Source organism: Streptomyces sp. DSM 106670 (assembly GCF_055792845.1).
The window spans coordinates 4,377,822-4,434,492 of record NZ_CM147704.1; the positions used below are offsets into that span (position 1 = coordinate 4,377,822).

Annotated in this window: 53 protein-coding genes, 1 tRNA gene and 1 pseudogene (2 of these 55 only partly in view); 34 read left to right on the forward strand and 21 right to left on the reverse strand. The window is 71.4% G+C overall.

Translation table 11 applies throughout. The features are described from left to right. The 6 genes and pseudogenes from ACSMXR_RS19415 to ACSMXR_RS19440 form a co-directional block, all read right to left on the reverse strand. Position 1, reverse strand: a 1-nt sliver of a protein-coding gene (locus ACSMXR_RS19415) for a MazG-like family protein (RefSeq protein WP_473169517.1). It extends 329 nt beyond the left edge of the window; a 1-nt sliver of its 330-nt coding sequence is all that appears in the window; its start codon straddles the left edge of the window (only 1 of its three bases is visible, at position 1); its stop codon lies off the left edge, out of view. Positions 2-32: 31 nt separating this feature from the next. Then, on the reverse strand, positions 33-1,355 hold the full coding sequence (locus ACSMXR_RS19420) for a UDP-glucose dehydrogenase family protein (protein ID WP_473169518.1): 1,323 nt from the start codon (positions 1,353-1,355) through the stop codon (positions 33-35). Between the two features lie 107 nt (positions 1,356-1,462). Next, the gene (locus ACSMXR_RS19425) at positions 1,463-2,695 is read right to left on the reverse strand and encodes a hypothetical protein (protein ID WP_473172406.1); all 1,233 of its coding nucleotides are present in this window, start codon (positions 2,693-2,695) and stop codon (positions 1,463-1,465) included. Between the two features lie 97 nt (positions 2,696-2,792). Continuing rightward, entirely contained in the window at positions 2,793-2,918 is a 126-nt protein-coding gene (locus tag ACSMXR_RS19430) for a hypothetical protein (RefSeq protein WP_473169519.1), read from the reverse strand. A gap of 80 nt (positions 2,919-2,998) precedes the next feature. Beyond that, positions 2,999-3,217: a hypothetical protein gene (locus ACSMXR_RS19435; RefSeq protein ID WP_137229824.1), complete on the reverse strand. Its 219-nt coding sequence runs from the start codon at positions 3,215-3,217 to the stop codon at positions 2,999-3,001. A 283-nt stretch (positions 3,218-3,500) separates the two neighbouring features. Further along, positions 3,501-4,729 (reverse strand): annotated as a pseudogene (locus ACSMXR_RS19440) (helix-turn-helix domain-containing protein). A gap of 234 nt (positions 4,730-4,963) precedes the next feature. Between ACSMXR_RS19440 and ACSMXR_RS19445 the strand changes: the two are divergent. Beyond that, entirely contained in the window at positions 4,964-5,842 is an 879-nt protein-coding gene (locus ACSMXR_RS19445; RefSeq protein ID WP_473169520.1) for an NAD(P)-dependent oxidoreductase, read from the forward strand. 15 nt (positions 5,843-5,857) lie between these two features. Here ACSMXR_RS19445 and ACSMXR_RS19450 read toward each other — a convergent pair. After that, positions 5,858-5,931 (reverse strand) — tRNA-Gly (locus ACSMXR_RS19450). 544 nt (positions 5,932-6,475) lie between these two features. Here ACSMXR_RS19450 and dcd point away from each other — a divergent pair. Both dcd and ACSMXR_RS19460 read left to right on the forward strand, forming a co-directional pair. Next, complete coding sequence (gene dcd / locus ACSMXR_RS19455; RefSeq protein ID WP_003967584.1) at positions 6,476-7,051, forward strand: dCTP deaminase; 576 nt, start codon at positions 6,476-6,478, stop codon at positions 7,049-7,051. Positions 7,052-7,057: 6 nt separating this feature from the next. Then, complete coding sequence (locus ACSMXR_RS19460; RefSeq protein ID WP_018514097.1) at positions 7,058-7,558, forward strand: phosphoribosyltransferase; 501 nt, start codon at positions 7,058-7,060, stop codon at positions 7,556-7,558. A 77-nt stretch (positions 7,559-7,635) separates the two neighbouring features. Here ACSMXR_RS19460 and ACSMXR_RS19465 read toward each other — a convergent pair whose 3' ends face one another. The 4 genes from ACSMXR_RS19465 to ACSMXR_RS19480 form a co-directional block, all read right to left on the reverse strand. After that, positions 7,636-8,607: a Yip1 family protein gene (locus ACSMXR_RS19465; protein ID WP_473169521.1), complete on the reverse strand. Its 972-nt coding sequence runs from the start codon at positions 8,605-8,607 to the stop codon at positions 7,636-7,638. 118 nt (positions 8,608-8,725) lie between these two features. Beyond that, positions 8,726-9,883, reverse strand: a complete 1,158-nt coding sequence (locus ACSMXR_RS19470; protein ID WP_473172407.1) for an FG-GAP repeat domain-containing protein — start codon at positions 9,881-9,883, stop codon at positions 8,726-8,728. Positions 9,884-10,199: 316 nt separating this feature from the next. Further along, on the reverse strand, positions 10,200-12,467 hold the full coding sequence (locus ACSMXR_RS19475) for a heterodisulfide reductase-related iron-sulfur binding cluster (RefSeq protein WP_473169522.1): 2,268 nt from the start codon (positions 12,465-12,467) through the stop codon (positions 10,200-10,202). A 96-nt stretch (positions 12,468-12,563) separates the two neighbouring features. Then, positions 12,564-13,217, reverse strand: a complete 654-nt coding sequence (locus ACSMXR_RS19480; protein WP_473172408.1) for a sugar transferase — start codon at positions 13,215-13,217, stop codon at positions 12,564-12,566. A gap of 495 nt (positions 13,218-13,712) precedes the next feature. On the opposite strand from ACSMXR_RS19480, the gene dnaK reads away from it, so the two are divergent. The 4 genes from dnaK to ACSMXR_RS19500 all read left to right on the forward strand — a co-directional run bounded on the left by dnaK (position 13,713) and on the right by ACSMXR_RS19500 (position 17,957). Beyond that, positions 13,713-15,569 carry a molecular chaperone DnaK gene (gene dnaK / locus ACSMXR_RS19485; protein ID WP_137229836.1) on the forward strand — a complete coding sequence of 619 codons (1,857 nt, stop codon included), beginning with the start codon at positions 13,713-13,715 and terminating at the stop codon, positions 15,567-15,569. Beyond that, positions 15,566-16,219 carry a nucleotide exchange factor GrpE gene (gene grpE, locus ACSMXR_RS19490; RefSeq protein WP_137229838.1) on the forward strand — a complete coding sequence of 218 codons (654 nt, stop codon included), beginning with the start codon at positions 15,566-15,568 and terminating at the stop codon, positions 16,217-16,219. The genes dnaK and grpE overlap by 4 nt, the downstream gene beginning before the upstream one ends. 96 nt (positions 16,220-16,315) lie before the next feature. After that, positions 16,316-17,503, forward strand: a complete 1,188-nt coding sequence (gene dnaJ / locus ACSMXR_RS19495) for a molecular chaperone DnaJ (RefSeq protein WP_473169523.1) — start codon at positions 16,316-16,318, stop codon at positions 17,501-17,503. A 1-nt stretch (position 17,504) separates the two neighbouring features. Continuing rightward, positions 17,505-17,957, forward strand: a complete 453-nt coding sequence (locus ACSMXR_RS19500; RefSeq protein ID WP_007452885.1) for a heat shock protein transcriptional repressor HspR — start codon at positions 17,505-17,507, stop codon at positions 17,955-17,957. A gap of 95 nt (positions 17,958-18,052) precedes the next feature. On the opposite strand, the gene ACSMXR_RS19505 is transcribed toward ACSMXR_RS19500, so the two are convergent. Both ACSMXR_RS19505 and ACSMXR_RS19510 read right to left on the reverse strand, forming a co-directional pair. Next, a complete protein-coding gene (locus ACSMXR_RS19505) occupies positions 18,053-18,577 on the reverse strand; it encodes a hypothetical protein (protein ID WP_473169524.1) in 525 nt (174 codons plus the stop codon). A gap of 138 nt (positions 18,578-18,715) precedes the next feature. Further along, positions 18,716-19,720, reverse strand: a complete 1,005-nt coding sequence (locus tag ACSMXR_RS19510; protein ID WP_170994434.1) for a helix-turn-helix transcriptional regulator — start codon at positions 19,718-19,720, stop codon at positions 18,716-18,718. A gap of 109 nt (positions 19,721-19,829) precedes the next feature. On the opposite strand from ACSMXR_RS19510, the gene ACSMXR_RS19515 reads away from it, so the two are divergent. Continuing rightward, entirely contained in the window at positions 19,830-20,078 is a 249-nt protein-coding gene (locus ACSMXR_RS19515) for a hypothetical protein (protein WP_137229844.1), read from the forward strand. Beyond that, positions 20,075-20,395, forward strand: a complete 321-nt coding sequence (locus ACSMXR_RS19520; protein WP_003967571.1) for a Rieske (2Fe-2S) protein — start codon at positions 20,075-20,077, stop codon at positions 20,393-20,395. The genes ACSMXR_RS19515 and ACSMXR_RS19520 overlap by 4 nt, the downstream gene beginning before the upstream one ends. A 140-nt stretch (positions 20,396-20,535) precedes the next feature. On the opposite strand, the gene ACSMXR_RS19525 is transcribed toward ACSMXR_RS19520, so the two are convergent. Continuing rightward, positions 20,536-20,937: a pyridoxamine 5'-phosphate oxidase family protein gene (locus ACSMXR_RS19525; protein WP_473169525.1), complete on the reverse strand. Its 402-nt coding sequence runs from the start codon at positions 20,935-20,937 to the stop codon at positions 20,536-20,538. Positions 20,938-21,082: 145 nt separating this feature from the next. On the opposite strand from ACSMXR_RS19525, the gene clpB reads away from it, so the two are divergent. Further along, positions 21,083-23,668 carry an ATP-dependent chaperone ClpB gene (gene clpB, locus ACSMXR_RS19530; RefSeq protein WP_137229846.1) on the forward strand — a complete coding sequence of 862 codons (2,586 nt, stop codon included), beginning with the start codon at positions 21,083-21,085 and terminating at the stop codon, positions 23,666-23,668. Positions 23,669-23,827: 159 nt separating this feature from the next. Next, positions 23,828-24,373 carry a type III secretion system chaperone family protein gene (locus ACSMXR_RS19535; RefSeq protein WP_137229848.1) on the forward strand — a complete coding sequence of 182 codons (546 nt, stop codon included), beginning with the start codon at positions 23,828-23,830 and terminating at the stop codon, positions 24,371-24,373. 92 nt (positions 24,374-24,465) lie between these two features. Here ACSMXR_RS19535 and ACSMXR_RS19540 read toward each other — a convergent pair whose 3' ends face one another. After that, positions 24,466-25,662 carry a pyridoxal phosphate-dependent aminotransferase gene (locus ACSMXR_RS19540; RefSeq protein WP_473169526.1) on the reverse strand — a complete coding sequence of 399 codons (1,197 nt, stop codon included), beginning with the start codon at positions 25,660-25,662 and terminating at the stop codon, positions 24,466-24,468. A 1,112-nt stretch (positions 25,663-26,774) separates the two neighbouring features. Between ACSMXR_RS19540 and ACSMXR_RS19545 the strand changes: the two genes are divergently transcribed. From ACSMXR_RS19545 to ACSMXR_RS19620, 16 genes are all read left to right on the forward strand, one after another. Then, the gene (locus ACSMXR_RS19545; RefSeq protein WP_030082045.1) at positions 26,775-27,296 is read left to right on the forward strand and encodes a DUF2617 family protein; all 522 of its coding nucleotides are present in this window, start codon (positions 26,775-26,777) and stop codon (positions 27,294-27,296) included. A gap of 67 nt (positions 27,297-27,363) precedes the next feature. Next, positions 27,364-28,965, forward strand: coding sequence for a polyamine aminopropyltransferase (locus ACSMXR_RS19550; RefSeq protein WP_137229856.1), 1,602 nt, complete (start codon positions 27,364-27,366; stop codon positions 28,963-28,965). 87 nt (positions 28,966-29,052) lie between these two features. Beyond that, positions 29,053-30,006, forward strand: a complete 954-nt coding sequence (locus ACSMXR_RS19555; protein ID WP_473169527.1) for an SRPBCC domain-containing protein — start codon at positions 29,053-29,055, stop codon at positions 30,004-30,006. Between the two features lie 52 nt (positions 30,007-30,058). Further along, positions 30,059-30,883 carry an aldose epimerase family protein gene (locus ACSMXR_RS19560; protein WP_473169528.1) on the forward strand — a complete coding sequence of 275 codons (825 nt, stop codon included), beginning with the start codon at positions 30,059-30,061 and terminating at the stop codon, positions 30,881-30,883. A gap of 43 nt (positions 30,884-30,926) precedes the next feature. Further along, positions 30,927-31,466: an orotate phosphoribosyltransferase gene (gene pyrE / locus ACSMXR_RS19565; RefSeq protein WP_030082052.1), complete on the forward strand. Its 540-nt coding sequence runs from the start codon at positions 30,927-30,929 to the stop codon at positions 31,464-31,466. Positions 31,467-31,608: 142 nt separating this feature from the next. Continuing rightward, on the forward strand, positions 31,609-32,640 hold the full coding sequence (gene fbaA / locus ACSMXR_RS19570) for a class II fructose-bisphosphate aldolase (RefSeq protein ID WP_030082054.1): 1,032 nt from the start codon (positions 31,609-31,611) through the stop codon (positions 32,638-32,640). Between the two features lie 99 nt (positions 32,641-32,739). Beyond that, positions 32,740-33,903, forward strand: a complete 1,164-nt coding sequence (locus ACSMXR_RS19575; RefSeq protein WP_364885874.1) for a MalY/PatB family protein — start codon at positions 32,740-32,742, stop codon at positions 33,901-33,903. Between the two features lie 142 nt (positions 33,904-34,045). Beyond that, positions 34,046-35,545, forward strand: coding sequence for a DHA2 family efflux MFS transporter permease subunit (locus tag ACSMXR_RS19580; protein ID WP_364885872.1), 1,500 nt, complete (start codon positions 34,046-34,048; stop codon positions 35,543-35,545). Between the two features lie 118 nt (positions 35,546-35,663). Next, positions 35,664-36,077, forward strand: a complete 414-nt coding sequence (locus ACSMXR_RS19585) for a DUF3151 domain-containing protein (protein ID WP_030082060.1) — start codon at positions 35,664-35,666, stop codon at positions 36,075-36,077. Between the two features lie 139 nt (positions 36,078-36,216). Next, a complete protein-coding gene (locus ACSMXR_RS19590; protein WP_030633565.1) occupies positions 36,217-37,065 on the forward strand; it encodes a tryptophan 2,3-dioxygenase family protein in 849 nt (282 codons plus the stop codon). Continuing rightward, positions 37,058-38,290, forward strand: coding sequence for a kynureninase (gene kynU, locus ACSMXR_RS19595; protein WP_473169529.1), 1,233 nt, complete (start codon positions 37,058-37,060; stop codon positions 38,288-38,290). Before ACSMXR_RS19590 ends, kynU begins: the two co-directional genes overlap by 8 nt. Before the next feature lie 136 nt (positions 38,291-38,426). Continuing rightward, complete coding sequence (locus ACSMXR_RS19600) at positions 38,427-39,350, forward strand: alpha/beta hydrolase (protein ID WP_364885866.1); 924 nt, start codon at positions 38,427-38,429, stop codon at positions 39,348-39,350. Between the two features lie 105 nt (positions 39,351-39,455). Next, on the forward strand, positions 39,456-40,283 hold the full coding sequence (locus ACSMXR_RS19605; protein ID WP_473169530.1) for an NAD(P)H-binding protein: 828 nt from the start codon (positions 39,456-39,458) through the stop codon (positions 40,281-40,283). 130 nt (positions 40,284-40,413) lie between these two features. Next, the gene (locus tag ACSMXR_RS19610) at positions 40,414-41,805 is read left to right on the forward strand and encodes a sensor histidine kinase (protein ID WP_473169531.1); all 1,392 of its coding nucleotides are present in this window, start codon (positions 40,414-40,416) and stop codon (positions 41,803-41,805) included. Continuing rightward, entirely contained in the window at positions 41,802-42,470 is a 669-nt protein-coding gene (locus tag ACSMXR_RS19615) for a response regulator (RefSeq protein WP_473169532.1), read from the forward strand. Before ACSMXR_RS19610 ends, ACSMXR_RS19615 begins: the two co-directional genes overlap by 4 nt. A gap of 103 nt (positions 42,471-42,573) precedes the next feature. Further along, the gene (locus ACSMXR_RS19620) at positions 42,574-43,779 is read left to right on the forward strand and encodes a cytochrome P450 (protein WP_473169533.1); all 1,206 of its coding nucleotides are present in this window, start codon (positions 42,574-42,576) and stop codon (positions 43,777-43,779) included. Between the two features lie 41 nt (positions 43,780-43,820). On the opposite strand, the gene ACSMXR_RS19625 is transcribed toward ACSMXR_RS19620, so the two are convergent. The 3 genes from ACSMXR_RS19625 to ACSMXR_RS19635 form a co-directional block, all read right to left on the reverse strand. Beyond that, a complete protein-coding gene (locus ACSMXR_RS19625) occupies positions 43,821-44,162 on the reverse strand; it encodes a hypothetical protein (protein ID WP_473169534.1) in 342 nt (113 codons plus the stop codon). A 129-nt stretch (positions 44,163-44,291) separates the two neighbouring features. After that, the gene (locus ACSMXR_RS19630; protein WP_473169535.1) at positions 44,292-45,959 is read right to left on the reverse strand and encodes an ABC transporter permease; all 1,668 of its coding nucleotides are present in this window, start codon (positions 45,957-45,959) and stop codon (positions 44,292-44,294) included. Beyond that, on the reverse strand, positions 45,959-46,903 hold the full coding sequence (locus ACSMXR_RS19635; RefSeq protein WP_473169536.1) for an ABC transporter ATP-binding protein: 945 nt from the start codon (positions 46,901-46,903) through the stop codon (positions 45,959-45,961). The genes ACSMXR_RS19630 and ACSMXR_RS19635 overlap by 1 nt, the downstream gene beginning before the upstream one ends. 62 nt (positions 46,904-46,965) lie before the next feature. Here ACSMXR_RS19635 and ACSMXR_RS19640 point away from each other — a divergent pair, with 62 nt between their 5' ends. After that, positions 46,966-47,484 (forward strand): GbsR/MarR family transcriptional regulator, encoded by a 519-nt coding sequence (locus ACSMXR_RS19640; RefSeq protein ID WP_137229885.1) that lies wholly within the window; start codon positions 46,966-46,968, stop codon positions 47,482-47,484. A gap of 64 nt (positions 47,485-47,548) precedes the next feature. On the opposite strand, the gene ACSMXR_RS19645 is transcribed toward ACSMXR_RS19640, so the two are convergent. Together ACSMXR_RS19645 and ACSMXR_RS19650 are read right to left on the reverse strand one after the other, a co-directional pair. Further along, a complete protein-coding gene (locus ACSMXR_RS19645) occupies positions 47,549-47,824 on the reverse strand; it encodes a DUF1876 domain-containing protein (RefSeq protein ID WP_137229887.1) in 276 nt (91 codons plus the stop codon). 32 nt (positions 47,825-47,856) lie between these two features. Beyond that, positions 47,857-48,738, reverse strand: a complete 882-nt coding sequence (locus ACSMXR_RS19650; protein ID WP_473169537.1) for a diacylglycerol kinase family protein — start codon at positions 48,736-48,738, stop codon at positions 47,857-47,859. Between the two features lie 186 nt (positions 48,739-48,924). Here ACSMXR_RS19650 and ACSMXR_RS19655 point away from each other — a divergent pair, with 186 nt between their 5' ends. From ACSMXR_RS19655 to ACSMXR_RS19675, 5 genes are all read left to right on the forward strand, one after another. Then, positions 48,925-50,208 carry an adenylosuccinate synthase gene (locus ACSMXR_RS19655; protein ID WP_473169538.1) on the forward strand — a complete coding sequence of 428 codons (1,284 nt, stop codon included), beginning with the start codon at positions 48,925-48,927 and terminating at the stop codon, positions 50,206-50,208. Positions 50,209-50,425: 217 nt separating this feature from the next. Next, complete coding sequence (locus tag ACSMXR_RS19660) at positions 50,426-51,283, forward strand: glycoside hydrolase family 19 protein (protein ID WP_376187784.1); 858 nt, start codon at positions 50,426-50,428, stop codon at positions 51,281-51,283. Positions 51,284-51,611: 328 nt separating this feature from the next. Continuing rightward, positions 51,612-52,499: a glycoside hydrolase family 19 protein gene (locus ACSMXR_RS19665; protein WP_193464635.1), complete on the forward strand. Its 888-nt coding sequence runs from the start codon at positions 51,612-51,614 to the stop codon at positions 52,497-52,499. Between the two features lie 204 nt (positions 52,500-52,703). Then, a complete protein-coding gene (locus ACSMXR_RS19670; protein ID WP_473169539.1) occupies positions 52,704-53,357 on the forward strand; it encodes an RNA polymerase sigma factor in 654 nt (217 codons plus the stop codon). Further along, a complete protein-coding gene (locus ACSMXR_RS19675; protein WP_473169540.1) occupies positions 53,354-54,385 on the forward strand; it encodes a CU044_5270 family protein in 1,032 nt (343 codons plus the stop codon). The genes ACSMXR_RS19670 and ACSMXR_RS19675 overlap by 4 nt, the downstream gene beginning before the upstream one ends. 28 nt (positions 54,386-54,413) lie before the next feature. Here the strand turns inward: ACSMXR_RS19675 and dnaN are convergent, their stop codons facing one another. Next, positions 54,414-55,529: a DNA polymerase III subunit beta gene (gene dnaN, locus ACSMXR_RS19680; RefSeq protein ID WP_473169541.1), complete on the reverse strand. Its 1,116-nt coding sequence runs from the start codon at positions 55,527-55,529 to the stop codon at positions 54,414-54,416. 398 nt (positions 55,530-55,927) lie between these two features. On the opposite strand from dnaN, the gene ACSMXR_RS19685 reads away from it, so the two are divergent. Next, positions 55,928-56,671, forward strand: partial view of a helix-turn-helix domain-containing protein gene (locus ACSMXR_RS19685; RefSeq protein ID WP_473172409.1) — the 5' portion only. It continues 723 nt past the right edge of the window; only the first 744 of its 1,467 coding nucleotides appear in the window; it begins with the start codon at positions 55,928-55,930; its stop codon lies off the right edge, out of view.

Below are 56,671 nucleotides of genomic sequence, written 5' to 3' on the forward strand. Positions count from 1 at the left end.
CGTCGGACCTCCGATCGATGGGTTCGGTTCGGTTATTCCTGTGCGGGGCGGCCGAGCTGGCGTACGGTCCATCCGGCCATGCGCCAGGCGTCGGCGTCGATGAGGTTGCGGAGGTCTACGAGGACCTGGTCCGCTACCAGTGGGGCGAGTGCCTTGGGGTCGGCCTCGCGGAAGTGAGGCCATTCGGTGGCCAGGACGATCAACTCCGCGTCCGCGAGCGAGCCTTCGAGGTCTTCGCAGTAGTCGAGTTCGGGGTGGCGGCGCAGTGCCGTGGGTACGGCGTGCGGGTCGTGGACGGTGACGGTCGCGCCGCGCTGGTGCATGAGCGCGGCGATCGCCAGGGCCGGGGATTCACGGACGTCGTCGGTGCCGGCCTTGAAGGAAGCGCCCCAGACGGTGATGCGTACGCCGTCGACGGGTCGGCCGAGCGTTTGCTCGATGAGCCTCAGCGCGGCGGTGGGGCGGGATTCGTTGACCTCCTCCGCCGCGCGCAGCATGGTCGCTGCCTCGGAGGCGCCCAGGGTACGGGCGGAAGCGGTGAAGGCGCGGACGTCCTTCGGGAGGCAGCCGCCGCCGTAGCCGGGGCCGGCGTTCAGGCCGCCGCGGCCGATGCGGGGGTCCAGGCCGATGGCCTCGGTGAGCTGCTGGACATCGGCTCCGGCGGCGGTGCACATGTCGGCGACGCCGTTGATGAAGGAGATCTTCATGCCGAGGTAGGCGTTGGCGGCGCCCTTGATGAGTTCGGCTGTGGCGGGGTCGGTCACGAACAGCGGGATGCCGTTCGTGAGGAGGGGTGCGTAGACCTCACGTACCGCGTCCTCGGCGCGGGCCGACGGGACGCCGACGACGATCCGGTCGGGGCGCAGGGTGTCGTCGATGGCGTGGCCCTCGCGCAGGAACTCGGGGTTCCAGACGACCTCCACGTCCTCAGCGGCCGGGGAGAGACGGGCGAGGAGGGCGCCGAGTTCGCGGGAGGTGCCGACGGTGACCGTGGACTTGCCGATGATGACCGTGGGGCGGGTCAGGTGCGGGGCGAGGGCGCGGGCTGCGCCGAAGACCTGTCCGGTGTCGTAGCTTCGTCCGTCTGCATCGATAGGTGTGCCGACCGCGAGGAAGTGGACGTCGGCGAACTCGGCCGCCTCTGCGAGGCTCGTGGTGAACCGGAGGCGTCCAGTGGCGGTGTGGGTGCTGAGGAGTTCGGGCAGGCCGTCCTCGTAGATGGGGCACTCACCGGCGTTGAGGCGGTCGATCTTCGCCTGGTCCAGGTCCACGCCGATGACCTCGTGGCCGATCTCGGCCATGGCAGCGGCGTGGGGGATGCCCAGGTGACCACAGCCGATGACGGATACGCGCATGGGTCGACGCTCCTTTCCTTGCCTCTCGACCGCCCAGGGGAGTCCGGGCCGGCCGGGTGCGTCACGCTAGCGCCAACACCCGGCAGGGCCCTCTTTGTGCAGGTGGATCAACCGGCCTGTTGCTTCAGCAGGTTGACGAGGGCTGGCAGTGCCTCGGCGGCGGTCGCCCGGCACACCAGGTCGCCATCCTGAGGCCCTTCCAGCGGGTACGGCATGAACGGGCCGTCGCGCCAGAAGCCCTCCGGGTCCAGGTAGACGACCTGCATGCCGCGAGCGCGGGCGCGCGCCTGGACCTTGCGGCGGTCGGCATGCAGGCCGACGACGAGCAGGGCCTTGGCGCCATCGACCCACTCGACGTCGGGTACGGCCTGGTCGTACCGGCGCATGAAGCACTCGTCGAGCCCGGCGCGCGCGGCGAGCACGTCGAAGTTGTTGGTGATGACCGGGCCTACGAGGTGCCCGGCGTCCTTGAGTTGTGTCAGCGCCCACATGGCCGGAGTCGGTTCGGCCAGGAAGCAGGCGCGGAACATCTCCACGAATTCCGCCGTCTTCTCCTCCGGCTCCGTCAGCACCTCGTGGAGGAGCGTGTCCGCTGTCGGAGAGAGGGTGAAGCGGTGTTCCCGAGGCTCGTGGCCTTGACGGTCGGTGACCCGGTAGATCTCGTGGAGCCGGTGCAGGGGCGGGATGCCCGCCTCCACCGACGTACCGCATCCGATCTCCACCTGGAACGGCAGCAGGTCCGTGAGGACGGACAGGTCCGGGACGCGGGTCGGCGTACCGGGGCGGTCCTTGCACCTGATCCCGGTGGAGAGGACGTTCCACGGCAACTGCCGGACAGCGGGCGGCGGTTCGTAGGAAACCGAGACGATCTGCACGTCCAGGCTCCGGTAGCCGACGGGGAGGGTACGGCCCGCAGCCGCGTCCTGGGGGTGGACGTCGTGCTCCGTGATCCGGCACTTCAGATCCCGACGTGTCCATAAGAATCCGCCAGGAGCCTCCTTCCAGCCGCCGGTGGCGAGCGAGTCCCACAGGGCGGCGTGGTGCGCGTCGATCTCGTCCGCAGGAGCGGCAGCGGAGTGGTAGAGGTACAGGTCGGTCAGGCCGATGGCCGGCGCGGCGGTGGTGGGGACCAGGCCGTACCGGTAGCGGTAGTGGATGATCCGCCGCCGGGCGTCGTCGGCTGCTGTCCAGCCGCTCTGTTCGGCCGTGGCCTTCTCCTGCGTACGGCGCCAGATCCCTTCCTCGATGTAGCGGGGCCGGTCGGCGTCGCCGAAGTAGTTTTTCCAGACCTGCTGTTGGTCGGGGGTGAGCTGGTCGATGACGATGTACGGGATGTCCACGATCTCTCCCTGGAGAATCACGCCTGGATGTTCCGGATGCATGGCAGGCTCCGTGGGCCGGGAACGTGGGTCGAACCACCTGGCCAGCGGAGCGGATTCAGTGGTCGGCGGGTGGGCTCGCGTCCGGCGCGACGGCGGCGGGCCGGTGACCGAGGCCGTTGAGGAGCGGGGCGGCCTGCTCACGCAGCCCCCAGGCCCCGTCCACCAGGCCGGCGACGGCCACAGTCGTGAGCGCGATGCCTCCGCCTTCGGGGCGTACGGAGCGCGGCGCGGCCTTTCGTGCGTGGCGTCGTCGAGCCCCGGTCACGGGGTACCGCCGAGGGCACGTCCGTGTGCGTCGACGAGGCGGCTGGTCTGCTGGTGCAGCCGCTCCAGCTCGGCAGAGGTGAGGATGAGCGCGCCATCGAGGGTCGAGCCGTCGTCCAAGTGGAACTCGATGGGAACCGATCCTTGCCGGGCACGCGGGTCGTAGACCGCGTCCCGTCCGGCCGAGAGCGTGGCGTGGGTGGCCCTCACCGGCACGGGACTGAGCGTCTTCCCGTCGGCGGGCGCGGACCACGGGGCCCCGCCCCCGGGCGGACGCAGGTGGTACGTCGTAGCAGAACCCTCACCAGGGAGAGCGACCACGACACCCACACGGCCATCGCGAGCGCTGTCTGTGGCGAGGTCGCCGAGCCGTGGAACGAACGGTGCTGCCGTACCTAACTCGGCTCCCTGCGGGGGAAGGTGAGAAGAACGTCGTCGCGTCATGCCCCGAAGTTAGGAACAGGACGGGCCTCGAATATGAGCTGGAGGAATACGACCCCTATCCGTCCAGGTGAAAGCGGTCGGACATGTGCCGCAGCTTCTCCCTCGTGGCTGCTCGTTCCGCGTAGACGATGCTGCGAAGCGTTGAACGGGCGATGGGGTGGTTCCGTACGAGCTGCGGCGCGATCCGCTCAGCCGTCTCCAACTCGGCCAGGGCCTTTGCCCGGTTCCCGTCCCACAGCCAGGCCCGCGCGACGTCCATGTGGTGGTGACCTGACGGGAGTTGGGCAGTGAACCGACCAAGCTTGGGCTGGTACGGCGGTCTATCTCCAGCGCCTTGCCCTGTTCACCCATTTCCAGGGCCACGCTGATCGCGTGGATCTGCACGTTCCCGGCGGAGAACGTCAGCGAATGCCGGTCGTACACCGGTGTCCCGACGTACGCGTCCATGCGTTCCGCCGCGTCCTTCGCGTGCCCGATCCGGTCCTCCGCTTCCGATGGGCGGTTGGCCCGAGCGGCGGAGATGGCCGCCCGAAGCTGAAGCGTGCCCCAAGCCCGCACGGCCAGCGGATCACCGTGCTCGTACGGCTGTTGCACCGAGGCGATCGCCTTGTCCGAGAGCGTCAGAGCGTCGGTCCAGTCAGCCGTCGCCCACATGTCCCAGACGCGCATCCAGTCGGCGACGGCAGGCAGCACCGGATCTCCTGACAACCTGGCTGACCGCGCGGCCCGTTCGCATGCCATGGCCACCAGTTCGGGGTGCCCGAGGGCGTGTGCGGCGGTGTGTGCGAACTTGCAGCACACGGCGTAGACGGCGTACGCCTCCTCCCGCTCGTGCCCGTCCGAGTCCTCTGCCAGAGCGCGCGCTTCCCGGAACAGATCCGGGAGAACTCGGAGAATCGCGACGTTGGAGGCGGTGTCCCGCAGGCGGTGCAGCCGGGTCACGTCACGCCATAGCTGTGATGCCGGTCGCGGAGCCCCGTCGAAGACGGGGACGAGGTCGTAGCGGCGCAGCTCGCGCAGGATCGACGAGGCGGCGATCTGCCACTGGCTGTCGTCGGGGGAGCTGCTGTACGGGCGTCCGATCAGGTCGTTCGGATGGACGTGCAGCTCTGCGGCCACCTGATTGAGCAGCCCGACCCGGTCCAGCTCGATCAGGCCACGCTCCATCTTCGACACCCAGCCCTGCGACTTCCCGAGGGCCGTCGCCAGGTCGGCCTGCGGTATGCCCAGCCGTAGCCTCGCCCTGCGAGCGCGCTTGCCGATCTCCTCGGCTTCCTCCAGCATCAGGACACCTCCCGGCCGCCGGACGATCCGGCGCAACCGCCGGTCTGTCCGTACAGAGTTCGTCTCCTGCACGGTACCCATGACGCGGCTTCAGCGTGAGACGAGCTGTTGGGGCAGGAGTGCCGCAGCCGTGTTCCGCCATCAGGTGCCGAGCCCTTCGCCGTCGCTGCCGGGCGACAGCGGATCATGTGGACGAGGAACACCCGCCACGTCGTATCCCGCCGGAGGTAGCCCATGACCACCGTGACCGTCCTGCACCCCGGGTCCATGGGCGCTGCGGTCGCCGGCGAGCTTGTCGTCGGCGGTCACGAGGTGCTGTGGGTGCCCGAGGACCGAAGCGAGAACACGTGGCGCCGCGCGAGGGTGGCCGGTGCCACGGCGTGCGGCTCGCTCGCGGAAGCGCTGTCCCGAAGCGCGGTCGTTCTCTCGGCCTGCCCACCGCAGGCGGCGGAGGACGTTGCGGCGGCAGTGGCCGCACACGGCTTCGCGGGGGTGTACGCCGATGCCAATGCCATCAGCCCTCAACGCGTACGGCGCATCGCCGAGGAGATCCGCCCCGGCTCCGCAGTCGTCGACGGTGCCGTTTTCGGTCAGCCGCCGGGCGAGGGGCGTTCGACACGGCTCTATCTCGCGGGGGTCGGCTCTGCCGTCGACCTGGTGGCGTCGTTGTTCACGGATTCTGCTCTGCACGTGTGCCGGGTCGGTGACACGCCCGGTTCCGCTTCCGCTCTGAAGATGGCCTTTGCCAGCTACCAGAAGGCCGCTCGTACCCTCGCCGGCGTGGCTCATGCGCTCGCCGACGCCCATGGAGTCGGCGAGCACCTCACGGCCGAAGCCGAGGTCATGATCTCCGCGATCCTCTCCGATCCGGAGTATCTGCCGAGTGTCGCAGCCCGAGCCTGGCGCTGGGCGCCCGAGATGGAAGAGGTCGCCGACACTCTCCGTGCGGCTGATCTGCCCACGGACATGGCTGAGGCCACGGCCCGGGTACTCGCTTACTGGGAAGAGGACAAGGACCAGTACGACGTGCCGCTCACGCGTGCCCTCTCTCGGCTTCGGTCAGGGAGGAGCACCGAGACAGGTCCGGACAATAAACAAGGCCCAAGTCGATGACCTGGGCCTTAGTCGTGGAGCGGGTGACGAGAATCGAACTCGCGCTCTGAGCTTGGGAAGCTCATGTTCTACCATTAAACTACACCCGCGAAGCATGCCGATCACCGGCGCTGCATCGTTCCACACTCTACCCCATGTCAGGCCCCCGGCAGATGCGCCGTGGGGCCTTCGTGTCGTGTGCGTGGTGCTGGGAGGAGTGTGGACGGGGGTGTGATGGGCGGGAGTTGGGGGCGTAGCGTGGGTGGTCGGAGTGCCGCGTGGAGTGGCGTCCTGTTCATCCCCTAATGTGGCGTTCTCGTCCATATGTGGTTGGGGAAGGGACTTGATGGAGTCGATGGAGCGCACCGTCGTCCGCTGTGCCGAAGGGCACGTTTTTGCTACCTCGTCGTTCCCGATGCAGCAGCTCGGGGCCGGCCGGATCGGGCCCGGGCGGTTGATCCGGTGTCCTCGGTGTGCCCGGTTGCGGCAGGCCGTGCCGGTGGCGTTCGAGAAGCGGTAGTCGTGGCAGAACGGTCGCAGGCGGTCGCCGGCGGTGGTGAAGTGGTAGCGAAGCGGTAGTCGCGGAGACGTGGAGCAGGGGCGCGCGGGTGGTCCGGTTGGGGCGGGCTCGCGCGTTCTGCGTATCCTCGGGGCGTGCTTCTCTCAGACAAGGACATCCGGGCCGAGATCGACGCCGGGCGAGTCCGTATCGATCCGTACGACCCTTCGATGGTGCAGCCGTCGAGCATCGACGTGCGGCTGGACCGCTACTTCCGGGTGTTCGAGAACCACCGGTACCCGCACATCGACCCGGCCGTCGAACAGCCCGATCTGACGCGGACCGTCGAGCCCGAGGGGGATGAGGCGTTCATCCTGCACCCGGGCGAGTTCGTGCTGGCGTCCACGTACGAGGTGATCTCGCTCCCCGACGATCTGGCCTCACGGCTGGAGGGCAAGAGCTCGCTCGGGCGGCTCGGTCTGGTGACGCACTCGACGGCCGGGTTCATCGACCCCGGGTTCTCCGGGCACGTGACCCTGGAGCTGTCGAATCTCGCGACCCTGCCCATAAAGCTCTGGCCGGGCATGAAGATCGGGCAGCTCTGCCTGTTCAAGCTGACCTCGTCCGCCGAGTTCCCCTACGGCTCCGAGCGCTACGAGTCGCGGTACCAGGGGCAGCGGGGGCCGACCGCCTCGCGGTCCTTCCAGAACTTCCATCGGACTCAGGTGTGATCAGTCGTGGCCAGTGACGTGCGGGAAAACCTTACCTACGAGGGCTTCGGGCGCGCCGTGCGCGAGCTCGCCCAGGCCGTCGCCGACGACGGGTACGAGCCCGATGTCGTGCTGAGCATCGCGCGGGGCGGGGTCTTCGTCGCGGGCGGGCTCGCTTACGCCCTCGACTGCAAGAACATCCATCTGGTCAATGTGGAGTTCTATACCGGGGTCGGGACCACCCTGGAGATGCCCGTCATGCTGGCGCCCGTCCCCAACGCGATCGACTTCTCCGACAAGAAGGTTCTGATCGCCGACGATGTCGCTGATACGGGCAAGACCCTCAAGCTCGTCCACGACTTCTGCGTCGACCACGTCGCCGAGGTCCGCAGCGCCGTCATCTACGAGAAGTCCCACTCCCTCGTGAAGTGCGAGTACGTGTGGAAGAAGACCGATCAGTGGATCAACTTCCCGTGGAGCGTGGAGAAGCCCGTCGTGCGGCGGGACGGGCAGGTTCTCGACGCGTAGGGCCTGTCGAGGGCAAGACCTGTGCAGAAGGCCCCGGAACGCTTCCGCGTTCCGGGGCCTTCTTGCGCGTCACTCGCTCAGATCGTGCCCAGCTTGATGATCGACAGCAGCGCGATCAGCTGGATCGCCGATGCGCCCAGCGCCTTCGGCCACGGCAGGTCGTGCGACTTGCTGACCATCGACGTGAACAGCGCCCCCGCCGCCAGCCAGGTCAGCCAGCCCATGATCTGGACCAGCGAGTTCTCGCCGCCCAGGAAGAGGGCGAAGAGCAGCCGCGGGGCGTCGGTCATCGACATGATCAGCATCGACAGGCCCACCGTCGGCTGCCACGAGCCCGTGCCGCCGAGCTGGCGGGCCAGGGTGTGGGTCACCGCGCCGAGGACCAGGCCGCCGATGACGAAGCCGATGCCGGTGAACAGGACGTACGGGATGGCCGTCGAGATCGTCGCGTTGATCGCTTCTTCGCGGGCCTGGTCGAAGCCGAACAGCGCGAGCAGACCGTAGACGAAGGTGACGACCAGCGCCGGGCCCCAGACCGGGTAGTCCCGCATCTGCCAGAACGTCGGACCCGGGCGGGTCACGATGCCGGTCAGCAGGTCCTTCCAGCGCAGCCGCGGGCCCGCCGGCTGGGCGGGGGCGGAGCCGGCGCGGTAGGTGTTGCCGTCGCCGTACGGGTCCTCGTCGACGCGGAACGCCTGTGTGTGACCCGGGTTGTTCGCGTACGGGTCGTGGGGCGCGGGGTCGGCGTAGGGGTCGCCGAAGTACTCCGGTTCGCCGTGGCCGCCGTGGCCGTGCTGGCCGCCGTGCCCGCCGTAGCCGCCCTGTCCGCCCTGGCCGTGTCCCGCGTAGCCGCCGTCGTTGTACGAGGGGGCCTGCGGGTTTCCGTACGGCGGTGGCGCGGCGCCGTTGGCCGGGCCTCCTGCCGTCGGCCACGGCTGAGCACCGTACGGCGGCTGTGGTGCCTGCCCTCCGTACGGCTGCTGCCGCTGCTGCTGCGGTTGTTGCGGGGTGCGGTTGTCCCGGCCGCGTCCGATCCTGAATCCAGCCACCCGTCGAACGTACCTGGTCCCCGGGGGTGGGGAGTGGGGGCCGGGGGAACCCGTCCGCCATTGCGGCCGAGCTGTGACATCCCCTAGGGGCCGCACCCCGGGGCCCGGGAGGGGGAGTTCAGGGGAGGAACAGCTTCGTGGAGAAGGTGACGGCGGGCTCGGCCGTGTTACCCGCCGTGTAGAGGGCGATCAGGTCCTGCCGCTCGCCGCGGTACGTCCGCACCACCGTGTCCGGCTTCTTGTCGCCGTCGTAGTCGCCGTGGTCCAGGAGGGCGGTGCGGGTGGCGCCCGTCGTCTTCAGCGGTGCGGTGGGGAGGTCCTCCGCGGCGAACGCGTACGCGCTGCCGGGACCCGCCGGGCCCTTCGCGGAGCCGAGGAGGAGGGTGCCCTTGCCCGCCTGTCCGGGGGCGTGCGGGCGGGCGGCGGCGACGAGGTCGTCGTAACCGTCCTTGTTGGCGTCGGTCCTGGGCTCGGGGGCGTAGAGGTACGGGCCGCCGTCGGGCAGCAGTTCCGCGCCGCGCGGGGCCCCGGTGCGGGTGAAGGGGCCGTGCAGGAAGGTGACCTGGCCGGCGCTGGCGGTGACCGCGAGATCGGCCCTGCCGTCGCCGTCGAAGTCGCCGCACACCGGCTGCTCGGGCCACTCGTTGCCGAACCGGGCCTGCTGCGGGATGCGTACGGTGACCGCCTTGCCCGTCAGGCCCTGCGGCGAGCCGAAGAGGATCTGGAGGGGGACGGGCGGGGCGCCGATGCCGTTGTACGGGGGGTCGGTGGAGACGATCAGATCGGTGAAGCCGTCCCGGTCCAGGTCGCAGGCGGCCTCGGAGTCGAACGCGGCGGGCAGGGTGTCGCCGGACTTCGCCGCGTTCGCCCGGGCGCTCAGGAGTTGCCGGGCGGCCGGGTCCAGGGGGCGGTCGCGGTCGCCGGAGCCGTACACGATGCCGATGCCCGCGTCGTCGCCGTGGCTGTCCTCGGGGGCCTTCACCAGGTCGTCGATGACCAGGTCGCGGTGGCCGTCGCCGTTGAAGTCGTACGGGACACGGCTGCCGGTGCCGCGCGGGACGGGGGTGCTCACCGTCTCCGCCTGGGCCTGGGTACGTGACTGGGACCGGGACTGGGCCGCCGGCGGGGTGTCGCCGTTCTTGCCGTTGGACGCGGAGGACGGGCCCGCGCAGGCCGTGAGCGCCAGCAGCAGGGCCGTACAGCCCGCGGCGAGGGCGGCCGTCACCCTGCTGGTGACCGCTGCCTGCGGGTGCTCGGTGCTGGTGCGTGGGCGCACGGGGGCCTCGTTCGTCGGTCGTCGGTCGTGAACCGGTGTCCCCGCCGCCGGGGAGGTGTTCCAGGAGGTGTTCCGGGAGCTGTGGCGGTAGCCGTCGCAGTTCCAGGAGGTGTTCCGGGAGCTGTGGCGGTAGCCGTCGCGGGTTTCTCCGGGGCACATGATGCTCCAGATACGTCGTCGCGTACATGTCCGAGTTCACAGTTCGCCTGCGGCGGTCGTCACGTCCGGCAGGCGGGGCCCCGGGTCCCGGGCACGGAAAAGCGGCCGGTCCTGCCCCCGAGGCAGGTCTGGCCGCTCATCGCGTCGATGCGCTACATCACTTTGCCGGTTCGGGCTCCGGCGCGTCCACCTGCTCCTGCTCGCCCGCGGGGTCGGCCGGCGTCTTCACGGACTCCAGGAGGAGCTGCGAGACGTCCACGACCTGGATGGACTCCTTGGCCTGGCCGTCGTTCTTCTTGCCGTTGACCGAGTCGGTCAGCATGACGAGGCAGAACGGGCAGGCGGTGGAGACGATGTCCGGGTTGAGGGCGAGGGCTTCGTCGACGCGCTCGTTGTTGACGCGCTTGCCGATCCGCTCCTCCATCCACATCCGGGCACCACCGGCGCCGCAGCAGAAGCCGCGCTCCTTGTGGCGGTGCATCTCCTCGTTCCGCAGACCCGGGACCTTCGCGATGATCTCGCGCGGCGGGGTGTAGATCTTGTTGTGCCGGCCCAGGTAGCAGGGGTCGTGGTACGTGATCAGGCCCTCGACCGGGGTCACCGGGATCAGCTTGCCCTCGTCGATGAGGTGCTGGAGCAGCTGCGTGTGGTGGATGACCTCGTACTCGCCGCCGAGCTGCGGGTACTCGTTCGCGATCGTGTTGAAGCAGTGCGGGCAGGTCGCGACGATCTTCTTCGACGACTTGGGCTTCTTCGTCGTCTCGTCCTCGTCGTCCTCGCCGTACGCCATGTTCAGCATGGCCACGTTCTCCTGGCCGAGCTGCTGGAACAGCGGCTCGTTGCCCAGGCGGCGGGCGGAGTCACCGGTGCACTTCTCGTCGCCGCCCATGATCGCGAACTTGACGCCCGCCATGTGCAGCAGCTCCGCGAAGGCCTTGGTGGTCTTCTTGGCCCGGTCCTCCAGGGCGCCCGCGCAGCCGACCCAGTACAGGTAGTCGACCTCGGTGAGGTCCTCGATGTCCTTGCCGACGATCGGGACCTCGAAGTCGACCTCCTTGGTCCACTCGACGCGCGCCTTCTTGGCCAGCCCCCAGGGGTTGCCCTTCTTCTCCAGGTTCTTGAGCATCGTGCCCGCCTCGGACGGGAACGAGGACTCGATCATCACCTGGTAGCGGCGCATGTCGACGATGTGGTCGATGTGCTCGATGTCCACCGGGCACTGCTCGACGCAGGCGCCGCAGGTGGTGCAGGACCACAGCACGTCCGGGTCGATGACGCCGTTCTCCTCGGCGGTCCCGATCAGCGGGCGCTCGGCCTCGGCGAGGGCGGCCGCGGGAACGTCCTTGAGCTGCTCCTCGGTGGCCTTCTCGTTGCCCTCCATGTCCTTGCCGCCGCCGGCCAGGAGGTAGGGGGCCTTGGCGTGCGCGTGGTCGCGCAGCGACATGATCAGGAGCTTCGGCGAGAGGGGCTTGCCGGTGTTCCAGGCGGGGCACTGCGACTGGCAGCGGCCGCACTCGGTGCAGGTGGAGAAGTCGAGGATGCCCTTCCAGGAGAACTGCTCGACCTGGGAAACGCCGAAGGTGTCGTCCTCGCCCGGGTCCTCGAAGTCGATCTCCTTGCCGCCCGACGTCATCGGCAGCAGCGCGCCCAGGGCGACATCGCCCTTGGCGTTCCGCTTGAACCAGATGTTCGGGAAGCCGAGGAAGCGGTGCCAGGCGACACCCATGTTCGTGTTGAGCGAGACCGTGATCATCCAGATCAGCGAGGTGCCGATCTTGATCATCGCGGTGAAGTAGATGAGCGTCTGGAGCGTGCTGATGCTCAGCCCCTTGAAGGCGAGCACCAGCGGGTACGACACGAAGTACGCGGCGTCGTAGCTCTCGACGTGGTGGATCGCGCCCTCGAGCCCGCGCAGCACCAGGATCGCGAGGCCGATCGTCAGGATGATGTACTCGACGAAGTACGCCTGCCAGGCCTTCGAGCCCGCGAAGCGCGACTTGCGGCCGGCCCGGGAGGGCAGGTTCAGCAGCCGGATCACCATCAGTGCCACGATGCCCACGACCGTCATCAGGCCGATGAACTCGATGTACATCTCGAACGGCAGGAACGTGCCGATGATCGGCAGCACCCAGTCGGCCTGGAAGAGCTGGCCGTACGCCTGGAGCAGCGTGGGCGGCAGCGTCAGGAAGCCGATCGCGACGAACCAGTGGGCGAAGCCGACGATGCCCCAGCGGTTCATCCGGGTGTGGCCCAGGAACTCCTTGACCAGGGTGATCGTCCGCTGCTTGGGGTCGTCGGTGCGGCTGCCTGCTGGTACCGGCTGTCCGAGACGGACGAAGCGGTAGATCTGCGCGACGGCTCGGGTGATGAGCGCAACGCCGACGACCGTCAGCACCAGCGACACGATGATCGCGGCGAGTTGCATTTTGGGGGCTCCTCGGGCCTGCGAGAGCGGGGTCCAGTGGCTACTGCCCGCTACTACTAAGCAGTAACTTAATTAGTCTGTGCTGACACTATCCACTTAGTCCACCCCGCTGCAGCCGGGCGGGCGGTGATCTGTGTCGCTCAGGTGTGCCTTGGTTCGGCGGACCTTCCGGAGCCCCGATCGCAGGGGACCGCGTACGGCTTCGGCGAGGACCGCCAGATCGAGTACGACTCCATGGTGCTCTGCGTAGTGCTGGTCCAGCAGGGCGGGGTCGTCCCACGGCATGCCGGAGCGGGCGCGCACCTGGGCCAGTCCGGTCAGGCCCGGCCGCAATTCCTGCCGCCACCGCCGGGCCCCCGGCCCGGTGACGCGTGGGTCGCCCGGGGCCAGCGGGGCGGGTCCGACCAGGGAGAGTTCGCCGCGCACGACGTGCGGAAGCCGGGAGAACAGGTCCAGCCGGAGCCTGCGGGTGCGCAGGGTGCGCAGTTCGAAGACCCGGCCGCCCAGACCGGCCCGGGGTCTGCGGTCCCAGGCGCCGCCCGGGGCCTTCCGCGCGATCAGGGCGAGGGCCGTCACGGCGACGGCGGGGGCGGTCAGGATCAGCAGGAAGATGCCGAGGATCAGGTCCAGCGCGCGTTCGGCCGTCGTACGTGGCAGGAAGCGGTCAGCCAGCCGCCCGGCCCGGTCGGTGAGGCCGGCCAGGCGGGCGGCGGGGCGCGAGGGGAAGTGGCTCCTGGCCGTTCCGGTCACGGTCGGGCGGGGGTGGGGCTTTCCCTCGTACGGATGGGGGCCGCGCTCGTGCGGATGGGGCTTCTCCTCGTACGGATGGGGGGCGCGCGGCTCCGTGACGTTCGGCGCCGCGCGGGGTCGGGGTGGTCGGCCCTGGTTCCTCCGGCTCTTCCGGTTCTTCTGCCGTACGCGCGGCTTCCTCGCGTTCTGCATCGCGCCCGCCCGGGGTTCGAGGTTCGATGGTGTGACGATCCACGGTGAAACCTGCCGGTCGGTGACGGTTGTGACCGTCTCACGGCAATTTGTGACAGAACGATCCCATGGTGAGACGGTGGGGTGGGTGGTGCGCGAGGGGTGTGGCGTGCGCGGATGGGGTGGTGGGGCGCGCTGTCAGCGCAGATGTGCTCGGGATAAGCACTTAAGTTGAGTGTGGGCGACTCAGGTCTGTTGACTCCTGGGTCGGCGTCATGCATTCTTGAGTCAGATCCACTCAAGTAGTCAGTTGGAGGAATTGAAATGGCACGTGCGGTCGGCATCGACCTGGGCACGACTAACTCCGTCGTCAGCGTTCTCGAAGGCGGCGAGCCCACCGTCATCACCAACGCCGAAGGCGCCAGGACCACGCCGTCCGTCGTCGCCTTCGCCAAGAACGGCGAGGTGCTCGTCGGCGAGGTCGCGAAGCGCCAGGCGGTCACCAACGTCGACAGGACCATCCGCTCCGTCAAGCGCCACATGGGCACTGACTGGAAGATCGACCTGGACGGCAAGAGCTTCAACCCGCAGCAGATGAGCGCCTTCATCCTGCAGAAGCTGAAGCGCGACGCCGAGTCCTACCTGGGCGAGAAGGTGACCGACGCGGTCATCACCGTCCCGGCGTACTTCAACGACTCCGAGCGTCAGGCGACCAAGGAGGCCGGTGAGATCGCGGGCCTGAGCGTCCTGCGCATCGTCAACGAGCCGACCGCCGCCGCCCTGGCGTACGGCCTCGACAAGGACGACCAGACGATCCTCGTCTTCGACCTCGGTGGCGGCACCTTCGACGTGTCCCTCCTGGAGATCGGCGACGGCGTCGTCGAGGTGAAGGCCACCAACGGTGACAACCAGCTCGGTGGTGACGACTGGGACCAGCGCGTCGTCGACTACCTGGTGAAGCAGTTCGCCAACGGGCACGGCGTGGACCTGTCCAAGGACAAGATGGCTCTCCAGCGTCTCCGCGAGGCCGCGGAGAAGGCGAAGATCGAGCTCTCGTCCTCGACCGAGACCACGATCAACCTGCCCTACATCACGGCGTCCGCCGAGGGCCCGCTGCACCTGGACGAGAAGCTCACGCGCTCGCAGTTCCAGCAGCTGACCGCGGACCTCCTGGACCGCTGCAAGACCCCGTTCCACAACGTCATCAAGGACGCGGGCATCCAGCTCTCCGAGATCGACCACGTCGTTCTCGTCGGTGGCTCCACCCGTATGCCCGCCGTCGCCGAGCTCGTCAAGGAGCTGACCGGCGGCCAGGAGGCCAACAAGGGTGTGAACCCGGACGAGGTCGTCGCCATCGGCGCCTCGCTCCAGGCCGGTGTCCTCAAGGGCGAGGTCAAGGACGTCCTGCTCCTCGACGTCACCCCGCTGTCCCTCGGCATCGAGACCAAGGGAGGGATCATGACCAAGCTCATCGAGCGCAACACCACGATCCCGACCAAGCGTTCCGAGATCTTCACGACGGCCGAGGACAACCAGCCGTCCGTGCAGATCCAGGTCTACCAGGGCGAGCGCGAGATCGCGGCGTACAACAAGAAGCTCGGGATGTTCGAGCTGACCGGTCTGCCGCCGGCCCCGCGCGGTGTGCCGCAGATCGAGGTCGCCTTCGACATCGACGCCAACGGCATCATGCACGTCGCCGCCAAGGACCTCGGCACCGGCAAGGAGCAGAAGATGACCGTCACCGGCGGCTCCTCGCTGCCGAAGGACGAGGTCAACCGGATGCGCGAAGAGGCCGAGAAGTACGCGGAGGAGGACCACGCCCGCCGCGAGGCCGCCGAGTCGCGCAACCAGGGCGAGCAGCTCGTCTACCAGACGGAGAAGTTCCTCAAGGACAACGAGGACAAGGTCCCCGCTGACGTCAAGACGGAGGTGGAGACCGCTGTCGGCGAGCTGAAGGAGAAGCTCAAGGGCGAGGACTCCGCCGAGATCCGTACGGCCACCGAGAAGGTCGCGGCCGTCTCCCAGAAGCTGGGCCAGGCGATGTACGCCAACGCCCAGGCCGAGGGTGCGACCCCGGGCGCCGAGGCCCCGGGCGACGGTCAGGCCAAGGCCGCCGACGACGACGTCGTCGACGCCGAGATCGTGGACGACGAGAAGGACACCAAGGGCGGTGCGGCGTGACCGAGGAGACTCCGGGCTTCGAGGAGAAGCCCGACGTCCCCTCCGGCGCCACCCCTGATGACGCCGAGCCGAAGGCTGCCGCACCCTCCGAGGAGGAGGCGGCGGCCCCGGCCGGGGACACCGACCCGAGCGTCGGTCTGACCGCACAGCTGGACCAGGTACGCACCGCGCTCGGCGAGCGCACCGCGGACCTCCAGCGGCTGCAGGCCGAGTACCAGAACTACCGCCGCCGCGTCGAGCGGGACCGGGTGACGGTCAAGGAGATCGCTGTCGCGAACCTCCTGTCCGAGCTCCTGCCCGTGCTCGACGACGTCGGCCGCGCGCGGGAGCACGGCGAGCTGGTCGGCGGCTTCAAGTCGGTCGCCGAATCGCTGGAGACCACCGTCGCGAAGCTGGGCCTCCAGCAGTTCGGCAAGGAGGGCGAGCCCTTCGACCCGACGATCCACGAGGCCCTGATGCACAGCTACGCGCCGGACGTCACCGAGACGACCTGCGTGGCGATCCTGCAGCCGGGGTATCGCATCGGCGAGCGCACCATCCGCCCCGCGCGGGTGGCCGTCGCCGAGCCGCAGCCGGGCGCCACGCCCGCCGCGGCGAAGGAAGAGAAGAAGGCAGATGACGAGGAGAGCGGTGGCACCGAGGAGGTCTGACGGCAACGCGTCTGATCACCACGGTGCACACCGACCGGCCCGGCGGCCGGCCCACGGGCCGGCCGCTCGGCCGATCGTCCGGAAGGAGGGACGTCGATGAGCACGAAGGACTTCGTCGAGAAGGACTACTACAAGGTCCTCGGCGTCCCGAAGGACGCCACCGACGCCGAGGTCAAGAAGGCGTACCGGAAGCTCGCCCGCGAGTTCCACCCGGACGCCAACAAGGGTGACGCCAAGGCGGAGGAGCGCTTCAAGGAGATCTCCGAGGCGAACGACGTCCTCGGTGACCCCAAGAAGCGCAAGGAGTACGACGAGGCGCGCGCACTCTTCGGCAACGGCGGCTTCCGGGCCGGCCCCGGTGGTGCGGGCGGCAACTTCAACTTCGACCTGGGCGACCTCTTCGGCGGAGGCGCCCCGGGCGGCGGACAGGGCGGTGCGGGCGGCGGCTTCGGCGGCGGCGGTCTCGGCGACGTTTTCGGCGGGCTGTTCAACCGCGGCGGCACCGGCACCCGGGTCCAGCCGAAGCGCGGCCAGGACATCGAGTCCGAGGTGACGCTCAGCTTCACCGAGGCGGTCGACGGGGCCACGGTCCCGCTGCGGATGTCCAGCCAGGCGCCCTGCAAGGCGTGTTCCGGCACCGGCGACAAGAACGGCACCCCCAGGGTCTGCCCGACCTGTGTCGGCACCGGCCAGGTCTCGCGCGGCAGCGGCGGCGGCTTCTCGCTCACCGACCCCTGCGTCGACTGCAAGGGCCGGGGCCTCATCGCCCAGGACCCCTGCGACGTCTGCAAGGGCAGCGGCCGGGCGAAGTCGGCGCGCACCATGCAGGTGCGGATTCCGGCGGGCGTCTCCGACGGCCAGCGGATCCGGCTGCGCGGCAAGGGCGGTGCGGGCGAACGCGGCGGTCCGGCCGGCGATCTGTACGTCGTCGTCCACGTCGACGCCCACCCGGTCTTCGGCCGCAAGGGCGACAACCTCACGGTCACCGTGCCCGTCACGTACCCGGAGGCGACGCTCGGCGGCGAGGTCAAGGTCCCCACCCTCGGCGGTCCGCCGGTCACCCTGAAACTTCCCGCCGGCACCCCCAACGGGCGTACGATGCGCGCCCGGGGCAAGGGTGCGGTGCGCAAGGACGGCACCCGCGGCGACCTGCTGGTCACCGTGGAGGTCGCGGTCCCCAGGGACCTGGGCCAGGAGGCCAGGGACGCCCTGGAGGCCTACCGGAAGGCGACCGCGGACGAGGACCCGCGGGCGGAACTGTTCCAGGCTGCGAAGGGAGCTTGAGATGGACGGCCGTCGACGCAATCCGTACCAGCTGACCGATGAGACCCCGGTGTACGTGATCTCGATCGCGGCCCAGCTCTCGGGCCTTCACCCGCAGACGCTGCGCCAGTACGACCGTCTCGGCCTGGTCTCCCCGGACCGTACGGCCGGGCGCGGCCGGCGCTACTCGGCCCGTGACATCGAGTTGCTGCGCACCGTGCAGCAGCTGTCGCAGGACGAGGGCATCAACCTCGCGGGCATCAAGCGGATCATCGAGCTGGAGAACCAGGTGGCCGCGCTCCAGCAGCGCGTCGCCGAGCTCTCGGCGGCGGTGGACGGTGCGGCGGTCGCCATGCAGCAGCGCGAGGCCCAGGTGCACGCCTCGTACCGCCGGGACCTGGTGCCGTACCAGGACGTGCAGCAGACCAGCGCGCTGGTGGTCTGGCGGCCGAAGCCGAAGCGGCCGACGGACTAGCGGGGGACCCTTCAGCGGTCGCCGACGGGGCCGGGAGAGCGTTCAGTCGCTCTCCCGGCCCCGTCCGCGTGTCCGGGGGCGTGGGGCGGCGGGGCCTACGGCAGGAACTCGCTGATCGCTTCGACCGCCATCATCCACATCGGCTGGCCGCCGGTGCCGAACGCGGCGGCCAGGGCGTAACCGATCGCCGCGTCGAGCGGCTCGACGGCGGCCCCGTCGCGCCACTCGGCGATCACCCGCCGGTCGCCGTTCGAGGAGAAGTCCCCGATGTGCTTGCCGTCGCGGGTCAGCCGGCTGCTCGGGATCGAGTCGGGCACGAGGCGGTAGGACGTACCCGCGCAGCGGACGTCGACCCGGTAGGAGCGGCGGCGGAGCTTGCCCTTCCCGGGCTTGATCGTCGCGTCCCGGCCGTCGACGGTGAGGGTGAGCCGGCGCGGGTCGCGGGTGCCGATGACGATGTGGTCGTCGGCCTCGGCGCCGGGGGCGCGGGTGAGGACGACGCGGGGGATTCCCTCGCCGCTCACGATGAGCATCTCGTCCTGCTCGCCGGTGAGTTCGACCAGGATGTCCCCGTGGTGGTCGTCCTCGACGGCGGCGGGCAGGGGGGTGGTGTCGGTCATCCGGTCTTCGTGGTCCTTCGGTCGCGCGGGAGATGTTCGCCAGGTCGGTCAGGACTGGCGTTCGGAATTCTCGCAGGACGCGACGGCGGCGGCCCGGCCCGCCCCGAGCGGGCGTCCGGGAGGATCACGTCCGGGTCGTCAGGAATCCGCTTCCAGGATTCCCGACCGCGCGATCAGATAGCCGAGTTGCGCCCGGCTGTTACTGCCGAGCGCGGCGCTGAGTTTGGCTATGTGGGCGCGGCAGGTGCGGACGTTCATCCCGAGGCGGCGGGCGATGGCCTCGTCGACGTGCCCCTCGACCAGCAGTTTGGCGATGGAGTGCCGTACGCCGGAGATGCCTTCCGGGCCCGGGTCGTAAGGAATCTGATCCTGCAGAGGGACCGCGCGTTGCCAGAACTGTTCGAAGACCCTGACGAGATATTTCACGATGCCGGGATGGCGCAGTTCGAGGGCCACGCTCCGGTCGTCCGTGGCCGGGATGAACGCGACGGTGTGGTCGAAGATCATGAGGCGTTCTATGAGTTCTTCGAGAGTCCGGATCTCCATCTTGCTCTCCGCCATGCGGGCGACGTAGTTGAGAGTCCCCTGACTGTGGCGGACGGTGTGCTGATAGAGGGTGCGCATGGAGACGCCGCGCTCGATGAGCGTGTTTCCGCGCTCCATGGCGATGTTCAGCGCGTCTTCGCTCCGCCCGCCTCCGGGCTGGATGGTGAGCACCTCCGACTGGCACTCCGAGAGGGCGAGCGCTATGGAGGCGTTGATGCGGTTGACGCCTTCGAGGACCGTGATCGCGTGAGTGATCGGTGGAGCCTGGGTGCTGACGGCCATGAAGGGCTCGAACGCCTCGGTGAGTTCCACCGAGAGTCGTCTTCGCTCCTGGATCTCCCGCTCGATGGGGTGAAGTCGTTGCGTGAGAGCCGCATACGCCGGTACCGGACGCAACCATGTGGGATCGTCGGGGTCGGGATGCAGTAGGGCGAGCTCCAGCAGGCACGGCGCTGCTTCCGCTTCGGCGCGGGCTATCTTTCCCACGCTCAGCGCGCTCGTGTAGAGCCGCGCCCCCTCGTCGCACAAAGTGGTGACAGAGTGGGGATGTGTCGCTTTTGTTCTATTCGTGGTCAATTCTCCACCCCCCAGGAACATGCATCAGCAGGAACATGATGCATCGATTCTGTGGTTTGACGTGCCTTGATGAGCCATCGTCTTGTCATGCGGGGGAGAGGAAACCTTGGAAGTGAGGACGAAGCCCACTATGAGTAAGAAAATGCTTCGCTCGGTGCTTGCCGTGGCCTTCTCCGCCGGGCTGGTCTCCGTGGCTCTCGGGGCCCTGAGCCTGGAAGGAGATGGCGACCGTGCGATCGGAGTCTCGTCGCATGCCGCACCGCCGCCTGACCTGGCCTGGGATACGGCGCCTGCGAAGCAGGCGGGAGCCGCTGAAGGCATCGGCGTGCCGCCCGACATGGGCTGGGACTTTGCCCCGGTCGAAACGGACCGCGCATGAGCACCCCGCCGGACGACCGCACCTTCCGGCGTGAGATGGCTACGGCCTATCGCTCAGGGTGGCATTTCATCGATCTGCTCACGGCCCTCCCCCGCCGTGGCGACTCGTTGATGGTCACCCTGTTCGGAGAGCCGATCGTCGTGGTGATGGAAGAGGACGAGGACGTCCGCGCCTATCGCTGTCTCCGTCGGCCCCGTGGGGCGCCGCAGCCGGTCCGCTGCGCCGTCAGGTACGGCATGATCTTCGTCAATCTCGATCAGCGGGACCACGAGCTGTTCGACGCAGAACCCCTTTCCGCCACCCCCCGCAGTGCCTGAGCGATTCCCCCGTCGTCACCTGTCGCTCCAGGCGCTTCCCCCACACAGCGGCGCCACCGTGACCTGAACACGGTGGCGCCGTTGTGCTGTTCCGGGCCGGAACCGGAAGCGGGAACCCGGCCGTTCGCGGCCGGACGGTCTCAGGCCTTGCCGAGCGCCCGGTCGAGGGTGATCTCGATGACGACCCGGGTCGGGTTGATCCGCGGCGGACGGCCGTAGCGCTCCTCGTGGCGGGCCTCCGCGTCCCTGACGGTCTCCGGCTCGGTGCGGACGACCGCGCGGCCCTCCAGGGTCGCCCAGCGGGCCCGGTCGATCTGGCAGACCGCCACGCGTGCCCCGTCGGGGCCGGCCGCGCGGATGTGGGCGACCTTGCGGCTGCCGCCGTCGGTGATCACGCGCGCCACCCCGGCCTCCGGGTCGTACGTCACGCACACCGGGACCACGTGCGGCGTGCCGTCCGGGCGGGGGGTCGTCAGCGTGGACAGGTGGCTCTCGCGCCAGAACGCGACGTATTCGGGGGAGGGGTTGCGTACGTCTGCCATGGGGGCAGCGTACGAGGCCGGGTCTCGGGTGCCCGCGGCGCGTGCGATCAGTGCCTTGAGTGGAATAGACTCAACTTTGTGCACGTTGATTAAGTCAATGCACGACGTATGTCTGACCCCCAGCTGCGAGGAGGAGTAACCACACGTGGACGCCGAGCTGACCAACAAGAGCCGGGACGCCATCAACGCGGCCACCAACCGGGCCGTGAAGGACGGGCACCCCGATCTCACCCCCGGACACCTGCTGCTCGCGCTGCTGGAGGGGCAGGACAACGAGAACGTCACCGACCTCCTCGCCGCCGTCGAGGCCGACCAGGCGCTCGTGCGCGGCGAGACCGAGCGGCTGCTCGGCGGGCTGCCCAGCGTCACCGGGTCCACCGTGGCCCCGCCGCAGCCCAACCGCGAGCTGCTCGCCGTCATCCAGGACGCCGCCCAGCGGGCGAAGGAGCTGGGCGACGACTACATCTCCACCGAGCACCTGCTCATCGGGATCGCCGCGAAGGGCGGCCGTGCCGGTGAGATCCTCGAAGGGCAGGGGGCCGGCGCCAAGAAGCTGCTGGCCGCATTCGAGACGAGCAGGGGAGGGCGCCGGGTGACCACACCCGACCCGGAGGGCCAGTACAAGGCCCTGGAGAAGTTCGGCACCGACTTCACGGCCGCCGCGCGCGAGGGCAAGCTGGACCCGGTCATCGGCCGTGACCAGGAGATCCGCCGCGTCGTGCAGGTGCTGTCGCGCCGGACGAAGAACAACCCCGTGCTCATCGGTGAACCCGGCGTCGGGAAGACCGCCGTCGTCGAGGGGCTCGCCCAGCGCATCGTCAAGGGCGATGTGCCGGAGAGCCTGAAGAACAAGCGGCTCGTCTCGCTCGACCTCGGCGCGATGGTCGCCGGAGCCAAGTACCGCGGCGAGTTCGAGGAGCGGCTGAAGACCGTCCTCTCCGAGATCAAGGAGAGCGACGGCCGGATCATCACCTTCATCGACGAGCTGCACACCGTCGTCGGCGCGGGCGCGGGCGGCGACTCCGCCATGGACGCGGGCAACATGCTCAAGCCGATGCTGGCCCGCGGCGAGCTGCGGATGGTCGGCGCGACGACGCTCGACGAGTACCGCGAGCGCATCGAGAAGGACCCCGCCCTGGAGCGCCGCTTCCAGCAGGTGCTGGTCGCCGAGCCCTCCGTCGAGGACACCATCGCGATCCTGCGCGGGCTCAAGGGCCGTTACGAGGCCCACCACAAGGTGCAGATCGCGGACTCGGCGCTGGTGGCCGCCGCCACCCTCTCCGACCGTTACATCACCTCCCGCTTCCTCCCCGACAAGGCCATCGACCTCGTCGACGAGGCCGCCTCCCGGCTCCGTATGGAGATCGACTCCTCGCCGCTGGAGATCGACGAACTCCAGCGCTCCGTCGACCGGTTGCGCATGGAGGAGCTGGCGCTCAAGAACGAGTCCGACGCCGCCTCCAAGCAGCGTCTGGAGAAGCTGCGCCGCGACCTCGCCGACAAGGAGGAGGAGCTGCGCGGCCTCAACGCCCGCTGGGAGAAGGAGAAGCAGGGCCTCAACCGGGTCGGTGAGCTCAAGGAGCGTCTCGACGAGCTGCGCGGCCAGGCCGAACGCGCCCAGCGCGACGGTGACTTCGACGCCGCCTCCAAGCTGCTGTACGGGGAGATCCCGGGCTTGGAAAGGGAGTTGGAGGAGGCCGCCGAAGCCGAGCAGGAGGCGTCCAAGGACACCATGGTCAAGGAGGAGGTCGGCCCGGACGACATCGCGGACGTCGTCGGCGCCTGGACCGGCATTCCGGCCGGCCGGCTGCTGGAGGGCGAGACCCGGAAGCTGCTGCGGATGGAGAGCGAACTCGGCAAGCGGCTGATCGGGCAGAGCGAGGCCGTGCAGGCCGTCTCCGACGCCGTACGGCGGACCAGGGCGGGCATCGCGGACCCCGACCGGCCCACCGGCTCGTTCCTCTTCCTCGGGCCCACCGGCGTCGGCAAGACCGAGCTGGCCAAGGCGCTCGCGGACTTCCTGTTCGACGACGAACGGGCCATGATCCGCATCGACATGAGCGAGTACGGCGAGAAGCACAGCGTCGCCCGGCTCGTCGGCGCCCCGCCCGGTTACGTCGGGTACGAGGAGGGCGGCCAGCTCACCGAGGCCGTCCGCCGCCGCCCGTACAGCGTCGTGCTCCTGGACGAGGTGGAGAAGGCCCATCCCGAGGTCTTCGACATCCTGCTCCAGGTCCTCGACGACGGCCGGCTCACCGACGGCCAGGGCCGCACGGTGGACTTCCGCAACACCATCCTCGTCCTCACCTCCAACCTCGGCAGCCAGTTCCTCATGGACCCCCTGGTCAAGCCCGAGGTGAAGAAGCAGCAGGTGCTGGAGGTGGTGCGGGCCTCCTTCAAGCCGGAGTTCATCAACCGGCTCGACGACCTGGTGGTCTTCTCGGCGCTCTCCGGCGACGAGCTGGCGCACATCGCCGGGCTCCAGATCGACCGGCTGGCGGCCCGGCTGGCCGACCGGCGGCTCACCCTGGAGGTCTCGCCCGAGGCGCTGGCCTGGCTCGCCCAGGAGGGCAACGACCCGGCGTACGGGGCGCGGCCGCTGCGCCGGCTCATCCAGACGGCGATCGGCGACCGGCTCGCCAAGGAGATCCTGTCCGGTGAGGTCCGCGACGGTGACACCGTACGGGTGGACCGGGCCGAGGACGGACTGATCGTCGGCCCCGCCTCGTAACCGCCGGTCACCGGCCGTCGCAGGCTGTGGGCGAAAGCCCGGCGGATCCCGCTCCCACGCGCTGTCTGTCAGCTTGTGGCGGATCGGGACCGCCGGGGCTTGCCATGCCCCGCCCGCCATGGGAGAGGATGGCCGCCAACCGCACGAAGGGAAATAACGGTGAGCATCGATCCGTCCTCGATTCCTAATTTCGGGGGCCAGCCCGAACCGCAGGCGGCAGGACCGGAGGGCCCCGTCGTCCCTGACCAGGACCTCGTCAAGCAGCTCCTGGACCAGATGGAGCTGAAGTACGTCGTCGACGACGAGGGCGACCTCGCGGCGCCGTGGGAAGAGTTCCGGACGTACTTCATGTTCCGGGGCGAGGACGAGCAGCAGGTCTTCTCGGTCCGTACGTTCTACGACCGCCCCCACGCGCTCGACCAGCGTCCCGTCCTGCTGGACGCGATCGACGACTGGAACCGTCGCACCCTGTGGCCCAAGGTCTACACCCACGCCCACGAGGGCGAGGAGGGCGAGGCGGGCTCCGTCCGGCTGATCGGTGAGGCGCAGATGCTCATCGGCACCGGCGTCAGCCTGGAGCACTTCGTCTCCTCGACGGTGAGCTGGGTGCGCGCCTCGATCGAGTTCGACAAGTGGCTCGTCGAGCGCCTCGGCATCGAGCCCGCCGAGGACAAGAAGGACGGCGAGGAGCCCGCGGGCGCCTGACGCCACGGTTCCGCACGGCAACGGCCCGGGCAGCGGTCATCGCGACCGCCGCCCGGGCCGTTCCCGTACCCCCGTTCCCGTATCCCCGGGTCTCACCCCAGCCGGGCCAGCCGCTCCACCGCCTCCTCCAGCACCTCGTCCTTCTTGCAGAACGTGAACCGGACCTGGCTGCGCCCCGCCTCCGGATCGTCGTAGAAGACCGAGTTCGGCACCGCCGCCACCCCGCAGCGCTCCGGCAGCGCGCGGCAGAAGGCGTAGGCGTCCTCGTCGCCGAACGGGGCGATGTCGGTCGTGATGAAGTACGTCCCCTCCGGCTCGTACACCCGGAAGCCCGCGGTGCGCAGGCCCTTCGCCAGCAGGTCGCGCTTGCGGCGCATGTCCTCGCGGAAGCCGGTGAAGAAGGCGTCGGGCAGGGCGAGCGCCTCGGCGATCGCGTACTGGAACGGGCCGCCGCTGACGAAGGTCAGATACTGCTTCGCCGCGCGCACGGCCGCCACCAGGGGCGCGTCCCCGGTGACCCAGCCGATCTTCCACCCGGTGTACGAGAACGTCTTGCCGGAGGAGGAGATGGAGACCGTGCGCCCGCGCATCCCGGGGAGCGCGGCGATCGGGTGGTGCGCCCCCGTGAAGACCAGGTGTTCGTAGACCTCGTCGGTGACCACCAGCAGATCGTGCTCCACCGCGAGGTCCGCGATGCCCGCCAGTTCGTCGGGGGTGAGGACCGTGCCGGTCGGGTTGTGCGGGGTGTTCAGGAGCAGCAGGCGGGTGCGCGGGGTGATCAGGGTGCGCAGTTCGTCGAGGTCCGGGCGGAAGTCCGGGGCGCGCAGGGTGAGCGGTACGTGCGTCGCGCCCGCCATCGCGATGCAGGCGGCGTACGAGTCGTAGTACGGCTCGAACGCGATGACCTCGTCGCCCGGTTCGAGGAGGGCGAGCAGCGAGGCGGCGATCGCCTCGGTGGCCCCGGTCGTCACCAGGACCTCCGTGTCCGGGGACCAGCTCAGGCCGTAGAAACGCTCCTGGTGGGCGGCGACGGCGTTGCGGAGCTCCGGGACGCCGGGGCCCGGCGGGTACTGGTTGCCGTGGCCGGCGCGCAGCGCCCGTACCGCCGCCTCCCGGATCTCCTCGGGGCCGTCGGTGTCGGGGAAGCCCTGGCCGAGGTTGATGGAGCCGGTCCGCACGGCCAGCGCGGACATCTCGGCGAAGATCGTCGTACCGAACGCGGCGAGGCGGCGGTTGAGCAGCGGTCGTTCCTGCGCCGGGTTCCCCCGGGTCGCTCGTCCCTGTGTCATGGGCGCCATCCTGTGCCGAAGCTCTGGAGTTGCTCAAGTCCGCTTTGGCGCCCGAACGGGCGGGGCATCCCCCTGTCACACAACAACGGGGAAGCGACGGGGGACCTCGCTTCGGGGGAAGAAAGGCGGGTGGGGGCCATGGGCGTCTTCATCGCGATAGTGATCGCCGCGGTCGTCGTCGGAGGGCTGGTGGCCGTCCTGCGGAAGACCGGTGGCGGGAGCGGCTCGGCGTCGAGGTCCGGACGTCGGCGTTCCGCGAGCAGTTCGTCGGCCGGTGGCGCCGGCGCCGGCTGGTGGGCGGGCGGCACCGACTCGGGCTCGTCCTGCGGAAGCGGCGACTCCGGCGGCTCCGGCGGACATTCGGGCGGGCATTCGGGCGGGCACTCCTGCGGTGGCGGCTCCTCGTGCGGTGGCGGCGGCGGGGGTTGCGGAGGCGGCGGCAGCTGACAGGCCGCCCCGCCGGCGGCAGCTGACGGGGGCACGGGCCGCCGGGGCGGTCGCGGCAACGGGAAGCGTCGGGGGACCTCGCTCCGGGGGAGAGAAAGGCGGGTGAGCGGCAATGGAGATCGTCTTGACGGTGCTGCTGCTGGGGGCGCCGGTGGTGGGCGCTGTGTGGCTCGTGTGGGGAATGGTGCGCGACAGCGGCCGGGATGCCGGCGGGGGAGGCGCCTCTGCTTCCGGCGGCGGAGGCACGCGTCCTTCCGGCGGGAGCCGGCACTCCGGCGGTAGCCGGCGCTCCGGTGGGCACTCGTGCGGGGGCGGGGGCGGCTGCGGTGGGGGAGGCGGTGATTGACCCGGCCGTCGAAGGTCACCCACAGTGACCCGGGACCGGGCGTCCGGAGGGTGAACTCCCTTCGGACGCCTTTTCGTTGAGCGACGCGGGTGTTTTTGGTTGAACAAGTGAACCCGTGGGCCCCCGAGGGGATGGAAACCACGGCAAGTTGGGCGAAAACGCTGTGAGTGCGGCGTACTTCGTGATTCCCTCGTCGAAGAGAACATTCAGCCCTCGGACCCCAGTTGGACCGGATCGGGCGCTCCCCACCTCCCACGCGCAGTCACCCGGGGGCGTCCTGCTGTCCCTGTGCGTCCATGTGTGTTTGCGGAGCCCACCCATGCTCACCACCCTCCAGACGGCCTATTCCGATACCCGCGCCGCCGACCTGGCCTGGACGCTGGGCCGGGAGCCGCTGCCCGCCCTGGCGGTCCTCGATCTCCGGCTCGACGGCGCCGAACTCCAGCTGAGGCTGCTCGGCGCCTCCCACCAGGTCCTCCTCCAGGAGGACCGCGGAGTCTGCTCCGAGACCGTGGCCTGTATGCCCGGCAGCAGCACCCCCCTGCCCCTCGGCGTCGCGAAGCGGCTCGGGGACTGGGAGTACGAATTCGCCGCGCGCGTGGAGACCCTGACCCAGGGGCAGTTCGCCGGGCGGGCGCAGGAACTGCTCGCCCTGGTGAGCGACCACCCGCACGGACTGGCCGGCACCTTCCCCGGCAGCCCGTACGCCTTCACCGCGATGCTCGCCCAGCGCACCGAGGGCCAGGTGCGGTGGCGCACCTGGCACGCGTATCCGCAGGAAGGGCAGTTGGTGGTGACCCGGACCCGGGTGGGGGTGCGGATTCCCGCGCCCGCGGCCTGAGCGGCAGGGGCACTTACACCCGTGTGGGTGACAAGGTGCGACGGTGTCGTGACGTAGCGTTCGCACCATGATCGACCAGCAGATGTCGCTGCGAGGGGGCGCGGCGCGGCTTCCCGTACGGCCGAGGACCGGCCGGTTCCTCGTGCTGGCCGCGGTCTTCGTCTGTGCCGCCTGCGGTCTCGTCTACGAGCTCGAACTGGTCGCGCTCGCCTCCTATCTGATCGGCGACTCGGTCACCCAGGCCTCCGTCGTGCTCTCCGTGATGGTGTTCGCGATGGGCATCGGCTCGCTTCTCGCGAAACGTTTGTGCTGCCATGCCGCCGTCGGTTTCGGCATGGTCGAGGCGGCTCTCGCGCTGATCGGCGGCTCCTCGGCGCTGGTGCTCTACGCCTCGTTCGCCTGGCTCGGCGAATCGCAGTACGCCCTGGTCGGGTTCTCGCTGGCGATCGGGGTGCTGATCGGCGCGGAGATCCCGCTGCTGATGACGCTGATCCAGCGCGTCGACCGGCAGGACGCGGGCGGGGCCGTCGCCGATCTCTTCGCCGCCGACTACGTGGGCGCGCTGGTCGGCGGGCTCGCGTTCCCCTTTCTGCTGCTGCCGATGCTGGGGCAGTTGACCGGCGCGCTGTTCACCGGCGCGATCAACGCGGCGGCCGGCGGTGCGCTGGTCCTGTGGGTGTTCCGGCACGACCTCAGCTCCCGTTCCCGGTGGCTCCTGATCCTGGTCAACGTCTCGGTGATCGCGGTCCTGGCCACCGCCACGGTGCTGGTCGACGACTTCGAGCGGGCGGCGCGCCGGGCGGTGTACGGGGACCAGGTGCGGGTCGCCGTGCAGACCGGGGTGCAGGAGGTCGTCGTGACCGGCACCGACCGCGATTCCCTCGGCCTCTATCTGGACGGCCGGCTGCGGGTCAGCGCCCGCGACGAGTACCGCTACCACGAGGCGCTGGTGCACCCCGCGATGAACGGGCCCCGCGCCCGCGTGCTCATCCTGGGCGGCGGCGACGGGCTCGCCGCCCGTGAGGTGCTGCGTTACGAGGACGTCCGCGCGGTCACCGTCGTCGAGCTGGACCCGGCCGTCACCCGACTGGCCCGCACCGACCCCGCCCTCTCCGAGCTGAACGACCACGCCTTCCGCGACCCGCGGCTCACCGTGGTCGGCGCGGACGCGTTCCCCTGGCTCCGGGCCGACCGGGGGCGCTACGACGTGGTGATCTCCGACCTCCCGGACCCGGGCATCACCGCCAGTACGAAGCTGTACTCCGCCGAGTTCTACGGGCTGGTCGCCGAGGCCCTGGCCCCGGACGGGCGGCTGGTGGTGCACGCCGGGCCGCTGGGCTCCCGGCCGCAGACCTTCTGGACGGTGGAGGCCTCGATGCGCGCGGGCGGCCTCGCGACCCGCCCGTACCGCGTCACCGGCCGGTACGCGGGTCTCGCCGCGAGCCCGGACCGGGGCGGCGGCGACGCACGGGAGCAGGAGGACTGGGGCTTCCTCCTCGCCGGGCCGGGCGGCCCGGTGCCGGGGCCCTCGCTGGCCGTCCCGGGGCCCGTACCGCGGTCGCTGGGGAGCCGGGAGCTGCGCGAGGGGGCGCGGGCCGCGGACGAGGCCCGGCTGCCGGGTCTCGCCCCGTCCACGCTGATCCACCCGCGGTACCGGGAGGACGCGTGAGCCCGGCCGTGCTCCCCGGTGGCGGTCCCCGGGTTTCGGTGGCCGAAGCGCTGACGTCCGGGGCCGGGCCGATTAGGCTCGGTTGCCATGGAGCATGAGGTGTTCGTTCCGGTTCCCGTCCCGACTCTGCTGCGCACGCTGGGCGATCCCGCCCGGGTCGCCCGCTGCGTCCCCGGTCTCCAGCAGGACGCCGACGCGTCGTCGCCGCTGGCGGGCCGGCTGAAGCTCCGGGCCGGCGGCCACACCATCACCTATCGGGGCGAGCTGCGGCTCACCGGCCCGGAGAGAGACCGCTTCTCCGTCACCGGGAAGGGCGTGGAGGCCCGGGGCACCGGTGCGGTCGAGGTGGCCCTGACCATCGGCCTCACGGCGGCGGACGGCGGGACGACGCTCACGTACAGCGGTACGGCGGCCGGGGACGGGCGGCTGGTCGAGCTGGAGGAGGGCGCGGCGCTCGCGGCCGCCCACCGGCTCCTGGACCGCTTCACCCAGCAGCTGGTGACGGAGTCACTGGCGGAGCGGGACGAGGGCGAGGAGCCCGGCGCGGAGGACCGCACGGTGGTCGCCGAAGGGCTTGAGGGCGACGAGGTCCGCGAGGGCGGTGCGGACGGCGGTGACGGTGTGTCCTCGCCCGATGCCGATGCCGATGCCGATGCCGATGCCGATGCCGATGCCGATGCCGAGGAGCTTGCGCTTGAGGCCGAGGCAGAGAACGAGGCCGAAGGCGGGGCGGGCGGCGATGACTCCGAGGCCGGGTCCGTGTTCGACTCGCCGGTTCCGCCGCCCTCGCTCGATCCGGTCGCCGGGGTGGAGTTCACCGTTCCGGACGAACCGCCCGCCGAGGCCGCGCACGCCCGCCGCACCATGATCGGGCGCAGTGCCGAGGAGGTCGACCACGCGCCCCCGCGCGGCCGCTACGCCCCCGTGCCCTCGCCGGACGCGGGCGGTGCGAGCACGACGCTGCGGTGGGTCGCCCCGGCCGCCGCCCTCGCGCTCGCCTCCGCCGTGGTGCTGGGCCGGGCCCTGCGGCGCCGGAGGTAGGAACAGCCGGAGGGAGCGTCGGCCGGAGGCGGCGGGCCAGTAGGGTCGTCGTGTGAGCAGGAGCGAAGAGAACGTCAGGCTGACCGTCGGCGCAGCCGAGTTGACCATCGACCCCGTGAACGGCTGCCGCATCAGCAGCCTGCGGATCGGGGGTGCCGAACTGCTCCGGCAGGGCGATCGGTACGGCTGCTTCCCGATGGTGCCCTGGTGCGGGCGTACCGCGAACGGGGAGTTCCGCAACGGCGACGAGCTCCACCGGCTGCCGCTGAACTCACCGCCGCACGCCATCCACGGCACCGGCCGGGACACCTCCTGGCACACCGCCCACACGGATGCCGACCTGGCCGAGGGCCGGGCGGCCTTCTACTACGACCTCGCCGAGCCCTGGCCGTACCCGGGCCGGGTCACGCAGACCTTCGAGCTGGCCGAGGACACCCTGGCGCTCGGCCTCTCCGTCGAGACGTACGGCAACTCCTTCCCGGCCCAGGCCGGCTGGCACCCGTGGTTCCTGCGCACCCTCGACGGCCGGAACGCCGAGCTGTCCTTCGACGCCGCCTGGCAGGAGGAGCGCGGTGCGGACCATCTGCCCACCGGTCGCCGCGTCGACCCGCTGCCCGGCCCGTGGGACGACTGCTTCGGCATGCCCGACGGCGTGGACGTGAAGCTCACCTGGCCGGAGCGGCTGGAGCTGACGGTGAAGAGCCGCAGCGAGTGGGTGGTGATCTACGACGAGCAGGAGGAGGCCGTCTGCGTGGAGACGCAGTCCGGGCCGCCCAACGGACTGAACACCCTGCCCCGGCTGGTGACCCCGATCGACCCGCTGGAGATCGCGACGACCTGGAGCTGGACACCGCTCCGGGGCGATGCCCGGCCGTAGGGCCTGGACCGGGCCCCGGCCCGTACCGCTTACCCTCGTGGACATGACTGACGTACGCGCTGACCTGCTCCAGCAGATCAAGGACAAGGCCGTGGTGCACGGCAAGGTGACCCTCTCCTCGGGTCTGGAAGCCGACTGGTACATCGACCTGCGCCGCATCACGCTGGACGGCAAGGCCGCGCCGCTGGTCGGCCAGGTCATGCTCGACGCCACCGCCGAGCTGGACTACGACTGCGTCGGCGGGCTGACGCTGGGCGCCGACCCGGTCGCCACCTCGATGCTGCACGCCTCCGCCGCCCGCGGTACGAGCCTGGACGCGTTCGTCGTCCGCAAGGCGCAGAAGGCGCACGGGATGCAGCGCCGGATCGAGGGCACGGACGTCAAGGGCCGCCGCTGCCTGGTCGTCGAGGACACCTCGACCACGGGCGGTTCGCCGCTGACCGCCGTCGAGGCGGTGCGCGAGGCGGGCGGCGAGGTCGTCGCCGTCGCCGTGATCGTCGAGCGCGGGGCCGCCCCGGCGATCGCCGAGGCCGGGCTGCCGTACGTGCACGTCTACTCGGTGGCCGATCTCGACCTGGGCTGAGCCCAGGCGGACGGTTTCACGTGAAACCGGGTCCGCCGAGTGGAGCCGGATGACGAGTCTGGGAAGATGGGGGCGACGATGACGTCGCCCCCAGGTCAGGGACTCACAGCCTGCACACCCGCACATCCCAAGGAGCGGTCAGATGCCCATCGCAACCCCCGAGGCTTACGCCGAGATGCTCGACCGGGCAAAGGCGGGCAAGTTCGCCTACCCGGCCATCAACGTGACCTCGTCCCAGACCCTGCACGCCGCGCTGCGCGGTTTCGCGGAGGCCGAGAGCGACGGCATCGTCCAGATCTCCACCGGTGGTGCGGAGTTCCTGGGCGGCCAGCACAACAAGGACATGGTCACGGGTGCGGTCGCCCTGGCCGAGTTCGCGCACATCGTCGCCGCGAAGTACGACGTCACCATCGCGCTGCACACCGACCACTGCCCCAAGGACAAGCTGGACGGTTACGTACGTCCGCTGCTCGCCGTCTCCGCGGAGCGCGTCGCCAAGGGTCTGAACCCGCTGTTCCAGTCCCACATGTGGGACGGCTCGGCCGAGACCCTCGCCGACAACCTGGCCATCGGCCAGGAGCTGCTGGCCCAGGCCGCCGCCGCCAAGATCATCCTTGAGGTCGAGATCACCCCGACCGGCGGTGAGGAGGACGGCGTCACGCACGAGATCAACGACGAGCTGTACACCACCGTCGACGACGCGCTGCGCACCGCCGAGGCGCTCGGTCTGGGCGAGAAGGGCCGCTACCTGCTGGCCGCCTCCTTCGGCAACGTCCACGGCGTCTACAAGCCGGGCAACGTCGTGCTCCGTCCCGAGCTGCTGAAGGACCTGCAGGCGGGCGTCTCCGAGAAGTACGGCAAGCCGGCCGGCAGCCAGCCGTTCGACTTCGTCTTCCACGGCGGCTCGGGCTCCACCGCCGAGGAGATCGCCACCGCGCTGGAGAACGGCGTCGTGAAGATGAACCTCGACACCGACACCCAGTACGCCTTCACCCGTCCGGTCGTGGACCACATGTTCCGCAACTACGACGGTGTCCTGAAGGTCGACGGCGAGGTCGGCAACAAGAAGACCTACGACCCCCGCACCTGGGGCAAGGCCGCCGAGGCCGGCATGGCCACGCGCGTCACCGAGGCGTGCGCGAACCTGCGCTCCACCGGTACGAAGCTGAAGTAAGCACGACGAGTACGGACGTACGGTCGCGGGCCCGGCCCTCCTTCAGGGGGCCGGGCCCGTTGCCGTGCCGAGAGCTGTGAGTGAGCGAGGAGAGCTGTTGTGGGCGCGACCTACGATTTCGACACCGTCGTCGACCGCCGGGGCACCTGGTGCGTCCAGTGGGACGGGGTCGCGGACCGGTTCGGGGTGGACGGGCTGCTGCCGTTCACCATCTCCGACATGGACTTCGCCACCGCCCCCGAGGTGCTGGCCGCGCTCCGGGCCCGGCTGGAGCACGGGGTGTTCGGCTACACCAGCTGGCAGCACGACGACTTCCGCTCGGCGGTCGCCCACTGGTACGCGACCCGTTACGGCACCACGATCGACACCGGGCAGCTGGTCTACGGCCCGTCCGTGCTCAGCCAGCTCTCCCAGCTGCTCCAGATGTGGACGGGGGAGGGGGACGGCGTCGTCGTCCACACCCCTGTGTACGACGGCTTCCGCAAGGCGATCACCGGGCTCGGGCGCGAGCTGCGGGGGGTGCCGGTGGGGGACTGGGCGGCGCTGGAGCGTGAGCTGGCGCGGCCCGACGCGAAGGTTCTGGTGCTGTGCTCGCCCCACAACCCGACGGGGTACGTGTGGACGGCCGAGGAGCTGGCGCGGACGGCCGCGCTGGCCGAGCGGTACGGGGTCGCGGTGATCAGCGACGAGATCCACGCGGACTTCGTGCACGAGGAGCAGGCGGGGCGGGGCCATGTGCCGTGGACGCGGGTGGCGGGGGGCGGGCGCTGGGCGCTGATCACCTCCGGGTCCAAGGCGTTCAACTTTCCCGCGCTGACCGGGTCGTACGGGCTGATCGGTGATCCGGGCGACCGGGCGGAGTTCCTGCGGCGGATGGAGACGGCGGAGGGGCTGGCGTCGCCGGCCGTGCTGTCGCTGACCGCGCACATCGCGGCGTACCGGGAGGGGGCGGCGTGGCTGGACGCGGTGCGGGCGTATGTGGCGGGGAACCTGGCGTATGTCGCGGAGCGGCTGGCGGCGGAGCTTCCCGAGGTGGGGTGGGCGCCGCCGCAGGCCGGGTACCTGGCGTGGATCGACCTGCGGGCGGTGGGGGTGGACGACGCGGCGTTGCAGCGGGTGCTGGTGGAGCGGGAGGGGGTGGCGATCATGGGCGGTGCGGTTTACGGGGCGCCGGGGTTTGTTCGGCTGAACGTGGGGTGTCCTCGGGGGAAGGTTGTCCGGGGGGTCGAGGCGTTGGTGCGGGCTGTGGGGGCGGTGCGGTAGGCGGGTGGTTTCGGGGGCGCTGCCCCCGTGCCCCCGCTCCTCAATCGCCGGAGGGGCTTGAATTCCCCGGGCGCCCGCTCCTCAACCGCCGGAGGGGCTTGAGCCGCGTGCGGGGTGGGGCTGGGCGGGGCAAGGTGGGGGTATGGCTGCTGCTCCCGCGCCCGGTGAGATTCGGGTTGCCTCTTCCGTCGGGCGTTGGGTCGTGCTGACCACGGTGCTCGGGTCCGGCATGGCGATGCTGGACTCCACGGTCATCAACGTGGCCCTGCCCCGTATCGGTGAGGATCTCGGCACCGACATGGCCGCGCTCCAGTGGACCGTCAACGCCTACATGCTCACGCTCGCCGGGCTGATCCTCCTCGGCGGGGCGCTCGGGGACCGGTACGGGCGGCGGCGGGTGTTCGTGGTGGGGGTGGTGTGGTTCGCGGCCGCCTCGCTGCTCTGCGGGATCGCGCCGAACGCGGGGGTTCTCATCGCCGCGCGGGCCCTGCAAGGGGTCGGTGGCGCGCTGCTCACGCCCGGGTCCCTCGCGCTCATCCAGGCCAGTTTCCATCCGGACGACCGGGCGCGGGCGGTGGGGCTCTGGTCCGGGTTCGGCGGGGTCGGGGCGGCCGTGGGGCCGTTCCTGGGCGGGTGGCTCGTCGACGGGCCCGGGTGGCGGTGGGTGTTCCTGATCAACCTGCCGCTCGCCGCGATCTGCGTACCCGTCGCGCTCCGGCACGTACCGGAGTCGCGGGATCCGGCGGCGCACGGCCGGTTCGACGTGCTCGGGGCCGTGCTCGGGGCGCTGGCGCTGGCCGGGGTGACGTACGCGCTGATCGAGGCCCCGGGGCGGGGCGCGTCGCCGGTGGTGATCGGGGCGGCGCTCGGCGGGGTGGTTCTGGGGGCCGCGTTCGTGGCGGTGGAGCGGCGGCGGGCGGATCCCATGCTGCCGCCGTCGATCTTCCGCTCCCGGCTGTTCACCTCGGTCAACCTGGTGACCTTCTGCGTCTACGCGGCCCTCGGCGGCTTCTTCTTCCTCTCCGCGATCCAGCTCCAGGTGGTCGCCGGGTACTCCGCGCTGGGGGCCGGTACCGCGCTGCTGCCCACCACCGTGCTGATGCTGCTGTTCTCGGCCTGGTCGGGGGAGCTGGGGCGGCGGATCGGGCCGCGTATCCCGCTCACGGTGGGGCCGCTGCTGGCCGCCGCCGGGATGCTCCTGATGCTGCGGGTGGGGGCGGACAGCGCCTCCGTCGGCGGGTACGTGACCGAGGTGCTGCCCGCCGTCCTGGTGCTCGGCGCCGGGCTCGTCGTGGTCGTCGCCCCGCTCACCGCGACCGTCCTGGCCGCCGTGGACACCGGACGGGCCGGGCTTGCCAGCGGCATCAACAACGCCGCCGCGCGGGCCGCCGGGCTCATCGCGGTGGCCGCCCTGCCGCTGCTCGCCGGGATGGGGCCCGAGGCGTACCGGGACGCGGGGGAGTTCGCCTCGACCTTCCGGCGGGCGATGCCGATGTGCGCCGGGCTGCTGGTGGCGGGCGCGGTCATCGCCTGGTGGACGGTGCGGACCCCGGCCGCCGCCGTCCGGAGCGAGCGGCCCGAGTGCGCGGTGCACTGCGGGGTCGTCGCCCCGCCGCTGGAGCCGGAGCACCGCGACGGGTGATCCGCCCCCCCCCGAAGCGCCCACGGCGGGCCCGGGCCCCGGAAGGCCGTGTGAACGCGCTGTGCCACCGGCGCGGGCCCCGGTGCGGCCGGGGCGTGACGGCAGGCACACTTGAGGCATGTCCATCCACGAGAACCTTCTCGGGGGCCCCGCCCCGACCCACCTCCCCGACGACCCCGAGCCGCGCGAGCTGCTCGCCGCCGGCACCCCGCCCGCCGACGTCGCCGCGAAGTACCCCACCTCCTCGCTCGCCTGGGCGCAGCTCGCCGACGAGGCGTTCGAGGGCGGCCGGGTCGTCGAGTCGTACGCGTACGCCCGTACCGGCTACCACCGCGGCCTCGACTCGCTGCGCCGGGCCGGCTGGAAGGGCCACGGCCCGGTCCCGTTCGAGCACGAGCCGAACCGCGGCTTCCTGCGCGCCCTGCACGCCCTGGCGCGGGCCGCCGGGTCGATCGGGGAGACCGAGGAGCACGAGCGCTGCACGACGTTCCTGCGCGACTCCTCGCCGACCGCCGCCGACATTCTGGGCTGAGCCCGGGCACGTACTCCCGAGCCGGGCCCGCCGCCCATGTCGCGCGGGTCCGGCTTAGTATGCGAGCAGGGGACCGGAGCTCCATCACCTCACGGAAGGGGCGGACCGCTACCCGGAAGCTCGTGTCGAGGAGACAGAAATGTCGACGAATCACCCCGACCCCGAAGCCACCGGTGCGGACACCCCGCACCTGGACTTCGCGGGAACGACTCCGTACGAGGACTATGTCCAGGCGGATGTCCTGACCCATCTCCAGCACCTGCGCTCGGACGATCCCGGCGAGATGGTCTTCCTGGTCACCACCCAGGTCATGGAGCTGTGGTTCACGGTCATCGTCCATGAGTGGGAGACCGCCACCCGCGCCCTGCGCGAGGACCGCATACCCGTCGCGCGCGACGCCCTGAAGCGTTCGCTGCGCGAGCTGGAGGCGCTCAACGAGTCCTGGCGGCCGCTGGCCGGACTCACCCCCGCCCAGTTCAACTCCTACCGGGGCTCCCTCGGCGAGGGCTCCGGGTTCCAGTCCGCGATGTACCGGCGGATGGAGTTCCTGCTCGGCGACAAGTCCGCCTCGATGCTGGTGCCGCACCGGGGCGCGCCCCGCGTGTACGCGGAGCTGGAGAAGGCCCTCGGCGAGCCCAGCCTGTACGACGAGACCCTCGCCCTGCTGGCCCGGCGCGGGTATGCCGTTCCCGAGGCCGTCACCACCCGTGACCTGACCCAGCGGTACGAGCCGTCGCCCGAGGTCGAGGCGGTGTGGGCGGAGATCTACGCCTCCGACGACCAGAACGACGAGCTGGTGCGGCTCGGTGAGCTGCTCACCGACGTCGGCGAGCTGGTGTGGCGCTGGCGCAACGACCACCTCGTCGCCACCCGGCGCGCGATGGGCTCCAAGACCGGCACCGGCGGTTCCGCCGGGGTGGCCTGGCTGGAGAAGCGCGCCACGAAGAACGTGTTCCCCGAGCTGTGGACGGCGCGCAGCCATGTCTGAGAACACGACCATGACGCAGAACTTCCGTGAGCGGGCGCTGAAGCTCGATGCCGCCGACCCGCTGGCCGAGCGCCGCGCGCTCTTCGCGCTCGACGACGGCGTCTACCTCGACGGCAACAGCCTCGGCGCGCTGCCCGTCCACGTCCCCGCCCGGGTCCAGGACGTCCTCACCCGCCAGTGGGGCGAGCTGCGCATCCGGTCCTGGGACGAGAGCGGCTGGTGGACCGCGCCGGAGCGGATCGGCGACCGGATCGCCCCGCTCGTCGGGGCCGCCGCAGGGCAGATCGTCGTCGGTGACTCGACCAGCGTGAACGTCTTCAAGGCGGTCGTCGCGGCCGTCCGGATCGCGGGGGAGGGACGCGACGAGATCCTGGTTGACGCGACGACCTTTCCCACGGACGGGTACATCGCCTCCGCCGCCGCCCGGCTGACCGGACACCGGATCGTGCCCGTCGCGCCCGCCGACGTGCTCGCCGCGCTCGGCCCGCGTACCGCCGCCGTGCTGCTCAACCACGTCGACTACCGCTCCGGCCGGCTGCACGATCTGCCCGGACTGACCGTCGCCGTCCACGCGGCGGGGGCGGTCGCGGTGTGGGACCTCTGCCACAGCGCGGGCGCGCTGCCCGTCGGGCTCGACGAGCACGGGGTGGACCTGGCCGTCGGCTGCACCTACAAGTACCTGAACGGCGGCCCCGGTTCGCCCGCGTACCTGTACGTCGCCGAGCGCCACCAGGCCGCCTTCGACTCGCCGCTGCCGGGCTGGAACTCGCACGCCGACCCGTTCGGCATGACCGCCGACTACGCTCCGGCGGACGGTTCCGTACGGGGCCGGGTCGGCACGCCCGACATCGTCTCCATGCTGACGCTGGAAGCGGCGCTGGACGTGTGGGACGGGGTGTCGGTGGACGCCGTACGGGCCAAGTCGCTGGCCCTGACGGACTTCTTCCTGGAGTGCGTCGAGGCGTACGTACCGGCGGGCCGGGTCGCCTCCGTCACCCCGGCCGCGCACGCCGAACGCGGCAGCCAGGTCGCCCTGCGCTGCGCGGAGGCGGAGCCCGTGATGCGCCGCCTCATCGAGCGGGGCGTCGTCGGCGATCTGCGGCGGCCGGACGTGCTCCGGTTCGGCTTCACCCCGCTGTACGTGGGGTTCGCCGACGCGGAACGGGCGGCGCGGATCCTCGCCGAGGTGCTGGCCGAGGCGCCCGCCGGGAACACCGTCGGCTGACGGGTCGTCACCGTGCGTTCGACCGGGCGGGGACGGTGCCGAGTGCTGGTACCGTCCCCGCAGGTCAACCCAGTTGGGTACCTGACACCGGTACAGAACACAGGCGCAGGCCACGGGCATAGGACGGTTGAGCAGCATGTCGGATTCCCCGGGTTCCCCGGACTCTGCGGCGCGTGATCGGGACGAGGCGGAGAGCGCGTCGGCGTTCGCCCATCCGCCCGTCGCGCCCGACGCCACCGCCGCCTACGGTGACCACCCCGACCAGGTCGTCGACTTCTACGCCCCGCGCGACGGCCGCACCGCCGCCCCGCTCGTCGTCCTCCTGCACGGCGGCGCCTGGCGGGCTCCGTACGACCGGGCCCATGCCTCCCCGCTCGCGGACTTCCTGGCCCGCCGGGGCTTCGCCGTGGCGAACGTGGAGTACCGGCGCGGCGGCGACGACATCCCGCAGCAGCGCGACGGCGCGGAGAACACCCGGCCGGGCGGCGCCGATCCCGTCGCCGGGCGCTGGCCGGAGACCTTCGACGACGTGGCCGCGGCCCTGGACGCGATGCCCGTGCTGGCCGCCCGTGAGCTGCCGGGCGCCGATGTGCGGCGGATCGTGGTCGCCGGGCACTCGGCGGGCGGACACCTCGCGCTGTGGGCGGCGGCGCGGCACGTCCTGCCCGAGGGGTCGCCGTGGCGGCTGCCCGCCCCGCCGCCGCTGCGCGGAGTCGTCGCGCTGGCCCCGATCGCGGACTTCGCCACGGCGGTCGGGCTCGGGGTGTGCGGCGGCGCGGTCGGCCAACTCCTGGGCGCAAAAGCCGACTTCGAGGAGCGGGCGGCGCACGCCGACCCCGGGGTGCTGCTGCCGACCGGGATCGCCACCGCGATCGTCCAGGGCGTCGACGACATCGTCGTGCCCAAGGCCGTCGCCGAGGCGTACGTCGACGCGGCGGCCAGGTCCGGCGAGACGGTCGGGCTGACGCTGCTCGGCGGCGTCGGACACTTCCCGCTGATCGACCCGGCCGCCGACGCCTGCGCCGTGGTGGCCGAGGAGATCACCCAGCTCGCCTGGTGAGTTCCCCGCCGGGCCGTCCCGATTGCGGACCGAAGGTGTCCGCAAGGCTCTCTACGTTGGTTCTGTGCCGCTCGGGCGGAGTCGCAACCGACGAAGGAGAACCTCATGACGATCCTGGTGACCGGAGCAACGGGAACGGTCGGCCGCCGTGTGGTCGAGCAGCTGCTGGAGCGCGGCGCGCACGTCCGGGCGCTGACCCGCGACCCGGCGCGCGCGGAGCTTCCGGCCGGCGTCGACGTCGTACGCGGAGACCTCACCGACCCCGCGTCGCTGGAGCCGGCGCTGGACGGGGTGACCGGACTGCACCTCATCACCTTCGGCGGCGGTCTCTTCGCCCCGCTGGAGACCGGTGAGGCGATCCTCGGTCTGGCCCGGAGGGCGGGTGTGCGCCGGGTGACCGTGCTGCACGGCGGCGGGGCCACCCCGATGGAGAGCGCGGTGCGGGCGAGCGGGTTCGACTGGACCGTCGTGATGCCGGTGGAGTTCATGGCGAACGCCTTGGAGTGGGCGCCCGGCATCAGGAGCGAGGGCGTGGTGCGCGAGCCCTTCGTCGACCGGCTGAGCGCGATGGTCCACGAGTCGGACATCGGGGCGGTGGCGGCGGCGGCCCTCACCGAGGACGGCCACGGCGGGCAGGAGTACCTGGTCACCGGACCGCAGGTGCTGACCGTCCGCGACAAGGCGGCGGCCATCGGCGCGGCCCGGGGCGCGGACGTCGAGCTGGTCGAGCTCACCGAGGAACAGGCGCTGGAGAGCTGGCGGGGCCAGGGCATGCCGGAGGACGTGATCGCGTTCCTGATCGACGTCTACCGGGACACGCCGCCGGAGGGCCGGACCGTGCTGGACACGGTGGAGAAGGTCACCGGGCGGCCGGCGCGGACCTTCGCGCAGTGGGCCGAGGAGCACGCGGAGCACTTCCGCGCGCAGTCCTGAAAGCGCTGCTGACCCGGTGTTCTCCGGTTTTTGAAGCGGTACGGCGGAGGCGGGTAGTCCTTGAGACGGACGCCCCGGAATCCGCAGCGATGGTGACGACCCGCCGTCCGCCGCCGCCTACCGTGGAAGCGTGACCGAGACCCAGACAAAGACCAGTGGCCCGGAGTTCCGGGCAGCCGCAGGGGCGATAGACGGCCTGCGGGAGGACCTCTTCCGCCAGGCGTTCGCCTACCGGCCCCTGCCGCCGCTGAACCCCGACGGACGGCTGATGCGGCGGCTGCCCGAGGGGCTGCGCAAGGGCGCCGTCTGGACCCCGCACGCCCTGGTGCTGTTCGCCGCCTTCCTCGTGATGATGGCCGGGTTCGCCGAGTGGGAGTTCAGCCTCCTGATGGGGCTGGTCCCCGCGATCGTGGTGGCGATGACCCTCATCAGGCCGGTCGCCGCGTTCTGGGCGTCGCTGCTGGCGACCGTCTTCTGCGCGGTCCTGGGCAGCGAGGGGCTGTGGGGGCCGAGCGCTTTCGGGGCGCAGCTGGTGGTCCTGGTGGTCGTGGCCGCCCGGACCCGGCCCCGTACCGCCGCCTGGATGTGGCTGCTGACCCTGCTGTTCGGGATGCTGGTGGAGGGTGGCGACCCGTCGATCACCGCGCCCCTGGCGACGCTCTCCGCCTTCGCGCTGCTCGTCGTCGCCGTGGTCCAGATCCGGCGCGACGCCGAGCGCGAGGTCACCGTGCAGCGCACCGTCACCGCCGTCGAGCGCGACCGGCGCACCCTGCTGGAGGAGCGCACCACCATCGCCCGGGAGCTGCACGACGTGGTGGCCCACCACATGTCCGTCGTCGCGATCCAGGCCGAGGCCGCCCCCTACCGGGTCGAGAACCCGCCGCCGGAGCTGGAGCAGGCCTTCGTCACCATCCGGGAGAACGCCGTCGCCGCCCTCACCGAACTGCGCCGCGTCCTCGGCGTCGTACGGGCGGAGGACTACGAGGCCCCGGACGCCCCGCAGCCCACCCTCGCCGCGCTCGACGGGCTCCTGGACAACGTCCGCGAGACCGGCCTGGAGACGGAGAAGGTGATCACCGGGGCCGTCCGCGAGCTGCCGCAGGGCGTCGAGCTGTCGGCGTACCGGATCGTCCAGGAGGCCCTGAGCAACACCCTGCGGCACGCGCCGGGCTCCTCCGCCAGGGTCGAGCTCGGCTATGTCCTCGGCGGGCTCGGGCTGCGCGTGGTCAACGGACCCCCGCGCGGCCTGGTCAAGCCCTCGCCGGGGGCCGGGCACGGGATCACCGGGATGCGGGAGCGGGTCGCGATGCTGAACGGCGAGATGACGGCCGGGACGACGGCGGACGGCGGATACGAGGTGGCCGTCTTCCTCCCCGTACCGCTGTCCCAGGAGCCGGAGCAGCCGGAGTCCCGGGAAGCCCGGGAGACGGCCGACGGCAACGGCGGCGGCAACGGCAACGGCAACGGCGGCGGCAACGGTGAAACGGTCGTCATCGAACGCGTACAGGACGGCCGGTCATGAGCGACACCGACATCCGGGTCCTGATCGTCGACGACCAGATGATGGTCCGCGAGGGCTTCTCGGTCCTGCTCAGCGCGATGCCGGGGATCACCGTCGTGGGAGAGGCGGTGGACGGGCAGCAGGCCCTCGCCCAGGTCGCCGCCCTGAGCCCGGACGTCGTCCTGATGGACATCCGCATGCCGGAGATGAACGGCATCGAGGCGACCCGCGAGATCGTCGCACGGGACGCCGACGCGAAGGTCCTGGTGCTGACGACCTTCGACCTCGACGAGTACGTCTACCAGGCGCTGCGGGCCGGGGCCTCGGGCTTCCTCCTCAAGGACGCCTCCGCCCGGCAGCTCGCCGACGGGGTACGGGTGGTGGCCTCGGGCGAGGCGCTGCTCGCCCCGACGGTCACCAAGCGGCTGATCACCGAGTTCTCCAAGCTCGCGGAGACCCCGCGGCCGCCCGCCCTGGCCCGGATCGGCGATCTCACCGAGCGCGAGACGGAGGTGCTCGTGCTGATCGCGCAGGGCCTCTCCAACGCGGAGATCGCCTCGCACCTGATCGTCGCCGAGTCCACGATCAAGACGCACGTCAGCCGCATCCTGGTGAAGCTGGGGCTGCGCGACCGGACCCAGGCGGCGGTGTTCGCGTACGAGGCACGTCTGGTCACCCCGGGGTAGCCGGAGCTGCGCCGGAGCTGTGCGGGGCCCTTCCGGTGAGCGCGGAACCCCGGAGCTGTGCCGGGGGCCTTGCGGCGAACGCGGGCGCGGGTAGCGTCGGATCATGCACGTGTCCTTCGATCCCTGGTCGCCCGCGTTCGTCGCCGATCCCTACCCCGCCTACACCGCGCTGCGCGCCACCGGCCGGGCGCACTGGTTCGAGCCGACGGGGCAGTGGCTGATCCCGCACCACTCCGACGTATCGGCCCTGCTGCGCGACCGGCGGCTCGGCCGGACGTATCTGCACCGCTTCAGCCACGAGGAGTTCGGCCGCACCCCGCCGCCCGCCGCGTACGAGCCGTTCACCACGCTCAACGGGCAGGGCATCCTCGATCTGGAGGCCCCCGACCATCCCCGGATCCGCCGGCTGATCTCCAAGGCGTTCACCCCGCGTACGGTCGAGAACCTGGCCCCGACCGTGCGGCGGCTGGCGGCCGAACTGGTCGACGCGTTCGTGGCGAAGGGCGGCGGGGACCTGCTGGCCGAGGTCGCGGAGCCGCTGCCGGTCGCGGTGATCGCGGAGATGCTGGGCGTCCCGGAGGCGGACCGGGGGCTGCTGCGGCCCTGGTCGGCTGCGATCTGCGGAATGTTCGAGCTGAACCCTTCGGAGGAGACGGCGGCCGCCGCCGTCCGCGCCTCCGTCGACTTCTCCGGGTATCTGCGCGGGCTGATCGCCGAGCGGCGCGCCGACCCCGGCGATGACCTGATCTCGGCGCTCATCGCCGCCCACGACGAGGGCGAGCGGCTGACCGAGCAGGAGATGATCTCCACCTGTGTGCTGCTGCTGAACGCGGGCCACGAGGCGACGGTGAACACCACCGTCAACGGCTGGCGGACTCTCTTCCACCACCCGGAGCAGCTGGCCGCCCTGCGCGCCGACCCCGCACTGCTGCCCACCGCGATCGAGGAACTCCTCCGCTACGACACCCCGTTGCAGATGTTCGAGCGCTGGGTACTGGACGACATCGAGATCGACGGCCAGGTGATCGGGCGGGGCGCGGAGGTGGCGCTGCTGTTCGGCTCGGCCAACCGGGACCCGGAGCGGTTCGCGCGCCCGGACGTCCTGGACCTGTCGCGTACGGACAACCCGCACATCACCTTCGGCGCGGGCATTCACTTCTGCCTGGGCGCCCCGCTGGCCCGGCTGGAGCTGGCCGCGTCCTTCGGGGAGCTGCTGCGGAAGGCGCCCGCGCTGCGGATGACGGCGGAGCCGGAGTGGCACCCGGGGTATGTGATCCGGGGGCTGAAGGAGTTGCGGGCGGAGGTGTAGGCGGGGGCGGTCAGCGGGAGCGGTCAGCAGGGGGTGGACGGTCAGCAGGGGGTGGAGCACTCCGGTCGCGGCGGGCCGGCCAGCGCGTCGACGGCGTAACCGATCGCGGCGAGCCCCGCGACGGCGGCGACCAGACCGAGCGCCCGCAGCCAGTGGCCGCGGACCGCGGCGAAGACGGCCAGCGCCGCGGCGATCCCGCCGATGACCATGAGGGGCAGGCCGTACCGGACCACGTCCCAGTTCGTGGCGCCCTCGAAGCCGTCGAGGAGACCGGCCTTGCCGTACGGGGTCCACAGCGCGATGCCCGCGAGGGCGCCGACGGCGGCGGTCAGGCAGCCGGCGGTGCCGGCGGCGGCTTCGCGCCGGGGGTTCTGGGTTTCCATGCCCGGGGGGGACGTGGCGGGGTGCGGGCGCGGTTCCGGTTCCGCTTCCGGGGGCGCTGCCCCCAGACCCCCGCTCCTCAAACGCCGGAGGGGCTGGAGATGCCGGAGGGGCCGGAGACGCGGCGAGGGTCACGTCAGTACGTCGCGGCGGTGTAGCGCTGCCAGGCCCGCTGTCGTCAGGGCGGCGGCGCACGCGGTCAGCAGGAGTGTGGGCGGCCAGGACATGGCGTGGCCCGGGAGCTTCGGGAGGTGGCTGAAGGGGGAGAGATTCATCGCGGACCGGGGCAGGTCCAGGGCCGGGCCGATCCAGCCGATGGCGAGGCAGAGGCCGGTCAGCCCCCAGGCCCCGGCCACCAGCTTCGGGGCAGCCCCGTACACCAGGACCGTGATTCCGCCCAGCAGCCAGACGGCGGGCAGCTGGACCAGGGTCGCGCCGATGATCTCGGCCGGGCGGTCCCCGTGGCCGAGGGCCAGGCCCAGGCCTCCCGCCGCCAGCAGGAGCACCGCCCCGCCGAACGCGACGACCAGGTGGCCGCCCGCCCAGCGGAGCCGGCCCACCGCGCCCGCGAGAACCGGCTCGGCCCGGCCCGCCGTCTCCTCGCCGTGGAGCCGGAGCACCGAGGCGACCACATACAGCGCGGCCACCATGCCCAGCAGCCCGGCCATCGCCGCCAGGAACGTGTCGGTGAGGGCGGCGGCCCCGCCCATCCGCTCGAAGATCTCCTGGGCCTTCGCGTTGTCCCCGACCAACTCGGCGGCCCCGTCCGCGAGTCCGCCGAAGACCACGCCGACCACGGCGAAGGAGAGGGTCCAGCCGATCAGGGTGGGGCGGTGCAGCCGCAGGGCCAGTCCGGATGCCGTGGAGATCCGTCCCGCGGGCGGCCCCGGCCGGCTCGGCAGGAAGCTCATCCCCACATCGCGCCGCGCGGTGAGGGCGTACGCGACGGCGGCCTGGATCAGGACCGCGGCGGTGAACAGCAGCAGCACCCACCACCGCTCGGAGGCGTAGGCGCGCAGATTCTCCGCCCAGCCGATGGGGGAGAGCCAGGTCAGCGGGGAGGACGCGTCGTCGGTGGCCGCGTCGCCCGCGGCCTTCAGGACGAACGCCGCCCCGAGCCCCGCCGCCGTCAGCCCCCTGACCAGCCGGGTGTTCTCGGTCAGCTGCGCGGCCACGGCGGCCGTGCAGGCGAACAGCACACCGGTCCCCGCGACCCCCAGCGCCAGGGCGACCGCTCCCGGGCCTCCGGCGCCCGCGCCCATCAGCCCGGCGGCTGTCACCACGGCGAGCGCGGCGTTGGCGAGCACCGCCGTCAGGAGCGCCGCGGACAGCGGGGCGAAGCGGCCCACCACGGCGGAGGAGAGCATCTCCTGACGGCCGCTCTCCTCCTCCTCGCGGGTGTGCCGGGCCACGATGAGCAGGCTCATCACGGCGGCCAGCGCCGCCCCGAAGCCGAGCATGCGCCAGGCGACGAGACCGCCGAGGCTGTCGCTGAACACCGGTCCGTACAGCGAGCGGAGCGAGCTGTTGCCGGTCATCGACGCGGCCAGCTCGGCGCGCCGGGCGGCGGTGTCGTACAGGGAGGCGAGGGAAGAGGCCACGGAGGCGAAGGAGCCGCCGAGGACCAGCACCCAGACCGGGATCATCAGGCGGTCCCGGCGCAGCGCGAGCCGCAGCAGGGTCCCGGTCCCGGTGAACCGCCCCCGGCCCCCGGCCCGGCCCACCGCGCCCCCGTCCGCCGGCCGGGCTGCTTCCGTGCCCGCCGCCCCGGCCGCTGCCGCGTCGTTCGCCGTGGTCATCACGCTCCGGCCTCCGCCCCGTCGGCCGGGGTCCGGTCGCCGTCGGGGGAGCCCTCGGCCCGGTCCGCCGTGTAGTGGCGGAGGAACAGCTGCTCCAGCGTGGGCGGGCTGCTGGTCAGGGAGCGCACCCCGGCGGCGGTGAGGGCGGTGAGGACGGCGTCCAGCAGATGCGTCTCGACCTGGAGGCGGATCCGCGTCCCCTGAAGGTCGACATCGTGCACCCCCGGGAGCCGGTCGAGTCCGACGGGGGGTTCCGCGAGCTCGGCGGTGATGCTCGTGCGGGTCAGATGACGCAGCTCGGCCAGTGAACCCGTCTCCACGGTCCGGCCCTGCCGGATGATGCTGACCCGGTCGCAGAGGGATTCGACCTCGCTGAGGATATGGCTGGAGAGCAGTACGGTCCGTCCCCGCCGCCGCTCCTCCTCGACACAGCTCTGGAAGACCTCCTCCATGAGGGGGTCCAGCCCGCTGGTCGGCTCGTCCAGGATCAGCAGATCCACGTCCGAGGCGAACGCGGCCACCAGCGCGACCTTCTGCCGGTTGCCCTTGGAGTACGTCCGGCCCTTCTTCGTGGGGTCGAGATCGAAACGCTCCAGCAGCTTCGCCCGGCGGGCCGTGTCCAGGCCGCCGCGCAGTCTGCCGTACAGGTCGATGACCTCCCCGCCGGACAGATTGCGCCACAGGGCCACGTCCCCGGGGACATACGCCACGCGGCGGTGCAGATCCACGGCGTCGTGCCACGGGTCCCCGCCGAGAAGGCGGGCCGTCCCGGCGTCGGCCCGCAGCAGGCCCAGCAGGACGCGGATGGTGGTCGACTTCCCCGACCCGTTGGGACCCAGGAAGCCGTGCACCTCTCCGGTCTCGACGGTGAGGTCGAGGCCGTCCAGAGCGTGGGTGCGCCCGAACGACTTGTGCAGCCCGGCCACCCTGATTGCCTTCTCCATGATTCTGAACATACGCTACTTTCACAAATGTGTGAAGTTAAGGAAGCGTATAAAATCAAGCCATGCGTACCGACAACCAGCCGGGCCCCCCGAACTCCGAGGCCGTCTCCCGCTTCGTGGAGCGGTTCGCCGCCGACATGACGGAGGCGGGCATGCAGCGCATGGCCTCCCGCGTCTTCGCCGCGCTCCTCGTCGACGACGACGCCGCGATGACCTCGGCGGAGCTGGCGCTCGCCCTGCAGATCAGCCCGGCCGCCGTCTCCGGCGCGGTCAGCTACCTCACCCAGGTCAGCATGGTGAGCCGGGAGCGCGAGCCGGGCTCCCGGCGCGACCGCTACCGCCTGCAGAACGAGATCTGGTACACCACGTTCGCCCAGCGGGACCGGGTCCTGACCCGCTGGGAGGAGACCCTCAAGGAAGGCGCCCGCACCCTGGGCGAGGACACCCCGGCCGGGGCCCGGCTGGCCGAGACGGCCGCGTTCTTCGAGTTCGTCCAGGACGAGCTGGTGGGCATGATGGACCGCTGGAAGGCGCACCGCGCGACGCTGACCTTCCCTTCGCCCGACGCCTCGAAGGACTGACGCGGTCGACGTCGGACGTCCGGGCGGTCGACGTCCGGACCGGTGGTCGACGTCCGGCCGGTGGTCAAGGAGCCAGCGGGTACGACCGTCGGCCCGATGCCTCGTCGATCTCGTCGTGGGCCTTGGTCAGCAGTTTCATCGCCAGTTCGTTCAGCGCCCTGGCCCCCGCGATCTCCTCGCCGACCCGCTGCTGGTCGGTGTCCGAGGGGTGGCGGCTGGCGTAGCCGTGGGCGCGTACCTCTGTTCCGTCGGAGAGGCGGACGAGCGCCGCCGCGCGGGTGCGGTGGGTGTCCTCCTCGAATTCGAGGTCGATGTGCCATCCGACAGCGATCCTGGTCATGACGAACACCTCCGGGACGTTCCGGGCGTCTCCTACCAGCGTGCGCCCGCTGTCGCCTCCGCGCTCGCCGGGTCCGGCAGCATCAGCCCCCAGGCGCCCGCCCGGACCGTCCAGGTCCGGGTGCGCACCGGGCCCCCGGTCTGTATGTCGGCCCGGTAGCGGAAGTCCGCGCCGGAGACGGTGACGGCCTTGGCCTCCGCCGTCACCTCCTCGCCCGACGCGGTGCGGACGACGACGTCGGCCAGGCCGCCGCCGCCCTGCGAGGTCACCGAGATGCCCCGGACCGGCGTGTCCAGGTCGCTCAGCAGCACCCCGTCCGCCTCGATGCGCAGGCGGTGGGCGCCCGGGTGCGTGGCGGCGGCGACCGGGGCCGGGCGGACCAGGGACGTCATCAGCGAGCGGCAGGTGTCCCAGACGGCCGTGACGCCCGAGGGCGGGCCGCCCGGGCCGGGCGGCGGGGCCGGGGCGGGGATGCGCAGGCGGCCGAGGACCACGCCGTCGCTGTCGTCGACCAGGAGGTCCAGCCGCCGTACCGCACCGTCCAGCGCGGTCCGGGCGGCCGCCACCGCGCCCCGGGGGACGCCGAGGGCGTGGGCCACCTCCAGGGCGTGCGCCGCGCCGACGGGGATCAGGGAGAGGACGCCGTCGGCCAGCTCCCGTTCGCGGTGCAGCTGGGCCACCGCGCGCAGCAGCGCATGATCGTCGCCGACCACCACGGGCCGCCGCGCACCCCGCCGGGACAGGGCCCGGGCGAACTCCTCGGGGGTGTCCGGAAGGCAGATCTTGGCGTGCGAGCCGGCGCTCAGCACGTCCCTGGCGATGCGCACGGACTCGCCGTCGGTCCGGCGGGCGACCGGGTCGATGACCACCAGGAGCTGGTCGTCGCCGTCGCCGGGGGGCTCTGCAGCCGACACCTCGGTCCTTCCTCGGGTAGCATCTTGGTGCAAGAGCCCCTTGCGCTATTGCGCCAGGGGCTTCGTCTATTCCGGGGCACCCGGTTCGACGGCTCAGGCTTTGCCGTACATCGTCGTGCGGCAGGTACGACCTTTACGTACGCCCCCTGACCTTGGACATGCCCCGCCCGGAAGGGGTGTACGCCTGTGCCCGCACTTGTGCTGCTCGGTGCTCAGTGGGGTGACGAGGGCAAGGGGAAGGCCACCGACCTCCTCGGTGGATCCGTGGACTATGTCGTGCGATACCAAGGCGGTAACAACGCCGGTCACACGGTCGTCGTGGGCGACCAGAAGTACGCACTGCATCTCCTCCCCTCCGGAATCCTGTCGCCGGGCTGTACCCCGGTCATCGGGAACGGTGTCGTGGTCGACCCGGCGGTCCTGCTCTCCGAGCTGAGCGGTCTGAACGAGCGAGGCGTCGACACGTCCAAGCTTCTGATCAGCGGCAACGCTCATTTGATCACTCCGTACAACGTCACGCTCGACAAGGTGACCGAGCGCTTCCTGGGGAAGCGCAAGATCGGCACGACGGGCCGGGGCATCGGTCCGACGTACGCCGACAAGATCAACCGGGTGGGGATCCGCGTCCAGGACCTCTACGACGAGTCGATCCTGGAGCAGAAGGTGGAGGCGGCCCTGGAGCAGAAGAACCAGCTCCTGGCCAAGGTCTTCAACCGCCGGGCCATCGAGGCCGGCAAGGTCGTCGAGGACATGCTCCAGTACGCGGAGCAGATCAAGCCGTTCGTCGCCGACACGACCCTGATCCTGAACGATGCCATCGACGAGGGCAAGGTCGTGCTCTTCGAGGGCGGCCAGGGCACCCTGCTCGACGTCGACCACGGCACGTATCCCTTCGTCACCTCGTCGAACCCGACGGCGGGCGGTGCCTGCACCGGCGCCGGTGTCGGCCCGACGAAGATCAGCCGCGTCATCGGCATCCTCAAGGCCTATACGACGCGGGTCGGCGCCGGTCCGTTCCCGACCGAGCTGCACGACGAGGACGGCGAGGCGCTGCGGCGCATCGGCGGCGAGCGCGGTGTCACCACCGGCCGTGACCGCCGCTGCGGCTGGTTCGACGCCCCGATCGCGCGGTACGCGACCCGGGTCAACGGCCTGACCGACTTCTTCCTCACCAAGCTCGACGTGCTCACCGGCTGGGAGCAGATCCCGGTCTGCGTGGCGTACGAGATCGACGGCAAGCGCGTCGAGGAACTCCCGTACAACCAGACCGACTTCCACCACGCGAAGCCGATCTACGAGAACCTCCCGGGCTGGTCCGAGGACATCACCAAGGCCAAGACCTTCTCCGACCTGCCGAAGAACGCGCAGGCGTACGTGAAGGCCCTGGAGGAGATGTCGGGCGCACCGATCTCCGCGATCGGCGTCGGCCCCGGCCGGACCGAGACGATCGAGATCAACTCGTTCCTGTAGGCGGTGCTCTGCCGGTGGGGCCCGGGGTCGCAACGACCCCGGGCCCCACGGCTTTTCCCGGCCGGTCCAGACCTTGACAGGTCCAGACCAATGCGGTTTGGCTGGTGATCCCCATGTCGGCCCGCCGGGGCGCTCGGGCGCTCGGTGGACCGCGTCGAAGGAGTGAGCAGCCCTGTTCCGCATCGACCGCACCGATCGCCTCGCGAGGCTCCTGACCGTGCCCGCCACGCTCGCCGTCCTCGCCGCCGCCCTCGTCACGGCGGCCCCCGCCGCCTCCGCCTCGGCCCCCGCCGCCGAGCCCTGCGCGCCGCTCCACAGCGCGACGGCCGACTACCGCGCCGGGGACACCGTCTCCCACCACGGCCGCAACTGGAGCGCCAAGTGGTGGACGCGCGGCGAGAATCCGGGCGCGGGCTCCGCCTGGGCGGACCGGGGCGCCTGTACGGGAGGGGTGTCCGACTTCGTCATCGGCGAGGCGGAGTTCGACGCGATCTTCCCGGACCGCGACCCCTTCTACACGTACCAGGGCCTGATCGACGCGCTGCACGCCTACCCGCACTTCGCCAACGTCGGTACGCCGCAGACCCGGGCCCGGGAGGCGGCGGCGTTCCTGACGCACGCGGACTTCGAGTCGGTGGGGCTGAAGTACGTCAAGGAGATCAACGAGGCCAACTACTGGCGCAAGTGCGACGACACCCAGCCCTTCGGCTGCCCGGCGGGCCGTGAGGCGTACTACGGGCGCGGCCCGATCATGTTCAGCTGGAACTTCAACTACAAGGCCGCCGGGGACGCCCTCGGGCTCGATCTGCTGAACGACCCGTGGCTGGTCGAGCGGGATCCGTCCGTCGCCTGGGCCACCGCCCTCTGGTACTGGAACACCCAGAACGGCCCCGGCACCATGACCTCGCACGAGGCGATGGTCGGCGGCGCGGGCTTCGGCGAGACGATCCGCTCGCTCAACGGCGCCCTGGAGTGCGACGGCGGCAACCCGGAGTCGGTGGCCGCGCGGGTGGAGCGGTACGAGCGCATCACGGGCATCGTCGGGGTGGCGCCGGGGTCCGGGCTCACCTGCTGAAGCGGAACCGGAACCCGGCGGACCGACGGCGGCGAGCGCGTCCGCCGGGTGGCCGGAACCGTCCGCATGCTGGGCGGGCCGGAAGATTTTACCTTCGGCCGCACCCCTGTTCGCGGGAGATCCGGATGGACTCCCTCCGGAATAGGGGCTGTTGAGAGCGCTCTTGACGCGAACGCTCCGGGCCGGTCCGGCCGGGTCCGGTGCAACCTGCGCCTTTTTCGAGGATGGTCTAGACCTTGACAGGTCCAGACCATCCTCGCTTGAGTGTCGGGCACCCCCACGGCGGCGCACGGCCGGACGTCGCGCCGCGTCTAAGGAGTGTGATCACGTGATTCGACGTGTCATGGCCCTGCTGGTCGCGCTCGGCGCGATCGTCGCGGCGCTCGTCGTCCTCCCCGCCGCCACCGCGCAGGCCGCCACCTGTGCCACGGCCTGGAACTCCTCCGCGGTCTACACCGGAGGCGGCACCGCCTCCTACAACGGCCGCAACTACACCGCCAAGTGGTGGACCCAGAACGAGACGCCGGGCAGCTCCGACGTCTGGGCCGACAACGGCGCCTGCGGCACCGGCGGCGGTGAGGACCCGGGCCAGAGCAACGGCTTCGTCGTCAGCGAGGCCCAGTTCAACCAGATGTTCCCGAACCGGAACGCCTTCTACACCTACCAGGGTCTGACCGACGCCCTGAGCGCCTACCCGGCCTTCGCCAACACCGGAAGCGACGAGATCAAGAAGCGGGAGGCCGCGGCCTTCCTCGCCAACGTCAGCCACGAGACCGGCGGGCTGGTGTACATCAAGGAAGTCAACGAGGCGAACTACCCGCACTACTGCGACGCGAGCCAGCCCTACGGCTGCCCGGCCGGCCAGTCCGCGTACTACGGCAAGGGCCCCATCCAGCTGAGCTGGAACTTCAACTACAAGGCGGCCGGTGACGCGCTGGGCATCGACCTGCTGAACAACCCGTACCTCGTGGAGCAGAACTCCGCCATCGCCTGGAAGACCGGCCTCTGGTACTGGAACACCCAGAGCGGCCCCGGCACGATGACCGGCCACAACGCCATCGTCAACAACGCCGGCTTCGGCGAGACCATCCGCTCCATCAATGGTTCGATCGAGTGCAACGGCGGCAACCCGGCCCAGGTCCAGAGCCGGATCGACAAGTTCACGCAGTTCACCCAGGTGCTCGGCACCACCACCGGCTCGAACCTGAGCTGCTGACCCCGGCCCGAGAGGGCAGCTGAAGACCCCACCCGAGCGGGGGGTGCGTCCGGCGAGAGCCGGAGCGCACCCCCCGTTTCGGCGTCCGGGTCCCGGTCGGCAGGATGACCGGGACCGGCCGGACGTCCGGAACCCGCCCGCCCCGACCGCCCCTTGTGACGCGGACCACGGGAACCGGCCCGCGGGCGCGGAGAGGTACGGGGCGTGGAACACAACGAAGTACGGGAGCGGATCCGGGCCGGTGACCGGGAGGCCTTCGCGGACCTCTACGACCGGTACGCGGCGGCCGTCCACCGCCATGCCGCCCGATTGACCGGGGACCTCTCGGCCGCCGAGGACGTGATGTCGGAGACCTTCCTCGCCGCCTGGCGCACCCGCGACCAGGTCCGTGCCGAGGGCGGGCCGCTGGGGCCCTGGCTGCTGGGCATCGCCACCAACAAGGCGCGCAACCACCGGCGTGGAGTCGGCCGCCGGCTCGCCTTCCTGGCCCGGCAGCCGAAGCCCGAGGAGACCGCCGACTTCGCCGAGGCGTCCGCCGAACGGCTGGACCACCGGCGGGAACTCGCGGCCGTACGCGCGGTCCTCGACCGGCTCCGGGGGCCCGAGCGGGAGGTGCTCGCGCTCCACGTCTGGGCCGGGCTCGACTACGCGCAGACGGCGGACGCCCTGGGCGTGCCCGTGGGCACCGTACGCTCCCGGCTCTCCCGGGCCCGGAAGCGGCTGCGCGCGCTGGCGGACGAACGGCTCGCGCAGGAGGCACGGGAGGCGCAGGGGACGCGGGAACCCGGCCGGGGCCGCGGAGAGGTAGGAGGCAGGGCGGCGTTCGTCGCCCTGCCGAGCGAGAGGGGATCGCGATGACGGGCACCGACGACGGCCGCGAAGCGTACGCGGCCGAGCGCGCCGAACTGGCGCGGCTGCTGCCGCCGGCCCCCGGGACCGACCTTCCGCCGGGCCGTCACGAGTACCACAGGGAACGCCTGATGAACCTGATCGACGACGACACCGCCCGCGCCCGCGAGCGAGCCGACCGCCCCGCCCGGTCACGCCTGCTGCGCCCCTCCTTCCTGGCGCCCGCCACCGCGCTGGCCGTGGCCGGGGCGCTGGTCCTGGGCTACGCGGCACAGAGCGGCGGCCCGGCGGGCACGGGCTCCACGGGGGACACCCGATCGGTGTCCCAGGTGCTCCTGCGCATCTCGGACGCGGCGGGGAAGGGCGAGGCCCTGCCGGTCCGGGACGACCAGTTCGTCTACACACGCGGCACGGGCCGGGACGTCGACCTGACGAGCGGCAAGCTGGTCGTCGGACCGCTGCAGGAGTCGGAGTCCTGGTTCTCGCAGAAGCCCGGCCCGCAGAAGAAGCTCGGCCTGAGCCGCGTGGGCGGGGAGACCCTGCCGATCAACGCCGAACTGGGCGACAGCGAGGGCACCCGGCCGGGCCTCTTCCGGCCCACCTACCGCTGGCTGTCCACCCTGCCGACCGATCCGCGGGCCCTGTTGGACTATCTCTCCGAGATCACCCCGACGTTCGAGGGGGACGACCCCGACCAGGCCGTCTTCGAGGCGATCGGGGGCCTGATCGGTGACACGCTCCTGCCGCCCGGCACCGCCGCCGCGCTCTACAAGGCGGCCGCGCTCATCCCCGGCGTCACCCAGGCCCCCGACGCGGTGGACGCGCTGGGCCGCAAGGGCGTGGGCATCGCCCGCGAGGACGCCCGGTCGGCGGAGCGCACGGAGTGGGTCTTCGACCCGGACGGGCTGTCCTTCCTCGGCCGGCGCAGCTATCTGACGAAGGACACGGAGTACGGGAAGAAGGGCGACCTGCTCGGTGACAGCGCGGTGATCGAGACGGCGGTGGTCGACACGGCGGGTGTCCGGCCGCGTAACTGACGCCTGAGCGGGGCCGGTCCGGGCGCGCTCACGCCAGCTGGGGCTTCACCGACATCAGCAGGTGGCGGTGGGCGTCCGTGCCCGCCTCGTCCGTGATCATCGCGCGCTGGCCGGCCCCCAGCAGCAGGAGCCGCAGCGCGGGATCCGTGAACGAGGCCAAGGCGTCGGCCAGATAGCCGGGGTTGAAGGCCACCGTCAGCTCCTCGGCCCCCTCCAGGTCGGCCGGCAGCCGCTGGGAGGCCACATCGTCCTCGTAACCCGCCCGGAGCAGGACCGAGGCGTCGGCGCGGGAGAAGGTCATCTGCACCGGGCTGTCCCCGTCGGCGACGACGGAGACCCGCTTGACGGCCTCCGTCAGCCGGGCCCGGTCCACCACCGCGACCGCCGGGTCCGTCATCGTGAACAGCTTCTCGTGGCGCGGCAGTCGGCCCTCCAGGAGGCGCACGGTGGTCCGCGTCCCGGCGTGCTCGAAGCCCGCCGAACCGGCGTCCAGGGCGACGCTCACCAGCCCGGACCGGCCCAGCGAGCGGGCGATCTCGGTGAGGCGGCGGGCGGAGACGATGACGTCGGCGCTCTCGCCGGGGGCGGTCGCCTTCCACGGGAGGGTGCGTACGGCGAAGCGGTAGCGGTCGGTCGCGGCGAGCGTCATCGTGTCGCCGTCCAGGGCCAGCCGGATTCCGGTGAGCGCGGGCAGGGTGTCGTCGCGACCGGCGGCCACCGCCACATCGGCCACGGCCGACGCGAACAGCTCCGCGTCCACCGAGCCCCGGACCTGCGGCAGCGCGGGCAGTGCCGGGTAGTCGTCCAGGGGCAGCACGGAGAGGCCGAACCGGGCGCCGTCGCCCGCGACCGTGAACCGCGAGCCCTCCACCGCGCACTCCACGGGGCCCTCGGGCAGCACCTTGCAGATGTCCAGCAGCCGCCGCCCCATGACGAGCACCCGCCCGGGCCGCACGACCTCGGCGTCCACGTCGATACGCGCGGACGCCTCGTAGTCCAGCCCGGAGATCCGCAGCCGCCCGCCCTCGCCCGCCGCGTCCAGCAGCAGGCCGCCCAGCACCGGGACGGGTGACCGTACGGGCAGCACACGGGCGGCCCAGGCCACGGCCTCGGTCAGGGCACTGCGTTCGATACGGAACTCCATGGGGGCGCCTTTCCTCGGACGTCGGGAGCCGGAGGCCGGAAAGGGGAAACCGACTTCCGCGTACGACGTTAGGAGGCACCACTGACAATCGGGGCCGGCGGGCGGGCCCGGGCGGCGGTGCGCCGGCCGGGAACCGGCGACAGCGACCACCCCCGTGAGCCGCTGCCGCCGCGCCCCCGAGCGTTCCGGCCTTCCCCCGTCTCCCCCGACGTGCCGGAACACGTTCGGACGATAGAACGGCGGGTAGGGAACCGGGAGATTCAATACGCCCAGTGGGGCGGCCACGGGGGTATCGGTCCGCACAGTCGGGCCGGGTGGTCCACCCGTACCGCGGCTGTGTCCTGGGCTGGAACGGGGGACGGATGCGAGCACAGGAGCGTGCGGACGATCTGCTGCGGATGCACCGGCTGGCCCGCTCCGGCGGAACGGCCGAGCTGCTGCGCTGGCTGGCCGGGCGGGCCGAGGGCTGGGCCGGGCTCGTCGGGCCGGACGGGACGGTGCTGCACGCGGCGGCCCGGACGGAGCGGGTGGTGGTGCCCGATGTCGCGGGGCTCGTCGCCGAGGGCGCGAACGCCCTCACGGAGCGCGGGGCCCGGGCGTACTCGCTGGACACCGGTGCGCACACGGCCCTGTTGTTCCCGCTGAGCGCCGACGACCGTGCCGCGCCGGTGCTCGTCGTCGTCGCGCCCCGGCCCGTGGCCGCCGGGCTCGCCACGCTGCTGGCCGACGTGGTCCTGCCGCTGGCCCTGTGCCTCCAGGCCGAGACGCTGGAGCGCAAACGCCGCCGGGTGGACCTCGCCGAGTCCCGCGGCCGTGAGGCGGTGCTGCATCTGCTGATGACGGGCCAGCTCTCCATCGCCCAGCAGGTCGCCGGTGCGCTGCGGCCCCGGCTTCCCGATCCGGTACGGGTATGTGTCGTGGAGTGCTCCGGCGGCGGGCGCGACGAGGTGGCCCGGGTCTGTGCGGAGGCGGACGGCGGCCGGTCCTGGATCGTGCGGTGCCCGGTCTACGCCCGCCATCTCATCCTCGTGATGCCCGCCGAGGCGATGGAGCCGGACGCCGTCGCGACCGACGAGGCCGTCGCCGCCCGGGTCGGCGACTGCGTGGTGGGCGTCAGCGAACCCGTGCCGCTGGCTGACACC

Bases quoted from the DNA above. Each gene is read 5' to 3' on its own strand.
- ACSMXR_RS19420 (WP_473169518.1), bottom strand. From the start codon at position 1,355: ATGCGCGTATCCGTCATCGGCTGTGGTCACCTGGGCATCCCCCACGCC.
- ACSMXR_RS19445 (WP_473169520.1), top strand. From the start codon at position 4,964: ATGACCACCGTGACCGTCCTGCACCCCGGGTCCATGGGCGCTGCGGTC.
- ACSMXR_RS19475 (WP_473169522.1), bottom strand. From the start codon at position 12,467: ATGCAACTCGCCGCGATCATCGTGTCGCTGGTGCTGACGGTCGTCGGC.
- dnaK (WP_137229836.1), top strand. From the start codon at position 13,713: ATGGCACGTGCGGTCGGCATCGACCTGGGCACGACTAACTCCGTCGTC.
- dnaJ (WP_473169523.1), top strand. From the start codon at position 16,316: ATGAGCACGAAGGACTTCGTCGAGAAGGACTACTACAAGGTCCTCGGC.
- ACSMXR_RS19500 (WP_007452885.1), top strand. From the start codon at position 17,505: ATGGACGGCCGTCGACGCAATCCGTACCAGCTGACCGATGAGACCCCG.
- ACSMXR_RS19505 (WP_473169524.1), bottom strand. From the start codon at position 18,577: ATGACCGACACCACCCCCCTGCCCGCCGCCGTCGAGGACGACCACCAC.
- ACSMXR_RS19510 (WP_170994434.1), bottom strand. From the start codon at position 19,720: ATGTTCCTGGGGGGTGGAGAATTGACCACGAATAGAACAAAAGCGACA.
- ACSMXR_RS19515 (WP_137229844.1), top strand. From the start codon at position 19,830: ATGAGTAAGAAAATGCTTCGCTCGGTGCTTGCCGTGGCCTTCTCCGCC.
- ACSMXR_RS19520 (WP_003967571.1), top strand. From the start codon at position 20,075: ATGAGCACCCCGCCGGACGACCGCACCTTCCGGCGTGAGATGGCTACG.
- ACSMXR_RS19525 (WP_473169525.1), bottom strand. From the start codon at position 20,937: ATGGCAGACGTACGCAACCCCTCCCCCGAATACGTCGCGTTCTGGCGC.
- ACSMXR_RS19540 (WP_473169526.1), bottom strand. From the start codon at position 25,662: ATGACACAGGGACGAGCGACCCGGGGGAACCCGGCGCAGGAACGACCG.
- ACSMXR_RS19545 (WP_030082045.1), top strand. From the start codon at position 26,775: ATGCTCACCACCCTCCAGACGGCCTATTCCGATACCCGCGCCGCCGAC.
- ACSMXR_RS19550 (WP_137229856.1), top strand. From the start codon at position 27,364: ATGATCGACCAGCAGATGTCGCTGCGAGGGGGCGCGGCGCGGCTTCCC.
- ACSMXR_RS19555 (WP_473169527.1), top strand. From the start codon at position 29,053: ATGGAGCATGAGGTGTTCGTTCCGGTTCCCGTCCCGACTCTGCTGCGC.
- pyrE (WP_030082052.1), top strand. From the start codon at position 30,927: ATGACTGACGTACGCGCTGACCTGCTCCAGCAGATCAAGGACAAGGCC.
- fbaA (WP_030082054.1), top strand. From the start codon at position 31,609: ATGCCCATCGCAACCCCCGAGGCTTACGCCGAGATGCTCGACCGGGCA.
- ACSMXR_RS19580 (WP_364885872.1), top strand. From the start codon at position 34,046: ATGGCTGCTGCTCCCGCGCCCGGTGAGATTCGGGTTGCCTCTTCCGTC.
- ACSMXR_RS19585 (WP_030082060.1), top strand. From the start codon at position 35,664: ATGTCCATCCACGAGAACCTTCTCGGGGGCCCCGCCCCGACCCACCTC.
- ACSMXR_RS19590 (WP_030633565.1), top strand. From the start codon at position 36,217: ATGTCGACGAATCACCCCGACCCCGAAGCCACCGGTGCGGACACCCCG.
- kynU (WP_473169529.1), top strand. From the start codon at position 37,058: ATGTCTGAGAACACGACCATGACGCAGAACTTCCGTGAGCGGGCGCTG.
- ACSMXR_RS19600 (WP_364885866.1), top strand. From the start codon at position 38,427: ATGTCGGATTCCCCGGGTTCCCCGGACTCTGCGGCGCGTGATCGGGAC.
- ACSMXR_RS19605 (WP_473169530.1), top strand. From the start codon at position 39,456: ATGACGATCCTGGTGACCGGAGCAACGGGAACGGTCGGCCGCCGTGTG.
- ACSMXR_RS19615 (WP_473169532.1), top strand. From the start codon at position 41,802: ATGAGCGACACCGACATCCGGGTCCTGATCGTCGACGACCAGATGATG.
- ACSMXR_RS19620 (WP_473169533.1), top strand. From the start codon at position 42,574: ATGCACGTGTCCTTCGATCCCTGGTCGCCCGCGTTCGTCGCCGATCCC.
- ACSMXR_RS19625 (WP_473169534.1), bottom strand. From the start codon at position 44,162: ATGGAAACCCAGAACCCCCGGCGCGAAGCCGCCGCCGGCACCGCCGGC.
- ACSMXR_RS19630 (WP_473169535.1), bottom strand. From the start codon at position 45,959: ATGACCACGGCGAACGACGCGGCAGCGGCCGGGGCGGCGGGCACGGAA.
- ACSMXR_RS19635 (WP_473169536.1), bottom strand. From the start codon at position 46,903: ATGGAGAAGGCAATCAGGGTGGCCGGGCTGCACAAGTCGTTCGGGCGC.
- ACSMXR_RS19640 (WP_137229885.1), top strand. From the start codon at position 46,966: ATGCGTACCGACAACCAGCCGGGCCCCCCGAACTCCGAGGCCGTCTCC.
- ACSMXR_RS19645 (WP_137229887.1), bottom strand. From the start codon at position 47,824: ATGACCAGGATCGCTGTCGGATGGCACATCGACCTCGAATTCGAGGAG.
- ACSMXR_RS19675 (WP_473169540.1), top strand. From the start codon at position 53,354: ATGACGGGCACCGACGACGGCCGCGAAGCGTACGCGGCCGAGCGCGCC.
- dnaN (WP_473169541.1), bottom strand. From the start codon at position 55,529: ATGGAGTTCCGTATCGAACGCAGTGCCCTGACCGAGGCCGTGGCCTGG.